The organism is Micromonospora sp. NPDC003944, assembly GCF_053605225.1.
Map to the genome: position 1 here is coordinate 1 of NZ_JBSGIV010000056.1, position 50,539 is coordinate 50,539.

51 protein-coding genes and 1 pseudogene are annotated in these 50,539 nt (G+C 72.3%); 27 read left to right on the forward strand and 25 right to left on the reverse strand.

Annotation, left to right across the window (positions count from 1 at the left end):
* Positions 1–69: 69 nt before the first annotated feature.
* Both ACWER9_RS24205 and ACWER9_RS24210 read right to left on the reverse strand, forming a co-directional pair.
* Positions 70–1,005: a lysophospholipid acyltransferase family protein gene (locus ACWER9_RS24205; RefSeq protein WP_452303991.1), complete on the reverse strand. Its 936-nt coding sequence runs from the start codon at positions 1,003–1,005 to the stop codon at positions 70–72.
* The gene (locus ACWER9_RS24210) at positions 1,002–1,775 is read right to left on the reverse strand and encodes a GNAT family N-acetyltransferase (RefSeq protein ID WP_452303992.1); all 774 of its coding nucleotides are present in this window, start codon (positions 1,773–1,775) and stop codon (positions 1,002–1,004) included. Before ACWER9_RS24210 ends, ACWER9_RS24205 begins: the two co-directional genes overlap by 4 nt.
* 149 nt (positions 1,776–1,924) lie before the next feature.
* On the opposite strand from ACWER9_RS24210, the gene ACWER9_RS24215 reads away from it, so the two are divergent.
* From ACWER9_RS24215 to ACWER9_RS24245, 7 genes are all read left to right on the forward strand, one after another.
* The gene (locus ACWER9_RS24215; protein WP_452303993.1) at positions 1,925–2,572 is read left to right on the forward strand and encodes a hypothetical protein; all 648 of its coding nucleotides are present in this window, start codon (positions 1,925–1,927) and stop codon (positions 2,570–2,572) included.
* Positions 2,573–2,713: 141 nt separating this feature from the next.
* Entirely contained in the window at positions 2,714–3,649 is a 936-nt protein-coding gene (locus tag ACWER9_RS24220) for an ABC transporter ATP-binding protein (protein WP_452303994.1), read from the forward strand.
* Entirely contained in the window at positions 3,646–4,470 is an 825-nt protein-coding gene (locus ACWER9_RS24225) for an ABC transporter permease (protein WP_452303995.1), read from the forward strand. The genes ACWER9_RS24220 and ACWER9_RS24225 overlap by 4 nt, the downstream gene beginning before the upstream one ends.
* A 240-nt stretch (positions 4,471–4,710) precedes the next feature.
* Positions 4,711–8,466, forward strand: a complete 3,756-nt coding sequence (locus ACWER9_RS24230) for a multifunctional oxoglutarate decarboxylase/oxoglutarate dehydrogenase thiamine pyrophosphate-binding subunit/dihydrolipoyllysine-residue succinyltransferase subunit (RefSeq protein WP_452303996.1) — start codon at positions 4,711–4,713, stop codon at positions 8,464–8,466.
* Positions 8,467–8,576: 110 nt separating this feature from the next.
* Entirely contained in the window at positions 8,577–8,762 is a 186-nt protein-coding gene (locus ACWER9_RS24235) for a DUF6104 family protein (protein WP_110561692.1), read from the forward strand.
* Between the two features lie 92 nt (positions 8,763–8,854).
* The gene (gene pta / locus ACWER9_RS24240) at positions 8,855–10,924 is read left to right on the forward strand and encodes a phosphate acetyltransferase (protein WP_452303997.1); all 2,070 of its coding nucleotides are present in this window, start codon (positions 8,855–8,857) and stop codon (positions 10,922–10,924) included.
* Positions 10,921–12,036, forward strand: coding sequence for an acetate/propionate family kinase (locus ACWER9_RS24245; protein ID WP_452303998.1), 1,116 nt, complete (start codon positions 10,921–10,923; stop codon positions 12,034–12,036). The genes pta and ACWER9_RS24245 overlap by 4 nt, the downstream gene beginning before the upstream one ends.
* Positions 12,037–12,096: 60 nt before the next feature.
* Here the strand turns inward: ACWER9_RS24245 and ACWER9_RS24250 are convergent, their stop codons facing one another.
* Positions 12,097–12,270: a hypothetical protein gene (locus ACWER9_RS24250; protein ID WP_196919583.1), complete on the reverse strand. Its 174-nt coding sequence runs from the start codon at positions 12,268–12,270 to the stop codon at positions 12,097–12,099.
* A gap of 157 nt (positions 12,271–12,427) precedes the next feature.
* On the opposite strand from ACWER9_RS24250, the gene ACWER9_RS24255 reads away from it, so the two are divergent.
* Both ACWER9_RS24255 and ACWER9_RS24260 read left to right on the forward strand, forming a co-directional pair.
* A complete protein-coding gene (locus tag ACWER9_RS24255; RefSeq protein ID WP_452303999.1) occupies positions 12,428–13,324 on the forward strand; it encodes an alpha/beta hydrolase family protein in 897 nt (298 codons plus the stop codon).
* A 97-nt stretch (positions 13,325–13,421) separates the two neighbouring features.
* Positions 13,422–14,387, forward strand: a complete 966-nt coding sequence (locus ACWER9_RS24260) for an alpha/beta hydrolase family protein (protein ID WP_452304000.1) — start codon at positions 13,422–13,424, stop codon at positions 14,385–14,387.
* A 131-nt stretch (positions 14,388–14,518) separates the two neighbouring features.
* On the opposite strand, the gene ACWER9_RS24265 is transcribed toward ACWER9_RS24260, so the two are convergent.
* The 3 genes from ACWER9_RS24265 to ACWER9_RS24275 form a co-directional block, all read right to left on the reverse strand.
* On the reverse strand, positions 14,519–15,481 hold the full coding sequence (locus ACWER9_RS24265) for a zinc-binding dehydrogenase (RefSeq protein ID WP_452304001.1): 963 nt from the start codon (positions 15,479–15,481) through the stop codon (positions 14,519–14,521).
* A 90-nt stretch (positions 15,482–15,571) separates the two neighbouring features.
* Positions 15,572–16,750, reverse strand: a complete 1,179-nt coding sequence (locus tag ACWER9_RS24270; RefSeq protein WP_452304002.1) for an NAD(P)-dependent malic enzyme — start codon at positions 16,748–16,750, stop codon at positions 15,572–15,574.
* Between the two features lie 142 nt (positions 16,751–16,892).
* Positions 16,893–17,258 (reverse strand): S24/S26 family peptidase, encoded by a 366-nt coding sequence (locus ACWER9_RS24275; protein WP_452304003.1) that lies wholly within the window; start codon positions 17,256–17,258, stop codon positions 16,893–16,895.
* Between the two features lie 69 nt (positions 17,259–17,327).
* On the opposite strand from ACWER9_RS24275, the gene sodN reads away from it, so the two are divergent.
* From sodN to ACWER9_RS24290, 3 genes are read left to right on the forward strand one after another with little or no spacing between them, the layout of a single operon-like run.
* The gene (sodN, locus tag ACWER9_RS24280) at positions 17,328–17,732 is read left to right on the forward strand and encodes a superoxide dismutase, Ni (protein WP_030336684.1); all 405 of its coding nucleotides are present in this window, start codon (positions 17,328–17,330) and stop codon (positions 17,730–17,732) included.
* Positions 17,729–18,250, forward strand: coding sequence for an N-acetyltransferase family protein (locus tag ACWER9_RS24285; protein WP_452304004.1), 522 nt, complete (start codon positions 17,729–17,731; stop codon positions 18,248–18,250). The genes sodN and ACWER9_RS24285 overlap by 4 nt, the downstream gene beginning before the upstream one ends.
* 32 nt (positions 18,251–18,282) lie before the next feature.
* Positions 18,283–18,690, forward strand: coding sequence for an ATP-binding protein (locus ACWER9_RS24290; protein ID WP_452304005.1), 408 nt, complete (start codon positions 18,283–18,285; stop codon positions 18,688–18,690).
* A gap of 22 nt (positions 18,691–18,712) precedes the next feature.
* Here ACWER9_RS24290 and ACWER9_RS24295 read toward each other — a convergent pair whose 3' ends face one another.
* The gene (locus tag ACWER9_RS24295) at positions 18,713–19,102 is read right to left on the reverse strand and encodes a hypothetical protein (protein WP_124853891.1); all 390 of its coding nucleotides are present in this window, start codon (positions 19,100–19,102) and stop codon (positions 18,713–18,715) included.
* A 43-nt stretch (positions 19,103–19,145) separates the two neighbouring features.
* On the opposite strand from ACWER9_RS24295, the gene ACWER9_RS24300 reads away from it, so the two are divergent.
* Both ACWER9_RS24300 and ACWER9_RS24305 read left to right on the forward strand, forming a co-directional pair.
* Positions 19,146–20,096, forward strand: a complete 951-nt coding sequence (locus tag ACWER9_RS24300; protein WP_452304006.1) for a diacylglycerol/lipid kinase family protein — start codon at positions 19,146–19,148, stop codon at positions 20,094–20,096.
* 448 nt (positions 20,097–20,544) lie between these two features.
* Positions 20,545–20,802 carry a WhiB family transcriptional regulator gene (locus tag ACWER9_RS24305; RefSeq protein WP_088950012.1) on the forward strand — a complete coding sequence of 86 codons (258 nt, stop codon included), beginning with the start codon at positions 20,545–20,547 and terminating at the stop codon, positions 20,800–20,802.
* Between the two features lie 85 nt (positions 20,803–20,887).
* Here ACWER9_RS24305 and ACWER9_RS24310 read toward each other — a convergent pair whose 3' ends face one another.
* The 5 genes from ACWER9_RS24310 to ACWER9_RS24330 all read right to left on the reverse strand — a co-directional run bounded on the left by ACWER9_RS24310 (position 20,888) and on the right by ACWER9_RS24330 (position 25,504).
* Entirely contained in the window at positions 20,888–21,691 is an 804-nt protein-coding gene (locus ACWER9_RS24310; RefSeq protein ID WP_452304007.1) for a sirohydrochlorin chelatase, read from the reverse strand.
* Positions 21,673–22,434 (reverse strand): phosphoadenylyl-sulfate reductase, encoded by a 762-nt coding sequence (locus ACWER9_RS24315; RefSeq protein WP_452304008.1) that lies wholly within the window; start codon positions 22,432–22,434, stop codon positions 21,673–21,675. Before ACWER9_RS24315 ends, ACWER9_RS24310 begins: the two co-directional genes overlap by 19 nt.
* A complete protein-coding gene (locus ACWER9_RS24320; RefSeq protein WP_165435836.1) occupies positions 22,431–22,592 on the reverse strand; it encodes a hypothetical protein in 162 nt (53 codons plus the stop codon). Before ACWER9_RS24320 ends, ACWER9_RS24315 begins: the two co-directional genes overlap by 4 nt.
* The gene (locus ACWER9_RS24325) at positions 22,589–24,301 is read right to left on the reverse strand and encodes a nitrite/sulfite reductase (RefSeq protein WP_452304009.1); all 1,713 of its coding nucleotides are present in this window, start codon (positions 24,299–24,301) and stop codon (positions 22,589–22,591) included. Before ACWER9_RS24325 ends, ACWER9_RS24320 begins: the two co-directional genes overlap by 4 nt.
* A gap of 291 nt (positions 24,302–24,592) precedes the next feature.
* Positions 24,593–25,504, reverse strand: a complete 912-nt coding sequence (locus ACWER9_RS24330; protein ID WP_452304010.1) for an ArsR family transcriptional regulator — start codon at positions 25,502–25,504, stop codon at positions 24,593–24,595.
* Positions 25,505–25,569: 65 nt separating this feature from the next.
* Here ACWER9_RS24330 and ACWER9_RS24335 point away from each other — a divergent pair, with 65 nt between their 5' ends.
* Together ACWER9_RS24335 and ACWER9_RS24340 are read left to right on the forward strand one after the other, a co-directional pair.
* Positions 25,570–26,472 carry an aldo/keto reductase gene (locus ACWER9_RS24335; protein ID WP_452304011.1) on the forward strand — a complete coding sequence of 301 codons (903 nt, stop codon included), beginning with the start codon at positions 25,570–25,572 and terminating at the stop codon, positions 26,470–26,472.
* A gap of 36 nt (positions 26,473–26,508) precedes the next feature.
* Entirely contained in the window at positions 26,509–28,017 is a 1,509-nt protein-coding gene (locus ACWER9_RS24340; protein ID WP_452304012.1) for a glycosyltransferase family 39 protein, read from the forward strand.
* A gap of 37 nt (positions 28,018–28,054) precedes the next feature.
* On the opposite strand, the gene ACWER9_RS24345 is transcribed toward ACWER9_RS24340, so the two are convergent.
* Positions 28,055–29,647 (reverse strand): histidine kinase N-terminal domain-containing protein, encoded by a 1,593-nt coding sequence (locus ACWER9_RS24345; protein ID WP_452304013.1) that lies wholly within the window; start codon positions 29,645–29,647, stop codon positions 28,055–28,057.
* 25 nt (positions 29,648–29,672) lie between these two features.
* A complete protein-coding gene (locus ACWER9_RS24350; protein WP_452304028.1) occupies positions 29,673–30,704 on the reverse strand; it encodes an SIS domain-containing protein in 1,032 nt (343 codons plus the stop codon).
* Between the two features lie 189 nt (positions 30,705–30,893).
* On the opposite strand from ACWER9_RS24350, the gene ACWER9_RS24355 reads away from it, so the two are divergent.
* Positions 30,894–32,726 (forward strand): tetratricopeptide repeat protein, encoded by a 1,833-nt coding sequence (locus ACWER9_RS24355; protein WP_452304014.1) that lies wholly within the window; start codon positions 30,894–30,896, stop codon positions 32,724–32,726.
* 100 nt (positions 32,727–32,826) lie between these two features.
* Here ACWER9_RS24355 and ACWER9_RS24360 read toward each other — a convergent pair whose 3' ends face one another.
* Positions 32,827–34,413: an MDR family MFS transporter gene (locus ACWER9_RS24360; RefSeq protein WP_452304015.1), complete on the reverse strand. Its 1,587-nt coding sequence runs from the start codon at positions 34,411–34,413 to the stop codon at positions 32,827–32,829.
* Positions 34,414–34,524: 111 nt separating this feature from the next.
* Here ACWER9_RS24360 and ACWER9_RS24365 point away from each other — a divergent pair.
* Positions 34,525–35,169: pseudogene (locus ACWER9_RS24365) on the forward strand (TetR/AcrR family transcriptional regulator); the annotation flags it as partial.
* Here the strand turns inward: ACWER9_RS24365 and ACWER9_RS24370 are convergent.
* Together ACWER9_RS24370 and ACWER9_RS24375 are read right to left on the reverse strand one after the other, a co-directional pair.
* On the reverse strand, positions 35,166–35,675 hold the full coding sequence (locus ACWER9_RS24370) for a GNAT family N-acetyltransferase (RefSeq protein WP_452304016.1): 510 nt from the start codon (positions 35,673–35,675) through the stop codon (positions 35,166–35,168). The pseudogene ACWER9_RS24365 and the gene ACWER9_RS24370 sit on opposite strands and share 4 nt — an antisense overlap.
* The gene (locus ACWER9_RS24375) at positions 35,672–35,893 is read right to left on the reverse strand and encodes a biotin/lipoyl-binding carrier protein (protein ID WP_208648903.1); all 222 of its coding nucleotides are present in this window, start codon (positions 35,891–35,893) and stop codon (positions 35,672–35,674) included. The genes ACWER9_RS24370 and ACWER9_RS24375 overlap by 4 nt, the downstream gene beginning before the upstream one ends.
* 221 nt (positions 35,894–36,114) lie before the next feature.
* Here ACWER9_RS24375 and ACWER9_RS24380 point away from each other — a divergent pair, with 221 nt between their 5' ends.
* Positions 36,115–36,189, forward strand: a complete 75-nt coding sequence (locus ACWER9_RS24380) for a 50S ribosomal protein bL37 (RefSeq protein WP_369814844.1) — start codon at positions 36,115–36,117, stop codon at positions 36,187–36,189.
* A gap of 120 nt (positions 36,190–36,309) precedes the next feature.
* On the opposite strand, the gene rsrA is transcribed toward ACWER9_RS24380, so the two are convergent.
* The 5 genes from rsrA to ACWER9_RS24405 form a co-directional block, all read right to left on the reverse strand.
* Positions 36,310–36,597, reverse strand: a complete 288-nt coding sequence (rsrA, locus tag ACWER9_RS24385) for a mycothiol system anti-sigma-R factor (RefSeq protein ID WP_030336658.1) — start codon at positions 36,595–36,597, stop codon at positions 36,310–36,312.
* Position 36,598: 1 nt separating this feature from the next.
* On the reverse strand, positions 36,599–37,423 hold the full coding sequence (locus tag ACWER9_RS24390) for a sigma-70 family RNA polymerase sigma factor (RefSeq protein ID WP_112583674.1): 825 nt from the start codon (positions 37,421–37,423) through the stop codon (positions 36,599–36,601).
* Between the two features lie 224 nt (positions 37,424–37,647).
* Positions 37,648–38,265, reverse strand: coding sequence for an alpha/beta hydrolase family protein (locus ACWER9_RS24395; RefSeq protein WP_452304017.1), 618 nt, complete (start codon positions 38,263–38,265; stop codon positions 37,648–37,650).
* Between the two features lie 51 nt (positions 38,266–38,316).
* Positions 38,317–38,709 carry a WhiB family transcriptional regulator gene (locus ACWER9_RS24400; protein ID WP_452304018.1) on the reverse strand — a complete coding sequence of 131 codons (393 nt, stop codon included), beginning with the start codon at positions 38,707–38,709 and terminating at the stop codon, positions 38,317–38,319.
* A 196-nt stretch (positions 38,710–38,905) separates the two neighbouring features.
* A complete protein-coding gene (locus ACWER9_RS24405) occupies positions 38,906–39,616 on the reverse strand; it encodes an SOS response-associated peptidase (RefSeq protein WP_452304019.1) in 711 nt (236 codons plus the stop codon).
* A 102-nt stretch (positions 39,617–39,718) separates the two neighbouring features.
* Here ACWER9_RS24405 and aroA point away from each other — a divergent pair, with 102 nt between their 5' ends.
* From aroA to ACWER9_RS24425, 4 genes are all read left to right on the forward strand, one after another.
* Positions 39,719–41,020 carry a 3-phosphoshikimate 1-carboxyvinyltransferase gene (gene aroA / locus ACWER9_RS24410; protein ID WP_452304020.1) on the forward strand — a complete coding sequence of 434 codons (1,302 nt, stop codon included), beginning with the start codon at positions 39,719–39,721 and terminating at the stop codon, positions 41,018–41,020.
* A gap of 136 nt (positions 41,021–41,156) precedes the next feature.
* Positions 41,157–42,152, forward strand: a complete 996-nt coding sequence (rsgA, locus tag ACWER9_RS24415; RefSeq protein ID WP_452304029.1) for a ribosome small subunit-dependent GTPase A — start codon at positions 41,157–41,159, stop codon at positions 42,150–42,152.
* 28 nt (positions 42,153–42,180) lie between these two features.
* Positions 42,181–42,999, forward strand: coding sequence for a histidinol-phosphatase (gene hisN / locus ACWER9_RS24420; protein WP_452304021.1), 819 nt, complete (start codon positions 42,181–42,183; stop codon positions 42,997–42,999).
* A 26-nt stretch (positions 43,000–43,025) separates the two neighbouring features.
* Entirely contained in the window at positions 43,026–43,913 is an 888-nt protein-coding gene (locus tag ACWER9_RS24425) for a hypothetical protein (RefSeq protein ID WP_452304022.1), read from the forward strand.
* A gap of 29 nt (positions 43,914–43,942) precedes the next feature.
* On the opposite strand, the gene ACWER9_RS24430 is transcribed toward ACWER9_RS24425, so the two are convergent.
* Positions 43,943–45,142: a glycosyltransferase gene (locus ACWER9_RS24430; RefSeq protein ID WP_452304023.1), complete on the reverse strand. Its 1,200-nt coding sequence runs from the start codon at positions 45,140–45,142 to the stop codon at positions 43,943–43,945.
* A 224-nt stretch (positions 45,143–45,366) separates the two neighbouring features.
* Between ACWER9_RS24430 and ACWER9_RS24435 the strand changes: the two genes are divergently transcribed.
* The 3 genes from ACWER9_RS24435 (at position 45,367) to ACWER9_RS24445 (ending at position 47,827) form a co-directional block, all read left to right on the forward strand.
* Entirely contained in the window at positions 45,367–46,365 is a 999-nt protein-coding gene (locus ACWER9_RS24435) for an SDR family oxidoreductase (RefSeq protein ID WP_452304024.1), read from the forward strand.
* A complete protein-coding gene (locus tag ACWER9_RS24440) occupies positions 46,365–47,165 on the forward strand; it encodes an ATP-binding protein (protein ID WP_452304025.1) in 801 nt (266 codons plus the stop codon). The genes ACWER9_RS24435 and ACWER9_RS24440 overlap by 1 nt, the downstream gene beginning before the upstream one ends.
* Before the next feature lie 89 nt (positions 47,166–47,254).
* Complete coding sequence (locus ACWER9_RS24445) at positions 47,255–47,827, forward strand: DUF5709 domain-containing protein (protein WP_363614986.1); 573 nt, start codon at positions 47,255–47,257, stop codon at positions 47,825–47,827.
* 39 nt (positions 47,828–47,866) lie between these two features.
* On the opposite strand, the gene ACWER9_RS24450 is transcribed toward ACWER9_RS24445, so the two are convergent.
* Positions 47,867–48,520 carry a response regulator gene (locus ACWER9_RS24450; protein ID WP_452304030.1) on the reverse strand — a complete coding sequence of 218 codons (654 nt, stop codon included), beginning with the start codon at positions 48,518–48,520 and terminating at the stop codon, positions 47,867–47,869.
* A gap of 14 nt (positions 48,521–48,534) precedes the next feature.
* On the reverse strand, positions 48,535–49,668 hold the full coding sequence (gene macS / locus ACWER9_RS24455; RefSeq protein WP_452304026.1) for a MacS family sensor histidine kinase: 1,134 nt from the start codon (positions 49,666–49,668) through the stop codon (positions 48,535–48,537).
* A 119-nt stretch (positions 49,669–49,787) separates the two neighbouring features.
* Between macS and ACWER9_RS24460 the strand changes: the two genes are divergently transcribed.
* Positions 49,788–50,243: an ATP-binding protein gene (locus tag ACWER9_RS24460; protein ID WP_452304027.1), complete on the forward strand. Its 456-nt coding sequence runs from the start codon at positions 49,788–49,790 to the stop codon at positions 50,241–50,243.
* Positions 50,244–50,539: the final 296 nt, after the last annotated feature.

Genomic DNA, 50,539 nt, shown 5'->3' on the forward strand with positions numbered 1-50,539 from the left:
CGCGGCGGCCGGGCGCGGGGCGCGGCGGCCGGGCGCGGGGCGCGGAGGCCGGGCGCGGCGTGCTGCCGCTCAGGCTGCCAGGTCCAGCTCCTGGTCGGTGACCGGCATCGGCAGCGCAACGGCGGGGGTCACCGTCGGCACCGGCCGCAGCCGGGCCCGCGCCGCGGCACCCGCGGGCAACAGGTGTACGGCCGACTCGGCGGCCCGGGCCAGCAACCGCCGGTCGGCGTCACGGGCCGGGTGCAGCGCCCCGGCGATCGTCACCGAGACCACCAGGTCCCGCGCCGTGACCACCCGCGCCACCGAGCGCAGCAGGGTGTCGGCGCCGAGGAACGCGGCTGCCGTGGTGGTGGACCCGGTGGCCTCGCAGCGATAGGTGAGCCGCAGCGGCACCACCGGGCTGCCCGCGTCGATGGCCGCCTGGAACGTCGCGGGCCGGAAACCCCCACCCGGGCGGCAGTCGGTGGCACCGTCCCCGGCGCACCACGTCGTACCCTCGGGAAAGACCGTCACCGACCGCCCGGCGCGCAGCGCGTCGGCGACCCGGTCGACGGTCCTCGGCAGCGCCAGCGGCCGAGAGCGGTCCACGAAGACCGTGCCCGCCGCCGCGGCCAGCAGACCGACCACCGGCCAGGAGCGAATCTCCTTCTTCGCCACCATCCGGGTCGGCGCGACCGCAAGCACCGCGAGGATGTCCAGCCAGGAGACGTGGTTGGCGACCAGCAGCGCCCGCCGCCGGGGTAGCCGACCCCGCACCACGAGGCGGACGCCGAAGGCGCGCGCGGTGGCCCGCGCCCACCCACTGACGAGCGCCTGCCGTTCCCGGGTGGGGAGCACGGGCAGCAGCAGCACCACTCCGATCCCGGCCAGCAGCATGCCGAGCGCGGCAGCCAGCCGGAGCACCCGGCGGGCCACCGGCACCGTGGGCACCTCGCCGGCCGTCGGCAGGCAGTCGTCGTCGCAGCCCGAGGCGGGTCGCCACAGGTCGCGCGGCACGGCGGTCACCGCTGCTCCCCGCCCAGGAAGTGCCGCAGGTAGCGCGGGTTCATCCGGTCCAGGGAGAAGAGGACGTAGAAGTCCGCGCACCCGAAGTCGCTGTCGTACGACGGCTCACCGCAGATCCACGCGCCGAGCCGGAGGTAGCCCCGCAGCAGCGGCGGAACCGCGACCCGCCCGGTCGGGGCAGTGGCGACCGGGCCGGCGGCGGCCGCCTCGGTGAACCAGGGTCGCAGCGGGCGGACCCGCAGGGGCGGCGGCGACAGGTGCCGGGCCCGGGCCTGGGTCCACACCTCGGCGACCGTCCGGCCACCGTCGGCCACCGGCACCGACGCGCAGCCGCCGAGCCAGCGGGAGCCACGCAGGTGCAGGTAGCGGACGATGCCCGCCCACATCAGGTTGATCACCGCACCGGAGCGGTGGTCCGGGTGCACGCAGGACCGGCCCGCCTCGACCAGGTCGCCGCGGAGCGGGTCGAGTGGGCTCAGGTCGAACTCGTCCTCGGCGTAGCGCCGGGCGGTGCGCCCCGGCGGCAGCAGCCGGTACGTGCCGACCACCTCGCCGGTGCTGTCCTCGCGGACGATCAGGTGGTCGCAGTACGCGTCGAAGGGGTCCACGTCCAACCCGACCTCGCCGGGGAGGAGGGTGGCGCCGAGCTCGGTGGCGAACACCTCGTGGCGCAGGCGTTGCGCGGCCGCGACCTGGGTGGGGTCGTCGGCGATCAGCAGGGTGTATCCGCTGGTCTTCAGGGGTGCGCCAGCGGCATGCAGAACGGCCATGGGATCTGTGTAAGGGCCCGGGTTGCCGTTCACGGGGACCACTGGTGTCGGCAGGGTGAACGCCGGCCGGCAGATGGCTCTCACCGCGCTCGTGCGAGGCTGCGGTACGGCCCGGCGACGACGCCGGCACGCCCCACCGGAGGCCGACGATGCGCATCGAATCCCAGTACAACGGGCCCGCCGGCTCCGGTAACGGCGGCTGGAGCGCGGGGGTCTTCGCCGCCGAGGCGGGCGGTGGCGGGCCGGTCGAGGTGACGCTGCGCCGGCCACCACCACTGGAGACCGAGCTGACCCTGCGCGACGGCGAGGTCCGGGATCCGGCCGGCGAGTTGGTGGCCGAGGTGCGCCCGGCCGGGGTGGTCGACGCCGTCGTACCCCCGGTGGACCTGGACACGGCGGTGGCCGCCGCCGCCCGCTATCCCGGCCTGGTCGAGCATCCGTTCCCCGACTGTTACGTCTGCGGGCCGCAGCGGGCCGACGGGCTGCGGATCTTTCCGGGCCGGCTGCCGGACGGGCGGACCGCCGCGCCGTTCCGCGCACCCGAGCAGGTCAGCGCGGCCACGGTCTGGGCGGCGCTGGACTGTCCCGGCGGTTGGGCGGTGCTCGCGCCGGGCCGCCCGTACCTGCTGGGTCGGATCGCCGCCGTGGTCACCGCGCTGCCCGCGCCGGGCGACGAGTGCGTGGTGACCGGGGCGTTGCAGGGTGTCGATGGACGCAAGGCGCTTGTGCACACAAGCCTGTACGGCCCGGACGGTGTGCTGCTCGGCGCGGCCCGGGCGACCTGGATCGCCCGTTGAGTCCCGGCCGTAGTCCGCAGGGATGAGCCCTCTCCACCCCGCGACGGAGGCGAACGTAGCGACCGCGCCTGATTGACCTTGTTGCCACGGCCCGTCACGCTGTGCCACGGCGTACTCGACGCCCCCCACGGGAGGAGAACGATGACTGACGGGCAGCGAAGCCCCACCAGCGACGGTCAGATCGTGGTGTCCGGTCTGACGAAGCAGTACAAGAGCGTGCGGGCGGTGAACAACCTGTCCTTCACCGTGGCGCCGGGGCGGGTGACCGGCTTCCTCGGCCCGAACGGCGCCGGCAAGACCACCACGCTGCGCATGTTGCTGAACCTGGTCACGCCGACCGCCGGCACGGCCACCATCAGCGGGCAGCGGTACGCCGACCTCTCCGACCCGCTGCGGCAGGTCGGAGCGGTGCTGGAGGCGTCAAGCGCGCACAAGGGCCGCACCGGCATCAACCACCTGCGGGTCATCTGCGCGGCCGCGGGTCTGCCGAAGCAGCGGGCCGACGAGGCGTTGGCCCTGGTCGGGCTGAGCCCGGCGGCGAAGCGCAAGTTCAAGGGTTACTCGCTCGGCATGAAGCAGCGGCTCGGTATCGCCGCCGCGATGCTCGGTGACCCCCGCGTGCTGATCCTCGACGAGCCGGCCAACGGGCTGGACCCGGAGGGCATCCGGTGGATGCGCGGGTTCCTCAAGAACCTCGCCCACGAGGGCCGCACCGTGCTGGTCTCCAGCCACCTGCTGTCGGAGATGCAGCTGCTCGCCGACGACGTGGTGATCATCGCGGCCGGGCAGCTGGTCCGGCAGGGTCCGGTCGACCAGGTGCTCGGGTCGATGGCGCAGGGCGCCCGGGTCCGGGTACGCACCCCGCAGGTCGAGGCGCTGACCGCGGCGCTGAAGGCGCAGTCCGCGACCATCGAGACCGACGAGCACGGCGTGCTGCTCGTCGCCGGGGTGGACGCCCCGACGATCGGCCGGGCCGCCCTGACCGCCGGGGTGGAGCTGCACGAGTTGACCACCGAACGGCCCGACCTGGAACGGGTCTTCCTGGAGCTGACGGCCGGAAAGGCGGGCATCCGATGAACCTCGTCCGATCCGAGCTACTCAAGATCCGTACCACCAACACCTGGTGGATCTTCGCGCTGATCAGCCTGCCGCTCTGGGCGCTCACCCTGCTCATCAACTGGCTACAGGCCGACACCCTGACCAGCGGGAACCTCGGCGACGTGCCGCCCGACCAGATGGACACCCTGACGGCGGCGGCCCACCCGGACGCGCTCTCGTCGAACCTCTTCACCACCGGGCAGTTCTTCGGTCTGCTGATCGTGATGCTGCTCGGCATCATCGTGGTGACGAGCGAGTTCTTCCACCAGACCGTCACCACCACGTTCCTCACCAACCCGCACCGCACCGCCGTGATGACCGCCAAGCTGGTTGCGGCGGGCGTGCTGGCGCTGCTGTTCTGGCTGGTCACCACCGTGTTCAACCTGATCGCCGGCTCGGCGGTGCTGAACGCGGTCGGGGTGGGCTCCCAACTGGACAACGAGGCCGCCTGGCGGGCGATCGGGTTGAACCTGCTCGCGTACCTGCTCTGGGCGGTCTTCGGCGTCGGCATCGGGGTGCTGATCCGCAGCCAGATCGGCGCCACGGTGACCGGCATCCTGCTCTACCTGGGTGGCTCGATCGGCGCCATCGTGGTGATCAGCATCCTGGCCGAGCGCTGGGGTGACTGGATCAACAACCTGCAACTGCTGGTGCCGTCGCTGGCCTCGTCGCTGATGGTGACCGGCGCGGACATCCCGGGCAACCCGCCCCGCTGGGCCGGCGCTGCCGTGCTCATCGGGTACGCGGTGGTGACCGGTGTGGTCGGCACCCTGCTGATGCGCCGGCGCGACATCTCCTGACCGGCACCGGGGTGGCGGCCGTGCGGCCGCCACCCCGGTTCCCTTAGCAGGCGTCGGGAGAGCACGCAGCGGTCTGTGAACTTCTGGCATCTTCTGTGAAACCGGCCACGGGACCGAGGCGGAAATGCCTGCGGGATCGGTACGGCGTAGCCTGGGAACCGTCTGGTCCGCGCTCCTAATCGGGCGCGCCGGACACACCGCGTGCCACACAAACCCGCGTGAAAGAGGCGATTACCGGCCGTGTCGACCCAGCAGACTTCGCAGGAGAACCCACTGGCGGGTTTCGGCCCGAATGAGTGGATCGTCGAGGAGATGTACCAGCGTTACCTCGCTGACCCATCGAGCGTCGATTCGGCCTGGCACGACTTCTTCGCCGACTACCAGCCGGCACCAGGCGCGGCCACCCCGCGCGGCACCGAATCGTCGGACAAGCCGGCCGCCGCTCCCGAGCCGGACGGCCAGCCGGAGGCGGCCGCCACGGTCGCCCAGCCCAGCGCCCCGGCCAAGCCGGCGACCGCGAGCAAGCCGGCCGCCGCCCAGTCGGCGCCGGCCAAGCCCGCCGCTTCGGCCACTCCCAAGGCCGCACCGGAGAAGGCAGCCCCGGCCAAGCCGGCCGCCAAGGCCGCCGCGCCGACCGCCGACGGTCCACAGACCACGCCGTTGCGCGGCGTCGCCGCGAAGATCGTCCAGAACATGGACGCCTCGCTGAGCGTGCCCACCGCGACGAGCGTGCGCGCGGTCCCGGCCAAGCTGCTCGTCGACAACCGCATCGTGATCAACAACCACCTGGCCCGTGGGCGGGGCGGCAAGGTCAGCTTCACCCACCTGGTCGGCTACGCGATGGTGCGCGCGCTGGTGCAGCACCCCGAGATGAACAACTCCTTCGCCGAGGCCAACGGCAAGCCGGCGGTGGTCCGCCCGGCGCACGTCAACCTCGGCATCGCGATCGACCTGGCCAAGCCGGACGGCACCCGCAACCTGGTGGTCCCCTCCATCAAGGGCTGCGAGCAGATGGACTTCCGGCAGTTCTGGCAGGCGTACGAGGACGTGGTCCGTCGGGCGCGGCGCAACGAGCTGACCATGGAGGACTACTCCGGCACCACGATCTCGCTGACCAACCCGGGTGGCATCGGCACCGTGCACTCGATGCCGCGGCTCATGCAGGGGCAGAGCGCGATCATCGGCGTCGGTGCGATGGAGTACCCGGCCCCCTACCAGGGGATGTCCGAGGCCACCCTCGCCGAGCTGGCGGTCAGCAAGATCATCACGCTGACCAGCACGTACGACCACCGGATCATCCAGGGCGCGCAGTCCGGCGAGTTCCTCAAGGTGATGCACGAGCTGATCCTGGGCGAGCACGGCTTCTACGACCAGATCTTCACCGCGCTGCGCATCCCGTACGAGCCGGTGCGCTGGATGCGGGACGTGGCGGTCAACTCCGAGGGTCAGATCAACAAGACCGCCCGCGTGCACGAACTGATCCACGCGTACCGGGTGCGCGGTCACCTGATGGCCGACACCGACCCGCTGGAATTCAAGATCCGCAAGCACCCCGACCTGGACGTCCTCCAACACGGGCTCACCCTGTGGGACCTGGACCGCGAGTTCCCGGTCAACGGCTTCGCCGGCCGGCAGCGGATGAAGCTGCGCGAGATCCTGGGTGTGCTGCGCGACTCGTACTGCCGCCGGGTCGGCATCGAGTACATGCACATCCAGGACCCGGAGGAGCGGCGCTGGGTCCAGGAACGGATCGAGCGCAAGTACGAGAAGCCGTCCGCCGACGAGCAGAAGCACGTGCTCAACCGGCTCAACGCCGCCGAGGCGTTCGAGACCTTCCTGCAGACGAAGTACGTCGGCCAGAAGCGCTTCTCGCTCGAGGGCGGCGAGTCGCTGATCCCGCTGCTCGGTGAGGTGCTGGAGTCCTCCGCCGAGAACGGGCTGGACGAGGTCGTCATCGGCATGGCCCACCGGGGTCGGCTCAACGTGCTTGCCAACATCGTCGGCAAGCCGTACGAGAAGATCTTCTCGGAGTTCGAGGGCCACCTGGACCCGCGCTCGACGCAGGGCTCCGGCGACGTGAAGTACCACCTGGGCCAGAACGGCAAGTTCACCACCCCCGACGGCGAGCACGCGGTCAAGGTGTCGGTGGTGGCCAACCCGTCGCACCTGGAGGCCGTCGACCCGGTGCTGGAGGGCATCGTCCGGGCCAAGCAGGACCGGATCGACCTCAAGCTGGAGGGCTACACCGTGCTGCCGCTGGCGGTGCACGGTGACGCCGCCTTCGCCGGGCAGGGCGTGGTCGCCGAGACGCTCAACCTGTCGCAGCTGCGCGGTTACCGCACCGGCGGCACCGTGCACGTGGTGGTCAACAACCAGGTCGGCTTCACCACCGCCCCGGAATACAGCCGGTCCAGCCTCTACAGCACCGACGTGGCCCGGATGATCCAGGCGCCGATCTTCCACGTGAACGGCGACGACCCGGAGGCCGTGGTCCGGGTGGCCCGGCTGGCATTCGAGTACCGGCAGACGTTCAACAAGGACGTCGTGATCGACATGGTCTGCTACCGCCGGCGTGGCCACAACGAGGGCGACGACCCGTCGATGTCCAACCCTCAGATGTACAAGATCATTGACTCGAAGCGTTCGGTCCGCAAGCTCTACACCGAGGAGCTGATCGGTCGCGGCGACATCACCGTGGAGGACGCGGAGGAGCTGCTCCGCGACTACCAGGCGCAGCTGGAGAAGGTCTTCAAGGCCACCCGGGACGCCGCCTCGGCCCCGCGCCAGCTCAACCGGCCGCGCCGCGAGGAGGAGCCGGAGCCGCAGGTCGACACCGCCACCGACGCGTCGGTGGTCAAGGCCATCGGTGAGGCGCACATCAATCTGCCCGAGGGCTTCACCCCGCACAAGCGGATCCAGCAGCTGCTCGACCGGCGGGCCAAGATGTCCGTCGAGGGCAACATCGACTGGGGCTATGGCGAGATCATCGCCTTCGGGTCGCTGCTGCACGATGGGGTCACCGTCCGGCTCGCCGGTCAGGACTCGCGTCGCGGCACCTTCGTCCAGCGGCACGCCTCGGTCGTCGACTCCCGCACCGGCGACGACTACCTGCCGCTGAAGTCGCTCACCGGCGACGGCGAGCGCTCCCGGTTCTTCGTGCACGACTCACTGCTCAGTGAGTACGCGGCGATGGGCTTCGAGTACGGCTACTCGGTGGAGAACATCAACGCCCTGGTCGCCTGGGAGGCCCAGTTCGGCGACTTCGTCAACGGCGCCCAGTCGGTGATCGACGAGTTCATCTCGTCCGGTGAGGTGAAGTGGGGCCAGCGCTCCGCCGTCACCCTGCTGCTGCCGCACGGCCACGAGGGCCAGGGCCCGGACCACACCTCCGGCCGGCCGGAACGGTTCCTGCAGATGTGCGCCGAGGACAACATGCGGGTGTCCATCCCGACCACCCCGGCGAACTACTTCCACCTGCTGCGCCGCCAGGCCCTGTCGCCCAAGCGCAAGCCGCTCGTGGTGTTCACGCCGAAGTCGCTGCTGCGGCACAAGCTCTGCGTCTCGTCGGTGGAGGACTTCACCACCGGCACCTTCCAGCCGGTGCTGCGCGACACGGCCGCGCCGGCACCGGAGGCGGTGAAGCGGGTGCTGTTCTGCTCCGGCAAGGTCTACTACGACCTGTTCCAGGCCCGGCAGGAGCGCGGCGTCACCGACACCGCGATCCTCCGGCTCGAGCAGCTGTACCCGCTGCCGGTGGAGGAGATCCGGGCCGCCCTGGCGCAGTTCCCGAACGCGGAGGACTTCGCCTGGGTGCAGGAGGAGCCGGCCAACCAGGGCGCCTGGTCGTTCGTCGCGCTCAACCTGCTGGAGCACCTCACCGACGTTCGGCTGCGGCGGATCTCCCGCCCGGCCGCGGCCGCCCCGGCGGTCGGCTCGGCCAAGACCCACGAGGTCGAGCAGAACGCGCTGATCGAGGCGGCTCTCCCCCGCCCGTGACCTGACCCGCACCGCGCGAGCCGGGGCAGGGCCGTTTCCCACGGTCCTGCCCCGGCTCTCGTCGGTCCACCGCCCGGCCGTCTGCCGGGCCGAGCATGAGGACGTACGCGATGTACTTCACCGACCGTGGCATCGAGGAGCTGGTCGAGCGCCGGGGCGAAGAGCAGGTGACCCTGGAGTGGCTCGGCGAGCGCCTGCGCGACTTCGTCGACCTCAACCCCGACTTCGAGACCCCCATCGAACGTCTGGCCACCTACCTGGCCCGCCTGGACGACCCGGACGACGACGACGCCTGATCCGGTTCCACCCACGGTGATCAAGAGCTTTCGGTCACCATTGGGGCCGGAAGTGACGCAAACTTCTTGATCATCGGGCAGGGGGTGGGGTTGTGGCTCGTAGTGTTTACCTGACCAGCGTGGGGTCTGGCGGAGGGAAATCGACGATCGCCCTCGGGTTGGCGGAGCTGCTGTCTCGCCAGGTCGGGCGGATCGGCGTCTTTCGGCCACTGGTGGCCTCCAGCGGCCAGGACCCGATCCTCGCCCTGCTCAGTGAGCGGTACCGGGTCGAGGTGCCGCTGTCCGAGCTGGCCGGGGCGAGCTACTCCGAAGCCACGGCGTTGGTCGCCGACGGTCGACGGGAGCAGCTGATCTCCGCGATCGTCGAGCGCTACCGGGCGGTGGAGCGGCAGTGCCCTGCGGTGGTCGTGGTGGGCAGCGACTTCGACGACCCGGGCGATCCGGCCCGCCCCCGGGAGCTGGCCTTCAACGCCCGGCTGGCCACCGAGTTCGGCAGCGTGGTGGTGCCGGTGGTGGACGGCTTCGGGCAGGAGCCGGCAGCGGTCGCGGCGGCCGTGCGGGGGGCGTACCACGATCTGGCCGACCTGGGCGCGACGGTGCTCGCGGTGATCGCCAACCGGGTCTCCGAGCCGATGACGCTGCCCGACCTGCCGGTGCCCGCGTACGCCATCCCGGAGGTGCCGAGCGTGTCGGCGCCGACGGTGGCCGAGGTGGCGGCGGCGCTCGGCGCCACCCTGCTTGCCGGGGACGACGCCGCGCTCGGTCGCGACGTGCTGGACTTCGTGGTCGGCGCCGCGCACGTGCCGACCCTGCTGGGCCACCTCACCGAAGGCGCCCTGGTGATCACCCCTGGGGACCGGGCCGACCTGCTCGTCGCCGCGAGCGCCGCGCACGTGGCCGGGCAGGTCTCGGTGGCCGGCCTGGTGCTGACCCTCGGCGAGCAGCCCGACCCCAGGGTGATGCGGCTGGTGGAGGGGCTCAACACCGGGCTGGCGGTGCTCTCCGTCCGCAGCGACAGCTACGACACGGTGGCCGCGTCCAGTCGCATCGAGGGCCGGCCCAGCACCGCCAACCCCCGCAAGGTGGAGGCCGCGCTCGGCGCGTTCGAGCGCTGCGTCGACACCGACGACCTGGCCCGTCGACTGCGGGTCAGCCGGTCGGCACGGGTCACCCCGCTGATGTTCGAGAACGAGCTGATCGACCGGGCCCGCTCGAAGCCCCGGCACCTGGTCCTGCCGGAGGGCTCCGACGAGCGGATCCTGCGGGCGGCGGAGATCCTGCTGCGCCGGGGCGTGGCCGAGCTGACGCTGCTCGGCCGACCGGACGACATCGCCCGGCGGACCCGCGAGCTGGGCATCGACCTCGGCGACGCGCAGGTGGTCGACCCGGTCACCAGCGGGTGGCGTGACGACTTCGCCGACGAGTACGCCCGCCTGCGCGCCCACCGGGGCGTGACCGCCGAGTTGGCGCACGACGTCGTGGCGCAGCCCAACTACTTCGGCACCCTGATGGTGGCCACCGGCCGCGCCGACGGCATGGTCTCCGGCGCGACGCACACCACCGCCGCGACCATCCGGCCGGCGTTCGAGATCATCCGTACGCTGCCGGACGTCTCGGTGGCCTCCAGCGTCTTCTTCATGCTGCTCGCCGACCGGGTGCTGGTCTACGGTGACTGCGCGGTCAACCGCGACCCGGACGCGGCCCAGCTCGCCGACATCGCGATCTCGTCGGCCGACACCGCCGCCCGGTTCGGCATCGAACCGCGAGTGGCGATGCTGTCGTACTCCACCGGCAGCTCCGGCGCCGGCGAAGATGTGGAGAAGGTCGCCGCGGCCACCGCGCTGGTGCGGGAGCGCCGGCCGGACCTGCTTGTCGAGGGGCCCATCCAGTACGACGCCGCGATCGACCCGGCGGTGGCGGCGACGAAGTTGCCGGGCAGCCCGGTCGCTGGCCACGCCACGGTCTTCATCTTTCCGGACCTGAACACCGGCAACAACACGTACAAGGCGGTGCAGCGCTCCGCCGGGGCGGTCGCCGTCGGCCCGGTCATGCAGGGCCTGCGCCGACCGGTGAACGACCTGTCCCGGGGCGCGGGAGTGCCCGACATCGTCAACACGGTGGCGATCACGGCCATCCAGGCAGCCACCGAGGAGGCGTCGTGAGTCGGGTGCTGGTGCTCAACTGCGGGTCGTCGTCGGTCAAGTGGCGCCGCTACGACGGTGACCAGGCCCTCGACCACGGCACCGTCGAGCGGATCGGTGAGCCCGGTGGCGGCCCGGCGAACCACGCCGATGCGGTCCGACGGATCCTGGACGGGCTGGACCTGACCGGGCTGGCGGCGGTCGGGCACCGGGTGGTGCACGGTGGCCGGACCTTCAGCGCGCCGGTGCTCGTCGACGATGCGGTCCTGGCCGCGATCAGGGACCTGGTGCCGCTCGCCCCGCTGCACAACCCGGCAAACCTGGCCGGCATCGAGGTGGCCCGCGCGGCGCTGCCGGACGTGCCGCAGGTCGCCGTCTTCGACACCGCCTTCCACCACACCCTGCCGGAGGCCGCCGCCACGTACGCGATCGACCGGGACACCGCCGAGCGGTACGACATCCGCCGGTACGGCTTCCACGGCACCTCCCACGCGTACGTGTCCCGGCGCACGGCCGAACTGCTGGGCCGCCCGTACGAGCAGGTCAACACGATCACCCTGCACCTGGGCAACGGGGCCAGCGCCTGCGCGGTGGCGAACGGCCGCAGCGTCGCCACCTCGATGGGCATGTCACCGCTGCAAGGGCTGGTGATGGGCACCCGCAGCGGCGACGTGGACCCGACCGTGATCTTCCACCTGCGTCGGGAGGCCGGGCTGTCCGTGGACGACATCGACGACCTGCTCAACCACCGCAGCGGCCTGCTCGGGCTGACCGGCGTCAACGACATGCGCGAGGTGCTCGAACGGCGGGCGGCCGGTGACCCGGCGGCGACGCTGGCCTTCGACGTGTACTGCCGGCGCATCACCGGCTACGTCGGTGCGTACTACGCGCTACTCGGCCGGGTCGACGCGATCACCTTCACCGCCGGGGTCGGCGAGCACGCCGCGCCGGTGCGGGCCGCCGCGCTGGCCGGTCTGAGCCGGCTCGGCATCACTGTCGACAACGCCCGTAACGACGGCGACGGCGACCGGTTGATCTCGCCCGACGGCGCCGAGGTGAGCGTCTGCGTCATCCGCACCGACGAGGAGCGGGAGATCGCCCGGCAGACCCGGGACGTGGTCGACGCGGCCTGAGGTGAATGAGGCGCGCACCCCCGGGAGGCCCGAGGGTGCGCGCCTGTCGGTCGATCCCGATCAGCCGGTCGCCAGCCAGGCGACGAGTGCCACCAGCACCACGACGACCACTGCCGCACCGATGATGAGCGGCAGGCGGGACGGGGCCTCCGTCGACGCTGCAGCCTCCGGCGTCTGGTTGAAGGCGCGGAACGCCTCGGTGTTGCCGCTGGGGTCCGTGTAGTTCTCAGGCATGTCGGTGACCCTAGCGAAGCTGGTCACGCGGCACAGTCCCCGGCCCACGGCCTCCCAGCTGTGGACCCGGCCGGCGGAGGTGACCCGACCGGGTGGCGGGTGCACCCGAGCCGGACGGCGGGGCCGCTACGCCCGGCCGGGCACCTACCGTGGAACGATGGGGGCGGGGCGGCTGTCGGCCGTACTGGTGACGGCGCTGCTGGCCGGCTGTGCGCCGGCCACGGCCGTGGCCGGCGGGGCCACGACGCCGGTCCCGACGCGTCGGGCGCCCGAGGGGTCGTACGCCGTCGGCGTGCGTACGCTCACCCTCGATCCGCGCTCGGCGCGCCCCCTGCCGGTGACGATCTGGTACCCGGCGTCGACCGATCGGGTGGCCGCCGGGCGGTTCCCGGTGGTGGTCTACAGCCACGGGCTGGGCAGTCTGCCGGAGCTGCACGCCGGCCTGACCACCCGCTGGGCGGCGGCCGGTTTCGTGGTGGCCGCGCCCGCGTACCCGCACACCCGGCAGGGTGCCGCGCACGTCACCCGGGCCGACGTACGCCACCAGCCGGCCGACGCCTGGCGGCTGATCCGGCACCTGGGCAGCCTGGACCGGAACCGCACCGACCCTCTCGCCGGGCACCTCGACCTGGCCTCGGTCGCCGCCGCCGGGCACTCGGCGGGCGGCTTCACCACCTCCGGCATGTTCACTGCGGGCCACCCGGCCCGGCTGCGCGCCGGGATCGTGATCGCCGGCGGCGGGTTGCCGGGCAGTTTCGCCGGGCCGGCCGCCCCGGTGCTCTTCGTGCACGGCACGGCCGACCCGGTGGTGCCGGTGACGGTCGGCCGGGCCGCGTACGCACGTACCCCCGGGCCGGCCGCGTTCCTCAGCCTGCTCGGCCAGGACCACGGCGCATACCTCACGCCCGGCCACCCGGGCTTCGCCCCGGTCGTCGCCACCACCACCGACTTCCTGCGCTGGACCCTCTACGGCGACCGGGCCGCCGCTGCCCGCCTCCCCGCCGACGCCCACTCCCCCACCCTGACCCGCTACGAGTCCCGCCCAGCCCACTGACCCTCTGCGGCACTCCCCCTGAACCGTGGGTGAGCGGGCGGGCACACCGCGCCGAAGTCCGCCGGGCAGGTCCACGGGGCAAGGCACAATCGGATTCATGCCACGTCGCGTCACCCCCGCCCTGCTGGCCAGCGCCGTGCTCATGGCGGGTCTGGTCGGCTGCTCGGCGGACGCCCGGAAGACCGAGAGTCAGCAGGCGCCCGTCGAACCACCGCCCGCCGCCCCACCGACACCACAGGTCCCCGCCGGCAAGGCCCCGCAGCGTGCCTTCGCCGTCGGCGTACGCCAGCTCAAGCTGAACCGGGACGGCCGCGCGCTGCCGACGACGCTCTGGTACCCGGCGGCCGGGGAGGCCGGCGGCGCGGCCAAGCGGTCCGCGACGGCGGCGGACGGCCGGTTCCCGGTGGTGATGTTCAGTCACGGCCTGGGTGGGCGACCGGACGACTACGCCACGCTGCTGACCCGCTGGGCGGCGGCCGGTTTCGTGGTGGCCGCGCCGACGTTCCCGCACACCTCCCGGGGCGCGGACAACAACGTCCTCGACGTGCTCAACCAGCCAGCCGACGTGTCGTACGCGTTGGACCAGGTGTTGGCGCTTGACGGCAAGGCCGGCGACGCGTTGCGCGGCCGGTTGGACGGCGAGCGGGTGGCCGCCGCCGGGCACTCGGCGGGCGGGGTGACCACCATCGGCCTGTTCACCGCGAGCCGGGACGAGCGGCTGGACTCGGGGGTGGTCTTCGCGGGCACGGCGCTCGGCGTGGGCACCGCGTTCGCCGGTGCGGCCGCGCCGCAGTTGTTCGTGCACGGTGAGCTGGACGAGGTGGTGGAGTACGCGGCGGGTAAGGCCGCCTACGACAAGGTGCCCTGGCCGAAGGCGATGCTGAGCCTGCCCAAGGGCGACCACGGGCGGGCGCTGCTCAACGACGGCGCGACGCTGCGGGTCGTCTCGGACACGTCCGTCGAGTTCCTGCGCTGGTCGCTCTACGGCGACGCGGACGCCAAGAAGCGCATCTCCACCGACGCGACGCGCGGCGACATCGCCACCTTCGACGACCACCTCTGATCTCCGGCGGTCGACCAACCGAAGATCCGCGCAACATCCTGGATGTTGCTGCCTCGGCACGCCGGGATGCAGCAGTTTCCCCGATGTTGCGCGGATCTTGGCGTAGCGCAGCGCGGCAGGAGCAGCGGGCGTCAGGCCTCGTGGTCGATGACGACCTTGCCGAAGGCGTCGCCGGAGTGCAGTCGGGCGAAGGCGTCGTCGACCCGGCTGAACGGGACGACGCTGTCCACCACCGGGCGCACCTCGTTCTCGGAGCAGAACTCCAGCAGCTCGTACAGCTCACCGGGCGTGCCCATCGAGGTGCCCAGGATCTCCAACTGCATCGCGAAGACCCGGCGCAGGTTGACCGAGGGCTCGTGCCCGGCGGTCGCGCCGGAGACCACGATCCGGGCCATCGGCGCGGCCGACTTCAGCGAGTGGTCGAAGGTGGCCGCGCCGACCGTCTCGATCACCACGTCGACCCGTTCCGGCAGCCGGGCACCGGGCTCGAAGGCGGTGGCGCCGAGGGCCGAGATCCGGTCGCGCTTGACGGCGTCGCGGCTGGTCGCGTACACCCGCTTGCCCATCGCGACGGCGAGCGCGACGGCCGCGGTGGCCACGCCACCGCCGGCGCCCTGGACCAGGACGCTGTCGGCGTCCGCGACGCGGCCCTTGGTGGTCAGCATCCGCCACGCGGTCAGCCAGGCCGTGGGCAGGCACGCCGCGTCGGTCGCCGCCATGCCGTGGGGCAGCGGGATCAGGTTCGACCGGGGTACGACCACCCGCTCGGCGAGCGTTCCGGAGAAGTGCTCGGAGAGGATGGAGACCCCGCGCGGGTCACCCGGAGTGACGACCACCGGGTACACGACCACGGGGCGGCCCTCCGGGTCCAGCCCGACCGCGTCGCAGCCGAGGATCATCGGCAGCTGGGCCTCGGTGAGACCGACCCCGCGCAGCGACCAGAGGTCGTGGTGGTTGAGCGAGGTGGCCCGCACCTGCACGGTCACCCAGTCGTCGGCCGGCGGGGTCGGCTCGGGCTGCTCGCCGACGGTGAGCGCGGCGAGCGGGTCGGCGTCGTCGAAACGGGAGGCAAAGGCAGCACGCATGATCGGCACGGTAACAAGCTGAGCGCTCGTCAAGAAGGCGTGCGGCCGGGCCGGCGCACCCCGGCCCGTGCCTGGGCACGGGCCGGGAACGCGTACCGGCTATCGGCGGGCGACGCCGTCGCGGCGGGCGGCTTCGGCGACCGCCTCGGCCACGGCCGGTGCGACGCGCGGATCCAGCGGGGACGGGACGATCGCCTCGGCGGTCAGCGACTCGGCCACCACCCCGGCGATGGCGTCGGCGGCGGCGACCTTCATCGCCTCGGTGATCCGGGTGGCACCGGCGTCCAGCGCACCGCGGAACACCCCGGGGAAGGCCAGCACGTTGTTGATCTGGTTGGGGTAGTCACTGCGGCCGGTGGCGACCACCGCGACGTGTCGGGCGGCCATCTCGGGGTGCACCTCGGGGGTCGGGTTCGCGAGCGCGAACACGATGCCACCGGGTGCCATGCCGGCCACCGCCGCCTCGGGGATCTGCCCGCCGGAGACCCCGACCAGCACGTCCGCGTCGCGCAGCGCCTCGGTGATGTCGCCCTGTCGGCCGTCGGCGTTCGTGCTCTCCGCGAGCTCCGCCTTGGTGCCGGTCAGCTCGGTGCGGTGCCGGCCGATGATCCCCTTGGAGTCGCAGACCACCACCTGGTCCGGGTCGACGCCCCCGGCGATGAGCATCTTCGTCACGGCCACGCCCGCCGCGCCCGCGCCGCTGACCGCCACCCGCAGGTCACCGAGCTTGCGGTCGAGCAACGTCGCGGCGTTGCGCAGCGCGGCGAGCACAACGATCGCCGTGCCGTGCTGGTCGTCGTGGAAGACCGGGATGTCCAGCGCCTCGTCGAGCCGACGCTCGATCTCGAAGCAGCGCGGCGCGCTGATGTCCTCCAGGTTGATCCCGCCGAACGAGGGGGCCAGCGCCCGCACCACCGCGACGATCTCGTCCACGTCCTGGGTGTCCAGGCACACCGGCACCGCGTCCACACCGGCGAACTGCTTGAACAGCACCGCCTTGCCCTCCATCACCGGCAGCGCGGCCCGGGGGCCGATGTTGCCCAACCCGAGCACCGCCGAGCCGTCGGTGACCACCGCGACCGTGTGTGACACCCAGGTGTAGCCGTCCACCAGGGCGGGGTCGGCGGCGATCGCCTCGCACACCCGGGCCACCCCCGGGGTGTACGCCAGGGAGAGGTCCTCCCGGCTGGTGAGCGGCACGGTCGAGGTGACGGCCATCTTGCCGCCCCGGTGCAGTTGGAAGACGGGATCAGCGGGGTCCACGGTGGACGAAGACATGGTGACTCCAGGATCTGTCGAGCAGATGTGAGGCGGCCGGGCCTGCCGCGAGGTGGGCGGCGAGCGGTGGCACGCGGTGCGGGGGGTCACCCGGGCACTTTCCGAGCATAGTGTCGGCACCACCCCCCGGATGTGAGCAGGGTCATAACTGGCGTCGAGGCACCCGTCCGGGGCGCGGCCAGTAGCGGGCCACCACCCGTCCGTGCACGTCGGCCACCCCGTACGCCCGGGAGTCGTCGGTGATCAGGTCGTTGTCGCCCCGCAGCCACCAGCCGCCGTCCTGCGGCCGGACCGCACGCTTGACGACCAGCAGATCGGGCCGGGTCCGGAAGACCGCCACCACCACGTCGCCGGCCCGGGTCGGGCGGCCACCGGGACGGACCAGCACCGCGTCGCCGTGGCGCAGCGTCGGTGCCATGGACGGGCCGGTCACCAGAACGGCGGTCAGCGGCCTCCGCAACCGGGGCACCTCAGCCGGGTGATCGGCGGGCACTGGTTTCACCTCCACCCGGTTCGGGGAGCATCCCCAGGAGTAATGTCGCCTTTGATCATCGCAAACTTCCCATGGAGGATCCCGATGCGACTTCCGCGCATCCTTGCGCCCCGCGTCACCGCGAGCGCTCACTGCGACCTGCCGTGCGGTGTCTACGACCCGGCCCAGGCCCGGATCGAGGCCGAGTCGGTCAAAATGATCTGCGAGAAGTACCAGTCGAACACCGACCCGGAGTTCCGCACCCGCGCCATCATCATCAAGGAGCAGCGCGCCGAGCTGGTCAAGCACCACCTGTGGGTGCTCTGGACCGACTACTTCAAGCCGCCGCACTTCGAGAAGTACCCGAACCTGCACAGCCTGTTCAACGAGGCCACCAAGCTCGCCGGCGCCGGTGGCGTCAAGGGCAGCCTCGACCCGGCCACCGCCGACAAGCTGCTCGCGAAGATCGACGAGATCTCGAAGATCTTCTGGGAGACCAAGAAGGCGTGACCTCTCCGGTCATCCCGACGATCCGGCCGGCGCGTCCCGAGGACGTGCCGGCCGTCGTCGCCATGGTGCACGAGTTGGCCGAGTACGAACGCGCCCCGGAGCAGTGCCACCTCACCACCGACCAGCTGACCTCGGCGCTGTTCGGCAGCGCTCCGGCGCTCTTCGGTCACGTCGCGGTGGACGGGCACGACGAGCCGCTCGGTTTCGCGCTGTGGTTCCTCAACTTCTCCACCTGGGCCGGCGTGCACGGCATCCACCTGGAGGACCTCTACGTCCGGCCGGCCGCCCGGGGCACCGGAGCCGGTCGCCTGCTGCTCGCCGCCCTTGCCGACATCTGCGTACGACGCGGCTACCAGCGGCTGGAGTGGTGGATGATCGACTGGAATCCGGCTGCCGGTTTCTACTCCGCGATCGGCGCCGAGCAGATGAGCGAGTGGCTCCCCTACCGGCTCAGCGGTGCCGCGCTCCGCGAGCTGGCGGACCATGCCACCACCGCCGGCACGCGTACGGGCGACTGACCGGGTAGAGTCCCCGACCGGGGGGATGAGGCGTGACTCAACTGACTGGCCAGCCAGCGACCGACGATGACGTGGTGCACCTCACGGTGCCTGCCGACGGCGGTTACCTCGGCGTGCTTCGCACCGCCACCGCAGGTCTCGCGGCCCGGTTGCAGTTCGCGCTCGACGAGATCGAGGATCTGCGGATCGCTGTCGACGAGGCGTGCGCCATGCTGCTCGCCATCGCCACCCGCGACGCCGAGTTGGAGTGCCGCTTCGCGGTCACCGACGACGCGCTCACCGTCGAGGTGACCGTGCCGACCGTTCGCGGTGCCACCCTGCCCGCCGAGTCGTCCTTCGCCTGGAAGGTGCTCACCGCGCTGACCACCTCGGCGTCCGCCACGTCCGCCGACGGTCGGGCCACGATCGCACTGCTGACCCGCCGCTCCGGCGGCTACTGACCCACCCGCCGCTCCGGCGCGGTCACTCGAAGCCGAGGGCGCGGGTCGTCGGAGGGCAGATCAGCAGCCAGGCCACGCCCAGGCCGAGCGCCATCAGCGGCACTCCCAGCCAACCCAGCCCTGCCTGGATCATGAACCACCCGATCGGCAGCAGCATCAGCTGAAGCACGATCGCGGGGGCCCGTGCGCCAGCCTGACGGCGCAACAGCGCGCGGCCCAGCGCCCAGAGCGCCACCGCCGCCCCGATCGCGAACACGGTCACCAGCAACGCCGCCAGCAGGTCGGTGCGGGTGGCGGTGAGGTCGGCCCAGACCAGCCAGACGGCGATCAGCCCGACGACGGCCGCCTCCGCCCAGAGCAGCCGGACCGCCCAGCGGAGCGTGACGGGGATCGGGTCCGAGTCGATGGTCACGCGCGCCACGATACCCGGGCTGCCGGAAGGTACAGTGCCGCCCATGCGGGCCGTCCTGGTGGTCAATCCGAAGGCCACCACCACCAGCGAACGCAGCCGGGACGTGCTCGTCCGGGCGCTGCGCAGCGAAGTCGATCTCAGCGTGCGCTACACCCGTCGGCGCGGGCACGCCGTGGCGCTGGCCCGGGAGGCAGCCGCCGAGGGGGTCGGCCTGGTCGTCACCCTGGGTGGCGACGGCACGGTGAACGAGGTGGTGAACGGCCTGATGACGGCCGAACCGCCGACTCGCGCCGGTGATGCCACGATGGCTGAGCGACTGCCGGCGCTGGCGACCGTCCCCGGTGGCTCCACGAACGTCTTCGCCCGCGCGGTGGGTCTGCCCCGGGAGTGGCCGGAGGCGACAAGCATGATCCTGGAGGGGCTGCGGCTGGGCCGCAGCCGGACGGTGGGGCTGGGCCTCGCCGACGACCGCTACTTCACCTTCTGCGCCGGGTTCGGCCTGGACGCCGCGGTCATCCACCGGGTGGAGCAGGCCCGGCGCAAGGGGCGGGTGTCCACTCCGTCGCTCTACCTGCGTTCGATCATGAACCAGTACTTCTTCGCCTCGGACCGACGGCACCCGGCGATCGTCCTGGAACGTCCGGGCGAGCCGGCGGAGGCCGAGCTGGCAACCGTCATCATCCAGAACACGGCGCCCTGGACGTACCTGGGCGACCGGGAGGTCAACCCGAACCCGGCGGCGTCGTTCGATCTCGGGCTGGATGTGCTGGCGTTGCGACAGCTCCGGGTGGCTAGCACAACACGGACAGTGACGCAGTTCCTGTCCCGGCAACCAGATCCTCGCGGCCGACAGGTGTTACGCCTCCATGACACAGCGGAGTTTACGCTGGTCTCCAGCCGCCCACAGGCGTTCCAGCTGGACGGGGACTATCTTGGCGAGCGGGAGAAAGTCAGATTCACCTCCGTTCCGGCCGCACTGAGAGTAATCTGCTAGGTCTCGGGGTACTGCCCTTGGTCGACGCGGTGGCCACAACCGATCGACACAGTCGCCGCCACACCGAGGACGGGTGCCGGAAATGTCAGCAATGTCACGCGGACTGTACTATATTGATCCTCGACTGTGGCACGGCGGGTAACCAGGAAAGCACTGGTATCCGGACAAATGGGTTGTGGGCTTGCTCACCGCCCGGAGTTTTTCCGAGCGTCACCCTTGACATCGCGACTGTTCGTGAAAGTATTCACAAGCGAACTTGAGTGACCGGGACATTGCCTGGATATGCTCGTCAGGTTGAGCTGTTCCAGCAGGTCCCCGGCGCTAACAGCCTGCTCACGCACTGCCGAATGGACGAACGCTAACTGTCACCTCGGCACTGCGGATGCATATAGGAAAAGCACGACCAAGCAATTGTTGCCACCCATCCAGAATGAGGAGTGTTGCCGCCATGGACTGGCGTCACCATAGTGTCTGCCGCGACGAGGACCCGGAACTGTTCTTCCCGATCGGGACGTCTGGACCTGCTCTCCTGCAGGTCGAGCAGGCCAAGGCCGTCTGCAGGCGCTGCTCCGTGACCGACCAGTGCCTGCAGTGGGCACTCGAGTCTGGTCAGGACGCCGGCGTCTGGGGCGGAATGAGCGAGGAGGAGCGGCGCGCTGTGAAGCGGCGCGGCGGTCTCCGGGTGCTGCGCGCTCACTCCGCCTGATCCCCAACGACACGCTGTACGCCCCGGTGGGTTCGCCCACCGGGGCGTTCCGCTGTCCGGCACCGGACCACCGGGCCGGCACGGGTCAGCCCGTCGACGCCAGCACGGGCCGGTCGTCGACCCGACGCAGCACCAACTGGACCAACTCCGGTGCGTCGGTCAACGGCGCGGCCACCGCCACCGCTCCCGCCGCCCGAGCCGCCTCGGCCACCGCGTCGTGGAACAACCCCGGAGCCAGGAAGTACGCGGACACCGCGACCCGGCGCGCGCCGGACGCCCGCAGCCGGGTCACCGCCACGCCGGCAAGCGGTGGAGCCGCCGAGGCGTACGCCACCCGACACGGCACCCCGAACTCCGCGCCGAGCGCATCGGCCACCCGACCCACCGAGCGGCGTGCCCGCGCGTCCCGGGTGCCCGCAGCGGCGAGCACCAACGCGTCGAAGCGGCCCGGACCCGTCTCACCCAGCCGACGGCACAGCCCGGCCAGCAGCCCGGCATCAGGCGTGTCGCCCGCCGGGCCGAGCACGTCTGTCACCCGTACCGCAAGTGGTGGCCCGGACCGCGCCGCAGCGGCGACCGCCGCCGGAATGTCCACCCGGTTGTGGTACGCGGCGGTCAGCAGCAGCGGCACCAGCACCGCCCGGCGGTGACCGGCCTCAGCCAGGTCGCGTAGCACCTGGGTCGGCCCCGGCTCGGTGTGGTCCAACCAACTCGCCCAGACCGGTGTGCCCGGCCGGGCCGCCGACACCGCCCGAGCCAGTGCCCGGGTGGCATCTGCCGCTCGTGGATCACGACTGCCGTGCGCGACAAGCACCACCGGGTCCGCCCCGCCGGCCACCGGTGGGCCGGTCGGGGTCGTCGCCGGGGAGGTCAGACGTGCAGACCGCACTCGGTCTTCTCGAACATGGCCCACCGACCGGCCCGCGCGTCCTCGCCGGCCTTCGTACGGCGGGTGCACGGCCAGCAGCCGATCGACCCGTACCCCTGCTTGAACAGTTCGTTGACCGGCACGTTGAAGCGGGCGATGTAGGAGTCCACGTCCCGCTGCGACCAGGCCGCGATCGGGTTGACCTTGACCTTGCCGCGGCGCGCGTCGAAGGTCACCACCGGCGTGTTGGCCCGGCTCGGCGACTCGTCCCGACGCAGACCGGCGGCCCAGGCGTCGTAGCCGGTCAGTGCCCGCTCCAACGGCTCCACCTTGCGCAGCTGGCAGCAGTCGTCGGGCGACTTGTTGAACAACCGGGGGCCGTACTGGCCGTCCTGCTGGCCGACGGTGAGTCGGGGACGGATCGACCTGACGTTCACCGGCAGCGTCCGGGCGACCTCGTCGCGGACCCGAAGCGTCTCGGGGAAGTGCAGCCCGGTGTCGAGAAAGACCACGTCCACCCCGGGGGCCACCCGGGACACCAGGTGCGCCAGCACGGCGTCGGCCATCGAGCTGGTGACGCAGAACCGCTCACCGAAGGTCTGCGCCGCCCAGCGGGCGATCTCCAACGCCGGGGCGCCCTCCAGGTCCCGAGCGGCCCGCTCGGCGAGGACCCGCAGCTCGTCCGGCTTGCGCCGGGCCGGGTCGGCCGTCGTCGAGCCGCCCGGACCGACCAGGCGCAGGCTCGCGGCCGAGACGAGGCTCATGAGGTCACCGCCCGGCTGAGCAGCCCGGTGAACTTCACCGAGAAGACCCGGGTGCAGGCGTGGCACTCCCAGGCGCCGTGCCCCGCCTCGTGCGGCCGTAGATCCTCCTCGCCGCAGTACGGGCAGTACAGGGGTGCCGCTCGGTTCTCGCTGCTCACCGCAGGTCCTCCTCGTCGACTCTGATCACCCAGTTGGCGAACGTCTCGCCCTCGCTCCGACCGGCCAGGTAGCGTCGGGCCAGCCGCTCCACGTACTCCGGAAGCTCCTCGGCGGTGGTCTTCAGACCGCGCAGCTTGCGACCGAACCCGGCGGTCTGCCCCTGCGCCATGCCCAACCCGCCGCCCAGGTGCACCTGGAAACCCTCGACCTGGCGGCCGTCCGGGCCGATCACCAGTTGACCCTTGAGCCCGATGTCGGCCACCTGTGTGCGGGCGCACGCGTTCGGGCAGCCGTTGATGTGGATCGAGATGTCCGCGTCGAAGTCGCGCAGCCGCTGCTCCAGCCGGGCCACCAACTCCTCGCCCCGGGCCTTGGTCTCGACGATGGCGAGCTTGCAGTACTCGATGCCGGTGCACGCCATGGTGCCGCGCCGCCAGGCCGACGGCCGGGCCTCCAGACCGATCCCGCGCAGCGCGTCGACGAGCGACTCCGTCCGCTCCGACGGCACGTCGAGCACCAGCAGCTTCTGGTACGGGGTGAGCCGCACCCGGTCGCTGCCGTGCGCCTCGACCACGTCGGCCAGCTGGCTGAGCTGCGCGCCGGACACCCGCCCGACCACCGGGGCGGCGCCCACGTAGTGCCGCCCGTCGGCCTGCTCGTGCACGCCCACGTGGTCGACCGGCTTCGACGGCAGGATCGGTGCCGGGCCGTCGAGCAGCGTGCGGCCGAGGTAGTCCTTCTCCAGCACCTCGCGGAAACGCTCCACGCCCCAGTCGGCCACCAGGAACTTCAACCGGGCACGGCTGCGCAGCCGGCGGTAGCCGTAGTCGCGGAAGATCCCGACCACCCCGGCCCACACGTCGGGCACCTCGGCCAGCGGCACCCAGACGCCCAGCCGCTTGGCGAGCATCGGGTTGGTGGAGAGACCCCCGCCCACCCAGACGTCGAAGCCGGGCCCGTGCTCGGGGTGGTCGACGCCGAGGAAGGCGATGTCGTTCGACTCGTACGGGGTGTCCACCAGCCAGGAGATCGACGTCTTGAACTTGCGGGGCAGGTTGGAGAACTGCTTGTCGCCGACGTACCGGGAGACGATCTCGTCGACCGCCGGCGTCGGGTCGAGCAACTCGTCGCGGGCCACTCCGGCGACCGGGCTGCCCAGCACGATCCGCGGGCAGTCGCCGCACGCCTCGGTGGTCTGCAGACCGACCGACTCCAGTCGACGCCAGATCTCCGGCATGTCCTCGACCCGGATCCAGTGGTACTGGATGTTCTGCCGGTCGGTGATGTCGGCGGTGTCCCGGGCGAACTCCCGGGAGATGTCCGCGATCACCCGCAGCTGGGCCAGGCTGAGCTGACCGCCGTCGATGCGGACCCGGAGCATGAAGAACTCGTCCTCCAGCTCGTGCGGCTCCAGCACGGCGGTGCGCCCACCGTCGATGCCCGCCTTGCGCTGGGTGTAGAGGCCCCACCAGCGGAACCGGCCGCGCAGGTCCTGCGGGTCGATGGAGGCGAAGCCGCGGTGCGCGTAGATGGTCTCGATGCGGGCCCGGACGTTGAGCGGGTCGTCGTCCTTCTTGATCCGCTCGTTGGGGTTGAGCGGCTCGCGGTGGCCGAGCGCCCACTGACCCTCGCCCCGGGGCCGGCGCGGCGCTCGGGTCGGGCGAGCCGTCGGGTCCTCGGAACGGGCCGGGATGCTGCTGACCGCCATCGCGGCGTCCTCCGTTGTCTGCTGTGCCTCGGGCTACGCGGGGCGCGGCGGCCGGCCCGCGAAGCGGGCGGGACAACGGTGTCTTCAGACAGCCGGCGCGGAGCGCGCCCGAGACGGATTGGTCGGGCGTCGTCAGTAGGCCGGACAGATCGCGCTGCGCACGCGGCCGTAATCGACGTGGCGGCGTGCCACGAAGCGGCGGACGACTGCGGCGGTCATGCGCCCATGCTGCCACACCCCAAGGGGGCCGGCCAATGTCCGCGTGCGGGATCCCACATCACGGGCCAGCGCTCAGCCGACCAGTTGGTCACCGAGGACAGTTCGGGCGTAACGCACCACCCGCCCCTGTCGGACGCCGGCGATCAGGCCGTTGTCCCGCAGCGTGGTGAGGTGGTGCGACGCGGTCGCCGGCGCGAGGCCCAGCATCGCGGCCAGCTCGCCGGTGCTCAGCGGCGAGTCGAGCAGCGAGAGCGCCGCCGCCCGGGTGCCACCGAGCAGGGCCCGCAGCGCCGCGCTTGGCGGCGGCGCATCCCACAGCCCGCCCAGCCCGGTGGGCGGATAGCAGAGGGCAGGCCCGGCGTCGCCCTCCATGATCGCGTGCACCGTCGGGCCGGAGAACGAGGTGGGCAGCAGCGTCCACGGGCGTCCGTCCAGGCCAGCCGGCCGGGTCGTGCCGACGGCGACCCGCAGCGCCGCGCCGTCCCAGCGGATCAACGGGTGCAGCTCGCGGAGCAGGGTGCGCCCACCCTGCTCGGCGGCGAGCAGGGTGCGCCGCCGGATGTCGGCCAGCGCGAGCGCCCGCAACCGGGGCCAGTCCGGTGCGATCAGCACTGTGAAGTACCTGTGGAGTTGCGCGACCAGCTCGTCCGGGGCGATCCGGGGGGCGCCGGCCCGCTCCAGCTGCCGCCGCACCCGGGACGGGTCGGTGCCGGCGACCGCCCGCAGCTCGGCGGCCAGGTTCGGTGCCGCCCCGATCGGGGTGAGGAAGTCCGGCACGTAGCCATTGGCCGACCTGAGCACCGCCAACAGCGGTTCCAGACCGGCCCCCGGCAGCAGCCGCTCCGCGCGCTCCCGCCACGGGCGGTGCATCCAGTACTTCGTCGGCTTGCGCAACGCCCAGGAGCTGGCCACCAGCTCGGCCAGGGGCGAGTGCACGAACCGGACCCGGCTCAGGTCGTCGGGCGAGAACCGAACCTCGATCACCCACGGATTCGACCACGTTCGAACGGTTCGGCGACAGCGCTTGGCGGCCCCAGGATCCCCGGCACATGGAGTACAGGCAACTGGGCCGGTCGGGCCTGCGCGTCAGCGCGGTCGCGTACGGCAACTGGGTCACCCACGGCAACCAGCTCGACGACGACGCGGCGGCCGCGTGTGTGGCCGCCGCCCTGGACGCGGGCATCACCACGTTCGACACCGCCGACAGGTACGCCCAGGGGCGGGCCGAGGAGGCGTTGGGTAAAGCGCTGAGCGGCGTCCGGCGCAGCTCGATCGAGCTGTGCACGAAGGTGTGCCTGCCGGTCGGGCCGGGGGCCAACGACGCCGGGCTGTCCCGCAAGCACATCATCGAGGGCTGTCACGCCTCGCTACGGCGGTTGGGCACCGACTACGTCGACCTCTACCAGGCGCACCGGTACGCCGCCGAGCTGCACATCCCGTTCATCGCCAACCAGCCGCAGTACTCGATGCTGTGGCGGGTGGTGGAGGCCGAGGTGTCGCCGGCCTGCGCCGACCTCGGCCTGGGTCAACTCGCCTGGGCGCCGCTCGCGATGGGCGTGCTGACCGGGCGGTACGAACCCGGCCGACGTCCGCCCGCCGGCTCCCGGGCCACCGACGGCTTCGGTGGTTCGTTCATCGCCCGCTACTCCTCGGACCTGCTGCTCTCCCGGGTACGCCGACTCCGGCCGATCGCCGAGGCCGCCGGCTGCACGATGGCCCAGTTGGCGGTGGCGTGGGTGCTGCGCCGGCCGACCGTGGCGGGCGCGATCGTCGGCGCGTCCCGGCCCGAGCAACTCGCCGAAACGGCCGAGGCCGCCACGGTACGCCTCGACGACGAGCTGGTGGCCCAGGTCGACGCCGTGCTCGACGAACTCGTGGAGCGTGATCCGGCGAAGACCGCCCGGCCGAACGACGTGATGCCCGCCTGGCGTCCACCGCCTGCCGCCGGCTGACGCCCACGGAGGGGGTGGCCGTGGCAGGCTCGGACCGTGGGGCAATTGTCCGAGAGGTCGGGCGGGGCGGCGTGGGAGCACCTGCGCCGCCTGCCGGTCTGGCTGCCCCCGGCGCTGGTGACCCTGGTGGTGACGGTGACCGGGCTGGGCTCGGCCCAGCTCTGGCGCGACGAACTGGCGACGTGGAGCGCGGCCACCAGGTCACCCGGCGACCTGGCCCGGCTGGCCGGCACCATCGACGCCGCCACCGGGCCGTACTACCTGCTCATGCACGGCTGGACCACTCTCGTCGGCGACTCCACGATCGCCCTGCGCGTGCCGGCCGTGGTGGCGATGACCGTGGCCGCCGGGCTGCTCGCGGTGCTCGGTGCCCAACTCGCCGACCGGCGTGCCGGTCTCTTCGCCGGGCTGCTGTTCGCGGTGCTCCCGGGCACCTCCCGGTACGGGCAGGAGGCTCGCCCCTACGCGCTGGCCACCATGCTCGCCGTGCTCGCCACCGTGCTGCTGGTGACGGCGCTGCGTCGCCCGAGCTGGGCCCGGTGGGCCGGTTACGCCGCCGCCGTCGCCGCGCTCGGGCTCATCCACCTGATCGCGCTCACCCTGCTCGCCGCCCACGCGCTTGTCGTCCTCATCGCCTGGTGGCGCGGCCCGGCAGCGGCCGGCATCGCCATTGCGGCACACCCGGACGCCGAGCGGGACCGGCGGGCGTGGCGGTGGCTGCTCGCCGTGGTGCCGGTCGCTCTGCTTGCCGGCCCGCTGCTGGTCAAGGCCCGGACCCAGCAGTCCCGGCAGTTGAACTGGGTGCACCTGGCCCGACTGGACGACCTGACCGCGCTGCCCGGCGGCGTCGCCCAGAGCAGTGTGGTCGGTGGCCTGCTGGTCGGGGTCGCCGCGCTGGGCGCGGCCCGGCTCGGGCGACGCGCCCTGCTGCCGGTCAGCGCGGTGCTGCTGCCCGTCCTGCTGCTCTTCGCCGCCGGCAGCGTCGTACCCCTGTGGGTGCCCCGATACCTGGTGTTCGTGGTGCCCTTCGCGTGCCTGCTGGCGGGCGCGGCGCTGGCCGCCGTGGCCGCGCCGGCCGCGCTCGTCGTGGTGGTCCTGGCCGGACTGCTCGGCCTACCCGACCAGGCCGCGCTGCGACGGACCCACGAGTGGCCGCGAAGCGCGCCGGTGGACTACGCCGGGGCGGCACGGGTGATCGCCGACGGTCAGCGACCGGGGGACGCGGTGGTCTACTCGCCCCGGCACAGCTGGCTCTTCCTCGACCTCGGCATCGAGTACCACCTCGCCGACCCACCACGTGACGTGCTGGTCACCGAGGACGAGGTGCGCCGCGGCGACCTGTGGGCCGCCGAGTGCCCCCAACCGGCACAGTGCCTCGCCGGTACGACACGGGTGTGGCTCGTCGTCTCCGGCCGACACGCCCAGCCGCTGGCCGCCGTGCCCGATGCCAAGGGCGACGCGCTCCGTGCGGACTTCACCGTCACCCAGGTCTGGCAGCGCAAGGGCCTGACCGTAGCCCTGCTGACCAACCGCCCCGACCTCTGACCCGGCGGGCCGCCGGATGGCGGCACGCGCGGCCCCGTCAGGCTTGCGCGCGGCCGTCCTGGGCGTTGCGGGCCAGCGGGACGACGAGCACGGCCTCGGTGCCGCCGTTGGCGCCGGCGCGCAGTTCGATGGTGCCGCGCAGCTCCCCGGTGATCAGGGCTCGGACGATCTGGAGGCCGAGCCGGCTGCCGCGTTCGGCGTCGAAGTCGGCAGGTAGGCCACGCCCGTTGTCGGTCACCGAGACGTGCAGCATCTTGCGGAACCGGTGCGCCGAGACCACCACCTCGGGTCGCAGCGACGGGTCGACCTCGGGAGCGGCGACCGGCACCATGCCGGAGGCGGCGGGCACGGGCGGCTCCTCCGCCTCGTCGGCCGGCGGGAAGCCGTGCTCGACGGCGTTGAGCAGCAACTCGTTGAGGACCATCACCAGCGAGGTGGCGATCTCCGCCGGCAGCACCCCGAAGCTGCCCCGCCGCCGCATGCCGACGCTCACCTCGGTCGCCGCGACCTCGGTCGCCGCGCTGGCCACCCGGTCGACGATGCCGTCGAACTCCACCGCCTCGTCGCTCGACATCGAGAGTGTCTCGTGCACCAGGGCGATCGAGGCGACCCGACGGACCGACTCCTCGAGCGCGACCCGCGCCTCCGGCATCGCCACCCGGCGGGCCTGCAACCGCAGCAGCGCGGCCACCGTCTGGAGGTTGTTCTTCACCCGGTGGTGGATCTCCCGGATGGTGGCGTCCTTGGTGATCAGGGCCCGGTCCCGGCGGCGTACCTCGGTGATGTCCCGGACCAGCACCAGCGCGCCGATCGGCACTCCGGCCGGCATCAACGGCAGCGCCCGGGTGAGCATGGTGGCGCCCCGTGCGTCGATCTCCCGTCGCGGCGGCCCCTCGCCGCGCAGCGCGGCCAGGATGCCGTTCGCCGCCTCGGTGCCCTCAAGCGGGTCACCCGCGAGCCGGCGGTGCAGCGCGGCCAGGTCCTCCCCCACGAGGTGGGAGGCGTACCCCAGTCGGCGGTACGCGGACTGCGCGTTCGGGCTCGCGTAGGTGACCTTGCCGCCGGCATCGAGCCGGACCAGGCCGTCGCCGACCCGAGGCGCCGAGGTGGTCTCGCCCGGATGCCTCGGCGGCGGGAAGGTGCCGTCGGCGATCATCTGTGCCAGGTCGTCGGCCGTGGTGAGGTAGTTGAGTTCGAGCTGGCTGGGCGTACGCGCGGTGGACAGGTTGGTGTCCCGCCCCACCACGGCGATCACCTCGCCGGCCTCCCCCTCGGCGGTACGCAGCCGGACCGGGATCGCCTCGTGCCGGGCCGGCACGTCGCCGTACCAGACCGGGTCGCCCTCGCGCCAGATCCGGCCCTGGGAGTACGCCACCCCCAGGTGGGCGACCTCCGACCCGCCGACGATCCGACCCACCTGGTCGTCCTGGTAGGCGGTCGGCGCGGTGGTGGGACGAACCTGGGCGACGCAGAGGAACGTGCCGTCGGCGTCGACAGGCACCCAGAGCAGCAGGTCAGCGAAGGACAGATCGGAGAGCAGTTGCCAGTCGCCGGCGATCCGGTGCAGGTGGTCGATGTCGCCCGGACGGAGATGGGTGTGCTCCTCGGCGAGGTCGCGCAGCGTGGACACGGTGACCAGGGTGCCACGCCGCGCCTCACCTCGTCGCGGTGACCTTCTTCAACCCGCGCGGCGCGTCCGGGTCCTCGCCTCGGGTGAGGGCGAGGGCGAGGGCCAACCGCTGCATCGGCAGGATGTCCAGCAGCGGTGCGTACCGCTCGTCGACCTCGGGGACGGCCAGCCGGGTGGCGCCCGGCACGTCGGCGGAGCCGACCACCACGACGTCGGCGCGTCGTTCACCGAGGCGGGGTAGCACCTCTCCCATCGACCGCCCGCCCGGGCCGGAGCCGACCACGGCGAGCACCGGGACCTCCGGGTCGGTCATCGCCAGCGGACCGTGCAGGAGGTCGGCCCCGGAGAAGGCGAGCGCCGGCAGGTACGAGGTCTCCATCAGCTTGAGCGCGGCCTCCCGGGCGGTCGGGTACGCGTACCCCCGGCCGGTGGTGACGAGTTGGCGGGCGAAGCGGTAGCGGGGCGCGAGCTGGGCCGGGGTGCCGTCGGCCAGGGTGCGGGTGGCCAGCTCGGGCAACGCGTCGAGCGCCTCCCGTTCGGCCTTCGGCAGCACACCGTCGCCGGCCCGGACCCCCTCCACGAGCATCAGCAGGGCGAGCAATTCTGCGGTGTACGTCTTGGTGGCGGCCACCGCCCGCTCGTGCCCGGCGGCGATGTCGACGCTCAGCTCGGCGACGTCGACCAGGGGCGAGTCGGGGGCGTTCGTCACCGCGAGGGTCAGCGCGCCGGACGCTCGGGCGGCGCGCAGCACCTCGGCCAGGTCGGGTGAGCCGCCGCTCTGGCTGACCCCGACGACGAGCGCGTCGGACAGGTCGGGCCGGCCCCCGAAGAGGGTGACGACGCTCGGCGAGGCGAGCCCGGCGGGCAGGCCGAGCCGGATCTCGGTCAGGTAGGCCCCGTAGAGCGCCGCGTGGTCGGAGGTGCCCCGCGCGGTGAAGACCACGTGCCGTGGCCGACGCTCGGCGACGACCGCCGCCACCCGGGCGATCTCGGCGGCGTTGGCAGCGGAGAGCAGGCGCGCGTAGCCAGCCGGCTGCTCGTCGATGTCGGCGGCCATTCCAGCCCCTGGACGTGTCACGGAAACCCCTCCCCCTGCGCGGTTGCCGCGCGATTCTTGCTCAGTCTTGCACTTTTGAGCGTATCTCAGCAATCTAACGAGCAGGACTGCGCAGGTGATCACCAGTTGATCTCAATATCAACTAGGCTTTCCCCGATGTACCCGGTCTAGCCCGGACGAGAGGACGACGTGCCCGAGGGAACGGACGACCCCGCGCTCTCCGCGACGGAGGAGCTGGCGCTGGCCCGGCTGGCCCTCGACGAGGGCGACCTGCACCACGCCGCCGGCCACCTCGCCGGGGCCCTGGCGCAGGCTCCCACCCTCCCCGAGGTCCACGAGACGCTGGCCCGGCTCGCCGCGACGAACGGCGGTGGCCTCGACCTCTTCCCCCTCAACCACCACACCTTCGTCGGTGCGGTCGTCGCCCGCGCCCACCTCCTGGCCACCGCCGGCCGCCCCGCCGAAGGGCTGGAGCTGCTTGCCGCGGCGACCGCGTACGCGCCAAGCACCGAGTGGGCCGGCGTGCCATGGGTCACCGCACCCGAGCTGACCGAACGACTGGACCCGGAGCACATCGCCCGCGTCCTCATGCAGGTGTGCGCGGCACTGCCCGACCCGGTGCCGAGGGTCGGCCGGGCCCCGCTGACCCCGTACCTGACGCTGGCCCGCAACGCGGCCACCGTGCACCCCGACCACGGCCTGCTGTTGGGCGCGGCGTCCGCGCTGGCTCGGCGCCTCGGCGAGGTCGAGCTGGCGGTCCGCTGGGCCACCCGGGGGGTACGCGCGCAGCCCTCGAAGATGGGCGAGGTGTGGCTCGGGTACGCGTACCGCAGCTCGGGCCGGACCCGCGACGGCCTCGCGGCCCTCGGTCGGGCCGTCGAGCTGGACCCCGACGACCTGGCGATCTACGCGGACATCGCCGGCACCCTGGCCGAGATCGGCCGGCTGGACGAGGCGTTGGAGTGGACCGAGCGGGCGTTGGCGCGTGATCCGTCGTTCGACTGCGCGGTGCACACCGCGCACCGCCTGCGGCACCTCCGCGACGGTGACCTCGCCCATCTGGTCGCGCTCGCCGACTTCGTGCGCGACCACCCGGACGACAGCCACGAGCACGGCGACCTGGCCCAGTGCTGCCGGGGGCGGCCCTGGCTGGGCCAGCTCACCCCGGCCGGCGGGCCCCTTGTCGACGCGATGCGCCAGGCGGTGGCCGATGACGACAACGGTCTCGGTGGTGACGTACGCCTACCCGCCGCCGCTCCGCCGAGCGCGGTCGGGACGGCGATCTCCACCGCTCCCGGACTGCGGATCGAGGTCGTCGGCGCACCGGAGCCCGACCCGCGCGAGCCCCGACGGGCGTCCGCCCAGCGGTTGTGGCACTACGTGGACGCCGTCCCCAGGCCCGCGCTGGCGGCACCCTCGGCGGCGGCCGTCGAACGGATCGGGCAGGTCGCCCACCCGGCGTGGGCGCACCCACCGGCGGCGTACGACGCGGCGGTCGGGCTGGCCGGCCTCGACCTGGCCGACCTGCTCGGCCTGCTTGTGCATCCGCCGGCGGCGCCGGCCAACGCGGTGGGTCGGCTGTTGGCGGCCCACGACCCGTCGGTCTGGGTCCGTGGTGTGCAGGTGTGGGCCTGTCTCGGGCTGCTGCACCACCGCACCGACGAGCCGTGGGAGGGCTCGACCCGACGCCGGGTGTTGCTGGATCTGATCTGGGGCGTCGAGGACTGGGTCACCGAGGCGGCGCTGTTCGCCCTGGTCACGGCCGCCTGGGTGGATCCCTCGGTGCGCCCGGACGTGGCCCGGGTGGTGGCGGAGCGGCTTGCCGACGCGGCAGCCGTGGCACGGACCCGACCGGTCCCGATCGCCGCCTCGCTGGCGCACCTGGCACTCGCCGCCCCGCAGTTGGACCCGGCGACAGCCAAGCTGGCCACCGAACTGCTGGCTGCCCACGAACCCAGGCTCCCCCGCCCCCGCAACCCCCTGCGCCGCCTCTGGCAACGCATAAACCGCCGCCGTCGCTGACCCGCCCCCTTCCCCGCGATCTTGCACTTACTGTTGGCGCTTTGCCGCACACAGGGCTTATGCACCCGCACACAGTGCAAGATCGCGGGAACGGGTGGGGTTACGCGACCGGGGCCTTGCCGAGGGCAACCTCGGCGTCCTCCTCCGGGGTGGCCTGCGGCGGTGCCTCGTTCGCGGTGCGCAGCGGGATCTCCTTGATGAACCAGGCGAGCACCGGGATCACGATGGTGAACAGCACCGCCCAGAGGAAGACGTGCGAGATCGCGTCGGAGAGACCACCGAGCACCAACTCGCGCGCCTGCGCGGGCAGTTCCTTGAGCTTGTCCAGATCGATCCCGGCGCCGCCGGAATCGCCGCCGAAGGCCCGGCCGCCCTCGGAGTTGGCCAGCCGGTTGGCGAAGATCGCGCCGAACAACGAGATGCCGAACGAGCCGCCGATCGACCGGAAGAACGTCGCCGCGCCGCTGGCCGCGCCGAGGTCCTTCTGCTCGACGCTGTTCTGCGCGATCAGCATCGACGTCTGCATGAGGAAGCCCATGCCGACGCCGAGCACGACCATGTAGAGCGACGACGTCAGCTTGCTGGTGTTGGTGTCGAGCATGGCCAGCAGCGCCATGCCCGCGGTCATCACCACGCCGCCGATGATCGGATACGCCCGGTACCTGCCGTTCTTGGTGATCGCCCGGCCGATGACCAGCGAGACGACGAGCATGCCGAACATCAGGGGCAGCAGCAACAGGCCACTGTTGGTCGCCGACGCACCCTGCACGGTCTGCTGGTACAGCGGCAGGAAGTTCATCGCGCCGAACATCGCGAAGCCGAGCAGGAAGCCGATCACCGAGATCACCGCGAAGTTGCGGTTGGCGAAGAGCCCCAACGGCAGGATCGGCTCCTGCACCCGGCGCTCCACGAGCCCGAACGCCACCAACGCGACGACAGCCAGCACCGCCAGACCGAAGATCTGCGGAGACGTCCAGTCGTACTCGTTGCCGCCCCAGGTGGTGATGAGCACGATCGCGGTGATGCCGACCGAGAGCAGCCCGGCGCCGAGCCAGTCGATCCGGTGCTCGGTGCGGTACTTCGGCAGGTGCATCGTGGTGATCAGCACGAGCAGCGCGACACCGCCAAGCGGCAGGTTCACGTAGAACGCCCAGCGCCAGGAGAGGTGGTCGGTGATGAAGCCACCGACCAGCGGCCCGGCCACCATGGCGATGGCCATGATGCCGGCGATCATGCCCTGGTAGCGCCCACGCTCACGGGGCGGGACCAGGTCACCGATGATCGCCATCACGCCGACCATGAGGCCACCCGCGCCGAGGCCCTGCACGGCCCGGAAGGCGATGAGCTGGACCATGCCGTCCTCCGGGCCACCGAGCATGCCGGAGCCGGCCATGCCGCAGAGGGCCGAGCCGACGAGGAAGACGACGACCGAGGTCAGGAAGACCGACTTGCGGCCGTAGAGGTCACCGAGCTTGCCCCAGATGGGGGTGGAGACGGTGGTGCCCAGCACGTACGCGGTGACCACCCAGGTGAAGTGGTTGAGGCCGCCGAACTCGTTCACGATCCGCGGTAGCGCCGTGCTGACGATCATGTTGTCGAGCATCGCGAGCATCATCGCGATCATCAGACCGAACAGCACCACCCGTATGTTGTTGGGTCGCGTGCCAGCCTGTGCTGTTTGAGTCATGGGTAAGCTCCCCCCGAGGATTGCCGTACTTACTTGCCGCCCGGCTAGTCACCTTACTAGCCGCACGGTAAGTTGGGTACGAGCAACGGTCAAGCCATTTGGAGGGCGTGAGTGAGCGAGAGCACAGGCGGCGGAACGCGGGAACGGATCAAGGCCGTCGCGCTCGAACTCTTCACCGAGCAGGGGTACGAGAAGACCTCGCTCCGGGAGATCGCCGAGCGCCTCAACGTCACCAAGGCCGCGCTCTACTACCACTTCAAGAGCAAGGACGACATCGTCGCCAGCTTCGTCGAGGACCGGCTGGAGCAGATCGACGCGCTGACCGCCTGGGCCGAGTCGCAGCCCGCGACCCTGGACACCCGGCGCGAGCTCGTCGCCCGCTACGCCGAGACGATGTTCGGCGGCGAGATGCCGTCGGTGATGCGCTTCTTCGAGCAGAACCAGACGGTGCTCAAGAGTCTGGTCGCCGGCCAGCAGATGCGCGGCCGGATGATGACGCTCGCCGACGCGCTCTGCCGGGGCGACGACTCCCCCAGAGCCCAACTGCGCGCCACCCTGTCCCTGTTCGCGGTGCACGGCAGCTGGTTCGCGCTGCGCGCACCGCACATCAGCGACGACGAACGCCGCAAGATCGCCCTGGAGGTGGCGGACGAGTTGCTGGCCGCCATCGGCACGCAGCCCGACGCCTGACCCCCGGTGGGGCGTCGCGGTCGACCGGGCCCGCGTCGCCCGGCCGACCCGGGCTCGGCGGGTCAGCCGTGCTTCAGCTCCAGCCGCAGGCCGAGCAGGTCCACGCCCGGCGCCAGTGACCGGTCCTTCTCCGGCGAGCGGACGAACCCGCGCCGCGAGTAGAGCCGGTGCGCCGGATCGGCCATCCCGGCCCGGACGCAGATCACCACCGCCGTGCAGCCCAACCCGGTGGCCCGATCGACACACGCCTCGACCAGGACGGCGCCAACGCCCCGCCCCTGGGCGCCGGGGTCGACCGCGAGCATCCGGAACTCCGCCTCGCCCGGCCCGGACAGCTCGGCGAACCGGGTGCCCGGCAACACGAAGGTCACCGAGCCGAGCACCGTGTCGGTCGCCTCGTCCACCGCGATCAGTACCGTGCCACTGGCTGCTCGGGTCGACACGTCGGCCAGCACCACGCCGTAGCCGTGCTCGCCCTTGAGCTGGCCGTCCGCCTCGTACGCGGCCACCGTCAGCCGGGCAACAGCCGGAAAGTCGACCGGCTCGGCCAGCCGGACCCGTAAGCCGGTCAAGCGATCACGGCGATCAGGTCACCGTCCTGCACGACATCGCCCTCGTGCACGGCGAGCTGCTGGAGCACGCCATCGGACTCGGCGACGACCGGGATCTCCATCTTCATCGACTCGAGGATCACCAGGGTGTCACCCTCGGCCACCGTGTCACCGGCCGTTGCGACGACCTTCCAGACGTTGGCCACCATCTCGGCGCGGATCTCCTCGGCCATGTCCAGGCCCTCCCTCTTCGCGACGTGCCTGCCGATGTATCCAATCATGCGTCGACAGGCGGCGGGCGCGCAGCGGCACAGCCGGGATGGCAGGCCCGCCCTGGGGAAGGCGACGGGTGCCGACCGCACTACCATCAGCGGGTCGGACCCGACGCCGGACCGCCGGTGGCCGCATCGGCGCCGAGGTCGTGCGCAGGACGGATCCGACCCATCACGAGGAGGTCAGCATGGCGAAGAAGTCCCGGAAGAAGAAGGCTCGTAAGAAGAGCGCAGCGAACCACGGCAAGCGTCCCAACTCCTGAACGAGTCGGCGGGCCTACGGCCCGTCACCGATCAGCCCGACCCGGCCGACGCCGGGCACACCGGTGGCCCGGGTCGAATCGACCCGGGCCACCGGTTTCGGTCCGTCAGATGCGCCGAACTCAGTCGGCCAGCTCACGGGAGTCGCTGGTCTCGAAGACCACCAGCTCGGTGAGCTTGACCCGCAGCCGTTCGCGCAGCTCGTCCGGCGCGGTCTCGTTGCCACAGCAACGCGCCACCAGCGCCCGCACCTCCTGCTCCAGCCCGTACTCGCGCAGGCAGGGCCCGCACTCGTCCAGGTGGTGCCGGATCAGCGAGCGGCGCTCGTCGGCGCACTCCAGATCCAGGTAGAGATACACCTCCGCGAGCACTTCGCGGCAGTCCGTCTCGTGCGGCTCCCCACAGCTCACGTCACACCTCCCGGCCGGCAGCGGCGGTCGAGCCCTTCGCTGAGCGGGCAGCACTGAAGCCCCGCTCCCCCGCGTAGCGCTCGAGCAGCTTGCGCAGATTACGACGGCCCCGGTGCAGACGCGACATGACCGTGCCGATCGGTGTGCCCATGATGTCGGCGACCTCCTTGTAGGAGAAGCCCTCGACATCGGTGAGGTAGACGGCCAGGCGGAACTCCTCCGGCAACTGCTGGAGGGCCTCCTTGACGTCACTGTCCGGAAGCCGGTCCAGTGCCTCCGTCTCGGCGGAGCGCAACCCGCTCGAGGTGTGCGACTCGGCCTCGGCCAGCTGCCAGTCGGTGATCTCCTCGGTGGGCGCCTGGATCGGCTGGCGCTGCCGCTTGCGGTAGGAGTTGATGTAGGTGTTGGTCAGGATCCGGTAGAGCCAGGCCTTCAGATTCGTGCCCTGCTCGAACTGGTGGAAGGCCGCGTACGCCTTCAGGTAGGTCTCCTGGACCAGGTCCTCGGCATCCGCCGGGTTGCGTGTCATCCGCAGCCCAGCAGCGTAGAGCTGATCGACGAATGGCATCGCGTCCCGCTCGAATCGGGCCCTGCGCTCGTCCGTCTTCTCGGTGGTCAACCGCACATCCCCTCGCGTCGGATGCTTTCCCGCCGAGGATACGCGCACGGACCTGCCCGCAGATTCACTTCCGGCCGGTGTGCCCGTGCTCACCGCACCCACCCCGCCCGGTCCCGCCGTCGCGGGCCACTCCGGGCCATCCAGCAGCCGCTTCAGCTGCCGGGCGTCCCGTTCGTCCCGTTCCAGGCTTCGTGTCTCGGTTGGCACCGGTCATCCCCCTCGCAGAAAAGTCGTCCGGGGGTAGTAACGCGAGATGACCACTGGGGCATTCCGGCCGGCCCTCCCGTTCCTGGTCCCGGCCCCGACGGCGGCCGGCGCTGGGACCAGGAAGGGCCTGGGAGGACTGGTGTCACCGGCCCCGATCGGGCCGGCGGCACCATCGGATGCAACGACCCGTGCCCGCGCTGGAAACGGTCCCACCGGCGAGCCGGTCAGTTGTCCGCCCAACCCCGGGCGTGCAACCAGTCGCGGACGACGGCGCCGGTGCCGGCCGGGTCCCGGCGCAGATCGTGCGTCTCACCGGCACGGCTCACCACCTGCACGGTCACCCCCGGCTCCGGCATCCCGAACGGGTCCCGGTCACCGTTGACGACGAGTGTCGGCAGGCCGGTGCCCAGTTCGGCGGCCCGTGAACGCTCCGGCCGGCCCGGCGGGTGCAGTGGAAAGGCCAACGCGACCACACCCACCGCGCCCACCGCACGGGCCGTCCGGCAGGCCACCCGGGCGCCACTGGAACGCCCGCCGACAACCACCGTCGACAGGTCGGCGTGCCGCTCCCGCAGCGCGGCGAGCACCGCCACCCAGGCTTCGTCGAGGTGACCCGCCGGGGCCGGCGCACGTCGACCGGCGACCCGGTAGGGCTGCGTCACCCGCACCACCGCCAGGCCGGCCGCCACCGTCGCGTCCCGGACCGCGAGCAGGTCGGGCGCGTCGACGCTGCCGCCCGCGCCGTGCCCGAGGACGAGCAGTGCGGTGGCCGGACGACCCGGCAGGTCGGTGTCGATCCGCGCCGGACCGCGCGGGGTGTCGATCTCGTTGCTGACTGGCACCGGCCTATTCTGCGTCGCCGAGCCGGCCACGGGTGCGAACCCGACCGCCGATCAGCTCAGCGGGACCAGGGCGAGCAGACGGTCGCGCACCGGCGGACCGGCGTCGTCGATCGCGTCCGGGTCGGGGTCGACCTCGCCACGCCAGGCGACGAGCATCGCCCGTCGTTCCCGTGGCGTGGTGCCACCCCACACGCCGTGACAGTCACCGACGTCGAGGGCCCAGGCCAGGCAGGACCCCTGCACGTCGCAGCTGCGGCACAGCGCGACGGCGGCGTCCGCCGGCTCGTTCGGTGCCGGAAAGAATGTCTCCGGATCGACGCTCTGGCAGGTACCCCTGGTGCGCCACGCGTCGTCCTGTTGCCGGTCTCGCACGGCCCGCAGCAGTCGCGGATCTCGCCGCGCCGCTGCCACCTCGTGCGGGCGCGGCATACGTGCCCGTGTCATCCACCCACCTCCCCCGTGGGACCGGCAAGATCTGTGCACGCCGTCCGCCCCGTGCGGAACGACAGCCACTACCGGCGCTGTGTTCTATCGCACTTCGCAACACCGGGACAAGGGTCTGCCGGGAACATGACTGAACAGCTAGGAGACGAATCGCGCGGAATCCTGGCAAATCGGTGACCGACAATGCACGGTGTCGTCAGAACAGAGTCAACTCCTGCGGTGTCACCGTCGGCGCTACCGCCACCCGTGCCGTCAGGTGCGGGCCGTCGTTGCGAACGTCGCCCACCGCCGCACCCACCGGGCGGATCTCCAACCCCGCCAACTGCTCCGCCGAGGCCGCGGTGAGCAGCCGCTCCGGCTCGTCGGTCGGCGCGAGCCACGACGACCACCGCTCGGGTGGCAGCAGCACCGGCATCCGGTCGTGCACCTCGGTCAGGTCGCCGAGCGCCGCGGTGGTCAACACGCTGAACGTCAGCCGGGTCTCGGCCGCGGACTCCCAGAACGACCAGATGCCGGCCAGGGCGAGCACCGAGCCGTCCCGGGGGGTCATGAAGTACGCCTGCCGGCCGCCGTCGGGCAGCCGGACCCACTCGTACCAGCCGTCGGCCGGAACCAGACAGCGGCGACGGGCGAAGGAGCCGGCGTACGCCCGACTGGTCGCCACCGTCTCCGCCCGCGCGTTGATCATGCGGGCGGCCCCGGAGGCGGACCGGGACCAGTGCGGCAACAGCCCCCAGCGACCGACGCAGAGGCTGCGGTGCCCCTCCGGACTGACCCGGACCAGCGGCACCGGGTCGGTCGGCGCGACGTTGTGGTCCGTGCGGACCAGGCCGTCGGAGTCGTCGGACGACTCGAACAGCGCGCTCAGCTCGCCGGCGCTCCGGGTCGTCGCGTACCTGCCGCACATGGGCACACGCTAACGCGTCGGAGGCCCCGTCGGCTGTCCCGCCAACCGGGAGTACGAACGCCGGGCGCCGCCGCCCACCCGCCGACACGGCAGAATGTAACCGTGGGGAACCTGACCGCGACCCGGCCGCCACAACCGTGGACCGCACCGACCGCATCCGACCCGGTGGCGGCGACGCTGCGCCTGCCCGGTTCCAAGTCGATGACCGCCCGCGCCCTGGTGCTCAGCGCCCTCGCCGCCGGCCCGTCGACGCTGGCCCGACCACTGCGCGCCCGCGACACCGAGTTGATGGCCGCTGGCCTGCGGGGGATGGGCGCGCACGTGTCGATAAGTGACGACGAGCGCTGGCTGATCCGACCGCACCCGCTGGTCGGGCCCGCCCACGTCGACGTGGGGCTTGCCGGCACCGTGATGCGGTTCGTGCCGCCGGTGGCGGGCCTGGCCGACGGGCAGGTCACCTTCGACGGCGACCCGTACGTCCGCACCCGGCCGCTCGGCCCGCTCGTCGATGCGCTGCGCTCGCTCGGCGTCCGGATCGACGTGACCGGCGCCGGCAGCCTCCCGCTGACCGTGCTCGGCACCGGCCGGGTCACCGGGGGCGAGGTGGTGATCGACGCGTCCGCCTCCAGCCAGCTCGTCTCCGGGCTGCTGCTCGCCGCCCCGCGCTTCGACCGGGGCGTCGTGGTACGCCACGTCGGGCCGCCGGTGCCCTCCGCGCCGCACCTTCGGATGACGGTGCAGATGCTGCGGGCCGCCGGCGCGGCGGTCGACGACAGCACTCCCGACGTCTGGGCCGTCGAGCCCGGCCCGCTCTCCGGGCGCGGCTGGGACATCGAACCGGACCTCTCCGGTGCCGTGCCGTTCTTCGCCGCGGCACTCGTCACCGGCGGCGAGGTGACCCTTCAGGGTTGGCCGCGCAGCAGCGGGCAGCCGGTCGAGCAACTTCGCTCGCTGCTGCAACGGATGGGCGGCGAGGTCACCCTCTCCACCGACGGGCTGACCGTCCGCGGCACCGGCGTGGTGCACGGGCTGACCGCCGACCTGTCCGACGTCGGCGAGCTGACCCTGGTGCTGACCGCGCTGGCCATGCTCGCCGACTCGCCGTCGGTCTTCACCGGTGTCGGGCACATCCGCGGCCACGAGACCGACCGGCTCGCCGCGCTCGCCCGGGAGTTCGGCGGGCTCGGGGCGGACATCACCGAGACACCGGACGGGTTGGAGATCCGCCCCCGCCCGCTGCGTGGCGGGACCTTCCGCACCTACCACGACCACCGGATGGCGCACGCCGCCGCGGTGGCCGGGCTCGCCGTTCCGGGCATCGAGGTGGACGACGTGGGGTGTACCTCCAAGACCATGCCCGAGTTCCCGGCACTATGGTCAGCGATGGTGACCGGCAAGAGCTGACGCGAGAAGGGGACGGGTCCTGGCGACCAGACGGCGGGAGTACGACGAGGACGACGTACGGGTCCGGCCCGGAAAGTCGTCGCGCCCGCGTACGCGCACCCGCCCCCAACACGCCGACGCGGTCGACGGGTTCGTCATCGCCGTCGACCGGGGGCGCTACACCTGCGTGCTCTCCGGGGCCGAGCGGGGCGTGGTCGGCGCGGAGCTGCCCACCGTCACCGCGATGCGGGCCCGTGAGCTGGGCCGCAAGTCGGTGGTGGTCGGCGACCGGGTGAGCCTGGTCGGTGACACGTCCGGCGCGGAGGGCGCGCTCGCCCGCATCGTCCGGATCGCCGAGCGCCGCTCGGTGCTGCGCCGCACCGCCGACGACGACGAGACCACCGCCGAGGGTCGGCTGGAACGGGTGGTGGTGGCGAACGCCGACCAGTTGGTGATCGTCAGCGCGTTGGCCGACCCGCCACCGCGCACCGGGTTCATCGACCGCTGCCTGGTGGCGGCGTACGACGCGGACGTCGAGCCGCTGCTCTGCCTCACCAAGGCCGACCTGGCCGGCCCGGAGGAGGTGCTCGGCTACTACACCGAGCTGGAGCTGCCGTACGTGCTCAACCGCCCCGACTCCGACCTCGACGCGCTCCGTGCGCTGCTCAGCGGCAAGGTGTCGGTGTTGGTCGGGCACTCCGGGGTGGGCAAGTCGACGCTCGTCAACCGCCTCGTTCCCGACGCGCTGCGCGCCGTCGGCGTGGTCAGCGCGATCGGCCGGGGCCGGCACACCTCGACAAGCGCGGTGGCGCTACGGCTGCCGCCGGTGCCCGGGGTCGACACCGACCCGGGCTGGATCATCGACACGCCCGGGATCCGCAGCTTCGGGTTGGCGCACGTCTCGGCCGACAGCCTGCTGCACGGCTTCCCGGATCTGGTCGAGGGCACCGTCGACTGCCCACCGAACTGCCCACACACCGCGGACGAGGCCGACTGCGGTTTGGACGCCTGGGTGGCCGCCGGTAAGGCGGACCCGCGCCGGCTGGCGTCGTACCGTCGGTTGCTCGCCTCCCGCGCCGGGGAGGGCGACGCGCGCGGCGACGGCGACCAGCGCGGGCCGGGCGAGGGTGACCGGCGCGGGCCCGACGAGTGACCCGACGGGCGTGGGCTAGGTTGCCGGCATGACTGGGTACGCCGCCGATCTCGCCCTCGCCCACGTGCTCGCCGACCGGGCCGACACCATCGCCACGGCCCGGTTCCGCGCGCTCGACCTGCGCGTCGAGGCGAAGCCCGACCTGACGCCGGTCTCCGACGCCGACACCGCGGTGGAGCGGGAGATCCGCGCCCTGTTGGCCGAGCACCGGCCGGCGGACGGGCTGCTCGGTGAGGAGTACGGCGCGCAGCCGTCCGCCGACCAGAACGGTCGGCGGTGGATCATCGACCCGATCGACGGCACCAAGAACTTCGTCCGTGGCGTACCGATCTGGGCCACCCTCATCGCGCTCTACGACGGCGACCGGCCGGCGGTCGGTGTGGTGTCCGCACCGGCGCTCGGTCGACGGTGGTGGGCCAGCGCAGGCGCGGGCGCGTACGCCGGGCCGGGCCCGGATTCCGGCGAACGGATCGGCGTGTCCGCGGTACGGGGGATCGACGACGCCAGCTTCTGCTACTCGTCCCTGAACGGGTGGGAGAGCGCCGGGCGGCTCGACGCGGTGCTCGACCTGATGCGGGCCAGCTGGCGCAACCGCGCGTACGGCGACTTCTACGGTTACATGCTGCTGGCCGAGGGCGCACTCGACGTGATGGCCGAGCCCGAGTTGTCGCTGTGGGACGTCGCGGCGCTGGTGCCGATCGTCACCGAGGCGGGTGGCGCGATCACGGATCTGGCCGGGCGACCGTCCCCTACCGGCGCCCCGGGCACCGACAGCAGTGTGGTGGCCACCAACGGTGTACTGCACGCCGACATCCTCGCCCGCCTGGATCGACCAGCCGAGCGCTGACCCCCGGCAACCTCTATCCTCGCCAGGTGGTCTCCTCCGGTTGGTGCTTCCTCGCGGCGATGATCGTCGCGTACGGCTTCGCCAACCTGCTCCAGTCGGTGGCGGCGGCCCGCACCACGGTCCACCACACCTTCGATCCGGGCCTGCTGCTGCGCCTCGCCGGGCACCGGACGTACCTGGTCGGCCTCGGCTGTCAGATCGGCGGGTTCGTGCTCGCCTTCCTGGCCCGTCGGGACCTACCGCTGTTCCTCGTGCAGGCAAGTGTGGCCGCCGGGCTCGGGGTGACCGCCGTCCTCGGGGTGCTGGTGTTGAAGTGGCGGCTCCCGGCGGCGGAGGTGGTGCTGCTGGCGCTGCTCTTCGCGGGCATCACCGCGCTGGTGCTGTCCGCCCGGCCGGCGCCGTCGAAGCAGCTCGGCACCGCCGGCTCGATCGCCCTGCTGGTGGCGCTCGGCGTGATCGCGGTGCTCGGTGTCTTCGCCGTCCGGCTGCACGGGGCGCCGGGTTCGGTGGCCCTCGGTTCACTGGCCGGGCTGGCGTTCAGCTCGGCCGCGGTCGCCGCCCGACCACTGGCGTCCGCGCCGTCCGCCGAGGCGTTCCTCGCCGACCCGCTGTTCTACCTGCTGATCGCCCACTCGATCGTCGGTCAGCTCTTGCTCGGTCTGGCCATGCAGCGCGGCTCGACGACCGCCGCGGTCGCCGCGATGGACGCGGCCGGCGCGGTGCCGGCCGCGATCGTCGGCCTGCTGCTGCTCAACGACAAGATCTGGCCGGGACGGGAGTGGCTTGCCGCGGTCGGCTTCCTGGTCACCCTGGCCGCGGTGATCGGCCTGACCCGGTACGCCGAACCGCAGCAGCACCGCTCGGTGGCACGCCGCCGGGACCCCGCCATGGTGGGTGCCGGCCGGCCCGGCTGACGAACCGCGCCGCCCGGCACCTCCCCCGCTCAGGCCTCGACCGGCTTGCGGCGACTCACCACCCGCTCGTAGAGCCGCTCCAACGCGCCGGCGGTGCGCTCCCACGTGTAGCTGCTGCGCACCCGGTCCACCGCGGCGTGCCCGTACGCGAACCGCCCGGCGTTGTCGGCGAGCAGCCGGCGCATCGAGACCCCTAGTGCGCGTACGTCACCGGGGGGCACCAGGCGGCCGGTGACCTCGTCGACGACGGCGTCGGCCAGGCCACCCATCGCATAGCCGATCACCGGCACCCCGCAGGCCATCGCCTCCAGCGAGACCCGCCCGGCGGAGGAGTAGTGCGGAGTGCAGGCGACCACGTCCGCCGACCGGTACCAGGTGGCCATCTGGTCGTGCGGCACCGCCCCGACGAGCCGTACCTGGTCGACGACGCCGATCTGTTCGGCAAGCTCGCGCAGCCGCCGCGCCTCGGCGTGGTTGGCCAGTTGGTCGGCCGGCGGGCCGCCGGCGATCACCAACTCGGCGTCACCGACCAGCCGCATCGCCCGGATCAGGTCCTCCTGGCCGTGCCCGGCGGCGAGTGAACCCACCGAGAGGATGCGGGGCCGTTGCTCGCGCGGTGCGGCCTCGCCGTCGGGGTGGAACTGCTCGATGTCGACGCCGGCCGGCACCAACGCCACGGAGCTGCGTTGCAGGCCCATCCGGGTCAACTCGTCGACCTCGTCGTTGGACTGCGCCACGGCGATGTCGACCGCCCGGGTCAACGCGCGCTCGAGCGTGATCCGCTGACCCGGCCCGTCGTAGTGGCCGCCCAGGTGGCGCAGCTGCTCGACGCCGAGCGAGTGGAACGTCTGCACCACCGGAACGTCGGTCTCCCGAACGGCGTGCGCGGCGGCCAGGCCACCGACCCAGTAGTGCCCGTGCACCACCTCGGGCCGCCAGCCACCCGACCACTCGTCGGCAAGCCACCGGCCGACCTCCGTCACGTACGGGATCAGCTCGGCGGTGGGCAGTGGGGTGGGCGGGCCGGCGGGCACCTGGTGCACCTGATAGCCGTCCATGTTCGTCGTCGCCGGCAGCGCCGGGTCGTCCCGGCGGTCGTAGAGCCGGACGTCATGGCCTCGCTCGGCCAGCTCGGCGGCGACCCGCGCGATGTGCTGTCGGGTGCCGACCGGCGGGCCGTCGGCGTGGCGATAGGAACTGGCGTGCGCGCAGACGAGGCCGACGCGCATGGGTCACCTCCCTGCGATCTTTCCTCGGCGGTGGTCCTCCCGGTCAGAGCGTCCCATTAACCCCGCGACGCTGAGCCCAAACCTGGCAGATCAGGAAGAGTCAGCGCGAGTGCCACCGACACTTGCGCCACGGCAAGCACACGCGACACGCGACCGGTCGGTTCGACGATGATCGACAGGCCGTGGCCGGTGTGACCAGCTCCGGCCCGGGGTACCGCTCAGGAATGCCGCTGACCCGCAGCCTCGACGATTCGACAGTGGTCATCACCGGCGCGTCCAGCGGGATCGGCACGGCTACCGCATACGCGTTGGCCCGCCGTGGTGCCGCCGTCGTGCTGGCCGCCCGCAGTGAGCCCGCCCTGCTACAGGTCGCCGAGCGCTGCCGGGCGTTGGGCGGACGGGCGCTCGTCGTACCGACCGACGTGACCGAGCTGGAGTCGGTGCGACGGCTGGCCGATCAGGCGGCGGCCGAGTTCGGCCGGATCGACGCCTGGGTGAACAACGCCGCGGTGAGCGCCGTGGGTCTGTTCGACGAGATCCCGGTCGCCGAGTTCCGCCGGGTGCTGGAGGTGAACCTGCTCGGGGCGGTGCACGGCATCAAGGCGGCCCTGCCCTACCTGGGCGCCGCCGGTGGCGGCGTGCTCGTCAACAACGCCTCGGTGCTGGCCGAGGTGGCGATGCCCTACCAGTCGGCGTACAACGCCACCAAGCACGGCATCCGCGGGCTTGCCGACACCGTCCGCCAGGAGCTGCGGGTCACCGGTCGCGGGCAGATCTCCGTCTGCACCGTGCTGCCGGCCACCATCGACACCCCGTTCTTCCGGCACTCCGGCAACCACAGCGGCCGGGAGCTGATGCCGCCTCCCCCGATCTACCCACCGGAGGTGGTCGCCGAGACCATCGTCCGGCTGCTGCGCCGACCCCGCCGCGAGGCGTACGCCGGTGGCGCGGCCCGGCTGATCGGTCTGCAGTGGCGGTTGGCGCCCGCGCTCGTGGAGCGCACCCTCGGCTGGTACGCCCAGCGCACACAGTTCGGCCCGGGCGCCCGGGTGGACAGCAGCGGCAACGTATTCGACGCCGACGCCCAGGCGCGCGTGGACGGGGGCTGGCACGGTCGACGGCGACAGTTGGTGCGGATGACCGCCGCGTTCGGTCTGGCCGCAGCCGGCACCGCTGTCGGCACCCTGGCCGCCATCAACCGCCGCTCCCGGTCGGACCGCTGATGGCCGACGTCGAGCGCCCGAATGCGCTCACCGTCACCGGCGCGCACAATGGGGCGATCATGTCGAGCTGTCTCGTGGAAGTCGACGAGTCGTCGGCGCTGGTCCGGCTGACCGGGGTGCTCGACGCCTCCGCAGCCGAGGCGGTACGCGGCGCGCTGCTCGCCCGCCTCGTGGCGCGGCCCGGCCCGGTGGTCGTCGACGTGAGCGGCCTGCGGGGCGTGGACCCCGTCGGGCGGGGCGTCTTCGCCGACGTCCGTCGGGAGATCGCCGACTGGCCCGCCGCCGACCTACTGGTGGGTGACCCGACGGTGGACGGAACCGCCGACGCGGACGCCGGGCCGACCACGGTGGCTGGCGTACCGACCTGGCCGACCGTGGACGGCGCGCTTGCCGCGCTCCGCACAGCGCCACTCGCGGCCGTGCTCACCGCCGACCTGACCCCGACGGTCGGCGCCGCCAGGCAGGCGCGCGAGCTGGTCACCACCGGTTGCGCGCGCTGGGGCATGGCGACGCTCACCGACCCGGCGTGCATCGCGATCACCGAGATGGTCAACAACGTGGTGGCGCACGCCCAGACTCCGATGACGGTTCGGCTGGCGCCTCGGGAGGACACCCTGCACCTGGCGGTTCGCGACCACTCCCCGCGCCGGCCCACGTTCGGCGGGATATCCCCACCGACCCGAGCCGGCGGCCGGGGCCTGCTGCTCATCGACACGGTGACCCGTCGCTGGGGCAGCAGTGTCGTACCGGACGGCAAGGTCGTCTGGTGTGTGCTGCACCCGGACGACGAAGCCGCCTGACGGGGCCTTTCGCGATCGGCGCCCGGTTCTACGCCGTACCGCCGGGGCTCGCCCGGTTACGGCGGGAGGGCAGCGGGTAGTGATCAGACATGCGCGACAACGAGTACCCGACCCCCGTGTCCGACACCGAGGCGCAGGGGCTGCCCGACACCGCCGATGACGACTCGAGCGCCAACGACGACGTCCTCACCGGGCGTGAGGCCGACGGCCCCGACCCGGCCCAGCTGCCCGGCGACCGGACGCCGGTGGCGGTGGACCGGTTCGGCACGACCGCCGAGGAGCAGCTCGACGGTGAGTCGTTGGACTACAAGCTCGACCGCGAGGTCTACGAGCGCCCGGCGGACGACCCACTGGCCGGCACGATCGACCCGAAGATCGCCTTCGAGGCGGACAACCTGGAAGCCGCGGCGGAGGCCCAGTTGGACGCCGACGTGATGGATCCCGGGCCGACCTCGGACCCGAACTCGCCCGTCTCCCTCTACGACCACGGACAGCTCGGCACGGTGGCCGACGCCACGGTGGGTCGGCTGGTGGAGCCGGACGAGGGGTCGCACACCGACCAGGAGACCGACTCGGTGGCGTACGACGCCGGATCGGCCGGAGGCGGCGCGACCGCCGAGGAGTTGGCCATCCACGAGACCGAGCCGCCGCGCTCGGTCTGACATCTGCTCGGTCTGGCGGCCGTTCAGTCCGGCGTCTGCTCAGTTGTCTAGGCCGCGTTCGATGGCGTACCGGGTCAGCTCGACCCGGTTGTGCAGTTGCAGCTTGCCAAGCGTGTTCTGGACGTGGTTCTGCACGGTCCGGTGCGACAGGCCGAGCCGCTGGGCGATCTGCTTGTACGACATCCCCTTCGCCACCAGCCGCAGCACCTCCGTCTCCCGGTCGGTGAGCTGCGGCGCCGTCGGTTCGGCAGCGCCGGCCGGGCCGGTCCCCCGCCCCGGTCCGGCGGCCAGCCGGCGGTACTCGCCGAGCACCAGCCCGGCCAGGCCGGGGGTGAAGACCGTGTCGCCGGCCGCGGTGCGGTGGACCGCCTCCAGAAACTCGGCGGGCGCCGTCGACTTCACCAGATAGCCGGTGGCGCCGGCCTTGACCGCGTCCAGCACACTCTGGTGCTCCCCGCTGGCGCTGAGCATCAGCACCCGTACGGCGGGCAACGCCGCGCGCAGGCCCAGGATCACCTCGACACCGGAGATGTCCGGTAGTTGCAGGTCGAGGACGACGACATCGGGTCGGGCGGCGGCGGCCACCCGGATGGCCTGTCGCCCCTCGCCGCTTGTCGCCACCACCAGGAAGCCGGCCTCGGTCAAGTCCCGGGCCACCCCCTCCCGCCACATCGGATGGTCGTCCACCACCATCACCCGGACCTGGTTCACCGCGGTGACCTCGGCACGCTCAGCTCGATCTCGGTGCCCGCCTCGGGGGCGGACACGATCCGGACCGACCCGCCCACGTCGGCCACCCGGCCCTGGATCGACTGGGTCACACCGAGCCGACCCTGGGCGGCGGCCTCGGCCAGCCGGCCGTCCGGGATGCCCGGCCCCTCGTCGCGAATCGACACCGTCACCGTCGTCCCCTCGTCCTCGATCAGCACCCAGGCCCGGCCACCGGCGTGCCGCCCCACGTTGTCAAGCGCCGCACCTGTCGCCGCGGCCAACTCTCCGGCCACCCGTCGGGGCAGCGGCACGGGAGTGGCCGGGGCGGAGAGCGCCACCGCCGCCGAGGCGTACCGGCCGAGCAGGGTCCGCAGGTCCACCGCCTCACCCCCGTCCGGAAGGCTGCCGGCCGCCGGGCCGCTGCCGGCGATCAGCGCCCGCAGCGCGGCCTCCTGCTCACCGGCCAGCCGAGCCAGCTCGCCGGCCTCCCCGGGCAGGTCGGCGCCGCGCCGCTGCACGAGCGCGAGCACCTGGAGCACCGAGTCGTGGATGTCCCGGGCCAGCCGCTCCCGCTCCCGGGTCGCGGCCTCCAACTCCACCGCACGTTGCAGGCGCTCCTCGGCGCTGGCCGCCAGCCGGGCCACGTGCCCGACCACCACCCCGGCGAGCAGCATCAGGATCACCCCGGTGAACGAGGACTGGCCGATCCGCTCCCGGGTGGCCAGGTCCGCGCCGGCGACGAGCAGCGCGGCCACCGTGCCCCGCCGCCGACCGCCGGAGACGGCCCAGGCCAGCACCGGGCCGGCCATCCAGGCCACCCCCAGAGTGGGTACGCCGTGCGTGAGCGCCGTCCGACCGACCACCCACGGAGTGGCGAGCACGATGGCCACCACCACCCCGAGGTCGGCAAGCAGCAGCGGCCAGCGCCGCCAGGCCGGTCGGGCGTACCCGACCGCGGTCGCCCCGGTCCAGACGACCATCAGCAGGATCAGGGCACCGACCGCGTACGGATGGGCGTACTCGTCGGCGTCGCGCACCGCGAGCGCGCAGACGTACGCCAGGGAGGCCAGTCGGAACACGGCGAGCGCACGCCACAGCGGCACCTCGAACCCACCCGGCGGCGACGGCATGGCGGTCAGGATGCCACAACCGGGCCGCCACACGGCGAGCAGCGAGTGCGGTTCGGGAAACCCTGACGTACGGTGGAAAAGCCGCGAAATACTCCGAGATGCGCCGCCGGGACGGGCCCATGACGAACGCAGATCCGCACGCACCGCGTACGGTTGTGCCCATCGAACCTGCCCTCCTGATCGCCGAAGCCTTTGACCAGGCCCAGGTGACCGAGATTCGACACTCGGTCACCTCCTGCGCGCACGCCTCGGGCCTCACCGGCCAAGGGCTTGACGACTTCGTGCTCGCGATCAACGAACTGATCACCAACGCGGTGCGACACGGCGGTGGGCGCGGTTGGTTGCGGCTCTGGCGCGAGTCGGACGTACTGGTCTGCGAGATCGCCGACCACGGGCACGGGATCAGCCCGCAGCGGCTTGGCGACCGCACTCGGCCAGCCCCGGACACCGCCGGCGGCTGGGGCCTCTGGCTGGCCCGCGAGTTGACCGATGCGATGGAGGTCGTCACCGGCGCCGCCGGCACCACCGTCCGCATCACCACCGGCCTAACCAGCCAAAACCCCACCCCGAGATAACCCACCCCCACCCCACCCAGCCCCACCCCACCCAGCCCCGCCCCACCCAGCCCCGCCCCACCCCGCCCAGCCCCCGCCCGCCCCAGCCCCGCCCCGCCCTGTCCCGTCGATCATGGAGTTGTGGTGGGTGACAAAGCCCTCAAGCAGCCCCAAATCCGGCACCACAACTCCATGATCGACCGCGACCGCCCGGGGTCGGCCGCGACGCTTCTATAGGTGGGCCGGTTCCGGGAGGTTGGCATCGGTAGGGTTCGACGTCGGTGATCGACGAGTGACTCATGCAAGATCTGGCCGCC

What these genes read in the sequence shown, in the direction of transcription:
- ACWER9_RS24220 (WP_452303994.1), top strand. Translation starts at nt 2,714, where the DNA reads ATGACTGACGGGCAGCGAAGCCCCACCAGCGACGGTCAGATCGTGGTG.
- sodN (WP_030336684.1), top strand. Translation starts at nt 17,328, where the DNA reads ATGCGACTTCCGCGCATCCTTGCGCCCCGCGTCACCGCGAGCGCTCAC.
- ACWER9_RS24225 (WP_452303995.1), top strand. Translation starts at nt 3,646, where the DNA reads ATGAACCTCGTCCGATCCGAGCTACTCAAGATCCGTACCACCAACACC.
- ACWER9_RS24250 (WP_196919583.1), bottom strand. Translation starts at nt 12,270, where the DNA reads ATGCCTGAGAACTACACGGACCCCAGCGGCAACACCGAGGCGTTCCGC.
- ACWER9_RS24270 (WP_452304002.1), bottom strand. Translation starts at nt 16,750, where the DNA reads ATGTCTTCGTCCACCGTGGACCCCGCTGATCCCGTCTTCCAACTGCAC.
- ACWER9_RS24335 (WP_452304011.1), top strand. Translation starts at nt 25,570, where the DNA reads ATGGAGTACAGGCAACTGGGCCGGTCGGGCCTGCGCGTCAGCGCGGTC.
- ACWER9_RS24360 (WP_452304015.1), bottom strand. Translation starts at nt 34,413, where the DNA reads ATGACTCAAACAGCACAGGCTGGCACGCGACCCAACAACATACGGGTG.
- ACWER9_RS24255 (WP_452303999.1), top strand. Translation starts at nt 12,428, where the DNA reads ATGGGGGCGGGGCGGCTGTCGGCCGTACTGGTGACGGCGCTGCTGGCC.
- ACWER9_RS24305 (WP_088950012.1), top strand. Translation starts at nt 20,545, where the DNA reads ATGGACTGGCGTCACCATAGTGTCTGCCGCGACGAGGACCCGGAACTG.
- ACWER9_RS24460 (WP_452304027.1), top strand. Translation starts at nt 49,788, where the DNA reads ATGACGAACGCAGATCCGCACGCACCGCGTACGGTTGTGCCCATCGAA.
- ACWER9_RS24260 (WP_452304000.1), top strand. Translation starts at nt 13,422, where the DNA reads ATGCCACGTCGCGTCACCCCCGCCCTGCTGGCCAGCGCCGTGCTCATG.
- ACWER9_RS24440 (WP_452304025.1), top strand. Translation starts at nt 46,365, where the DNA reads ATGGCCGACGTCGAGCGCCCGAATGCGCTCACCGTCACCGGCGCGCAC.
- ACWER9_RS24210 (WP_452303992.1), bottom strand. Translation starts at nt 1,775, where the DNA reads ATGGCCGTTCTGCATGCCGCTGGCGCACCCCTGAAGACCAGCGGATAC.
- ACWER9_RS24235 (WP_110561692.1), top strand. Translation starts at nt 8,577, where the DNA reads ATGTACTTCACCGACCGTGGCATCGAGGAGCTGGTCGAGCGCCGGGGC.
- ACWER9_RS24430 (WP_452304023.1), bottom strand. Translation starts at nt 45,142, where the DNA reads ATGCGCGTCGGCCTCGTCTGCGCGCACGCCAGTTCCTATCGCCACGCC.
- ACWER9_RS24405 (WP_452304019.1), bottom strand. Translation starts at nt 39,616, where the DNA reads ATGTGCGGCAGGTACGCGACGACCCGGAGCGCCGGCGAGCTGAGCGCG.
- ACWER9_RS24350 (WP_452304028.1), bottom strand. Translation starts at nt 30,704, where the DNA reads ATGGCCGCCGACATCGACGAGCAGCCGGCTGGCTACGCGCGCCTGCTC.
- ACWER9_RS24215 (WP_452303993.1), top strand. Translation starts at nt 1,925, where the DNA reads ATGCGCATCGAATCCCAGTACAACGGGCCCGCCGGCTCCGGTAACGGC.
- ACWER9_RS24300 (WP_452304006.1), top strand. Translation starts at nt 19,146, where the DNA reads ATGCGGGCCGTCCTGGTGGTCAATCCGAAGGCCACCACCACCAGCGAA.
- ACWER9_RS24445 (WP_363614986.1), top strand. Translation starts at nt 47,255, where the DNA reads ATGCGCGACAACGAGTACCCGACCCCCGTGTCCGACACCGAGGCGCAG.
- ACWER9_RS24400 (WP_452304018.1), bottom strand. Translation starts at nt 38,709, where the DNA reads ATGACACGGGCACGTATGCCGCGCCCGCACGAGGTGGCAGCGGCGCGG.
- ACWER9_RS24450 (WP_452304030.1), bottom strand. Translation starts at nt 48,520, where the DNA reads ATGGTGGTGGACGACCATCCGATGTGGCGGGAGGGGGTGGCCCGGGAC.
- hisN (WP_452304021.1), top strand. Translation starts at nt 42,181, where the DNA reads ATGACTGGGTACGCCGCCGATCTCGCCCTCGCCCACGTGCTCGCCGAC.
- ACWER9_RS24325 (WP_452304009.1), bottom strand. Translation starts at nt 24,301, where the DNA reads ATGGCGGTCAGCAGCATCCCGGCCCGTTCCGAGGACCCGACGGCTCGC.
- ACWER9_RS24315 (WP_452304008.1), bottom strand. Translation starts at nt 22,434, where the DNA reads ATGAGCCTCGTCTCGGCCGCGAGCCTGCGCCTGGTCGGTCCGGGCGGC.
- macS (WP_452304026.1), bottom strand. Translation starts at nt 49,668, where the DNA reads ATGCCGTCGCCGCCGGGTGGGTTCGAGGTGCCGCTGTGGCGTGCGCTC.
- ACWER9_RS24435 (WP_452304024.1), top strand. Translation starts at nt 45,367, where the DNA reads ATGCCGCTGACCCGCAGCCTCGACGATTCGACAGTGGTCATCACCGGC.